The organism is Streptomyces sp. NPDC001443, from assembly GCF_053597355.1.
Genome location: NZ_JBSFIA010000010.1, coordinates 1 through 57,671 on the forward strand (window position 1 = coordinate 1; position 57,671 = coordinate 57,671).

A 57,671-nucleotide genomic window follows, 5' to 3' on the forward strand; every position below is an offset into this window, starting at 1 on the left:
ATGATGGCCGACGCCCGCGGCCGGCTGAAGACCATGGCGACCACCGACGAGGACGCCGCCTTCGCCGAGCTGCTCCAGGTGCAGAGCGGCCGGGGCCCTGCATGGACTGCTACCGGACCGGCGTGCCGGTGAGCGTGCCCGGCATCGCGGCCGAGTCCGCACGCCGGCCCGGACTGGTCACCGCCATGACCGGCGCGGGATACGACTCGCTCCAGGCGGTTTTGGTACGACTGCACGAGCGCTCCCTGGGCGGCCTCACCCTGCTCCGCCGGAGCGCGGGCGACCTGGCGGCGGACGACGTCCACCTCGCCCAGTCCCTCGCCGACTCCGCGGCCCTCGGCCTGATGCACTGGTCGATGGAACCGGCCCGGGCCGACGACGTCATCACCCGCGTGCAGAGCGTCATCGCCGCCAAGGCCACCCTGGAGATCGCCAAAGGCATGATCGCGCAGTACGCGGGCACCACCGTCCGCGAGGCCGCCCGGCTCCTCGACGGCTACGTGCGCGAACGGCACCTCCGCCTCACCGAGACCGCCTACGCACTGGTCGCCCGCGCCATGGAACCCGCCGCCGTCGTCGACGCGCAACCACGTATCTGAGCCCGGATCCGGCGGCCGGCGCCCGGGTGCTGCTCCGGGCCGTCCGGGCCTCACCGCGGCGCCGGGATCCGGGGGCCGGGGCGAACGCCGTACCGGCGGGCGCACGGGATCCGCGACGGTCGGCGAATTCCGTGAGCGGCGGAACAACACGGTCCGGGCGTGGCATGCTCGGGGACGTGGAGAGCGACTTCGCGGCTGCCGACGACGGTGCGACTCCCGACCTGCTGCCGCTGGCGAAGACCGTGGCCAGGCTCCGTGCCGAGATCGCGGATCTGGAGGACCTGGTCTCGATGACGGCGGTCGTCGAACGCGCCAAGGGCATCGTCATGCAACAGGCGCACCTGACGGCGGACGCGGCCTACGAACTGTTGCTCGCCAGAGCCGGACACCGCCGTCGCACCCTCGTGGAGGAGTGCTGGATCATCCTGGGACAGAGCAGCCGGGACTTCGCCGCCGAGCCGCGCCGGGATGACCGTGCCGGTGGCGACGCGGCCCGGGCGGCGGACGTCTCCCCGTTCGGTGCGGAGCAGTACCTGACCACTGCACAGGGCGGATCGGACCGGCCCACGTTCCTGGCCGACCTGGCCGAGAGCCTGACCGGTGCCCGCACACCCCACGAGGTGGCCGGACTGCTGTGGACGTCGCTGCACGCCTCCGAGAGCGTCGACGCCGTCATGATCTACGTCCGGTCGAGCGCCGGGAACCTGGAGCTGACCGGGCACGCGGGCATCGGCGACGCCCTGGCCGAGCAGTGGGGCAGCATCCCGCCCCTGCCGGGTGTGGCCCCGGTGGACGCCGTCGCCGAAGGCACGCCCCTGTGGCTGGAGGAGCCCGAGCAGGACGCGGTCCGCTACCGGCTCATCGAGGATCCGTCCCGGCGGTGGCCCTCCCGTGCGTGGATCCCGCTGCCCGGTGAACAGCCGACGACGACCGTCGTCGGCCTCTTCCGCGGGCTCACCACCCCGTTCGACACCGCGACACGGTCCCGGCTCCTCAAGGCCGTACGGCTGTGCGCCGCAGCCCTGGACGGCGGATCCCACCGGGACCGGCCGGACCCGGACCGGGGGAGCGCAACCACCGTCCAGCGGGTCTTCGACATCCTGCCGGGGCCCGCGGTGCTGCTCCGGCCCGTGCACACGGAGACGGGGGCGGTGGAGGACTACCGGATCGAGGCGGCGGCACCGGAGTCCGTGGACATCGCCGGACGCCGCGGCAGGGAACTGGTCGGGCACAGCATCCTGGAGATGTATCCCACGGTGGCGGGCACCGCGCTGTGGGACGGATACCTCGCCGCCCTCACCACCGGCACGGTCTACGAGAGCGGACCCTTCGACTACGAGGAGGTGGCCTCCGGGGTACCGCGCCGTTCCACCTATTCGGTACGGGCGTCCCGGCTCGGCAGTCGGCTGGCCGTGTCCTGGATCCGCCACGACAGCAGCCTGGAGGAGACCCGCCGCCTGGCCGATCTGCAACGGCTGGGCAACCTCGGCTGGGTGAAGTGGGACCTGACCACGAACACCGTCGTCTGGTCGGAGCAGGTCTACATCATCTTCGGCCGCGATCCCGACCTGGGCCCCATGACCCTGGAGGAACTCCCCGAGCGCGTCGTGCCGGGCGACGTGCCGAGTCTGGGCACCGCGGTCCGGCGGCTGCTCGAGGGGGGAGCCGCCATCGACCTGCCGTGCCGGATCACCGGCGCGCACGGCGTACGGCACATACGGATCGTCGCGGAGACCCGGACCGACGCCGACGGGGTCCCCGTCGAGGTGCACGGCTTCGTCCAGGACCTCACCGCGCTGCGTGACGCCGAGAACGCGCTGGTCAAGAGCGAACGCGCGCTGCTGGTACAGCGCGGTGTGCTCCAGGCCGAGCGGGTACTGGCCACCCGTCTCAGGGAGGCCCTGCTGCCGATCCCCGAACAGCGGATGGAACTGGCGGGACTGCGCGTCCATGTCTCCTACGTCCCCGCCGACACGGGCGTGAACGTCGGCGGCGACTGGTACAGCGCCCTCGAACTCGCCGACGGGGGCGCCCTGTTCGTCGTCGGTGACGTCGCCGGTCACGGACTCGCCGCGGTCGGCGCGATGGCCCAGCTCAGGTTCACCGGCAAGGGCATGGCCATCACGGGATCGGCCCTGCCGGAGGTCCTCAAGCGTCTCAACACGCTGCTGCTGCGCACCGCGGAGGGCTCGTACGCGACGACCGCCACGATGGTCATCGCCCGCTACCACCCCCAGCGGCACCGCCTGACCTGGGCGAGTGCCGGACACCCGCCGCCGCTGCTGATCCGCGGCGGCGAAGCCGTCTTCCTCCCCCAGCCGGTGGGGCTGCTGCTCGGCGCCGCCCGCGACTTCCACTACCACCAGGCCGACCTCGACCTGCTGCCCGGTGACCGTCTGCTGTTCTACACGGACGGCCTGGTGGAGGATCGGGGCGAGGACATCGACAAGGGCATGGAACGGCTCGCCGAGACCGCCCTCGGCCTGCTGCGGGCCGACCCCGGCGCACCGCTCGCGGCCGCCCTGGCCGGGCTGCGGCCGCATCACCGCGACGACATCTGCGTCCTCGACATCCACGTACCGCACACGACCGGGTGAGCGCCGCGTCCGGCGGGCGGGCGACCCGGCCGCACGGCTGCCGGTGCGGGCCCGGCACGACTCAATAGCCGCCCAGCAGCGTCCGTACCCTGCGCAGGGTCTCGGGACCGGCGGAGCTGTGCCGGCGGGAGGCGTCGGCGGGGCGACGGCCCCACAGCAGCAGCACTCGTACGGCGGCGTCGCTCTCGCCGGGAGCCGCATGAAGCGGACCCCCACGGGTACTCGAGGGCGCTGTACGGGGACGGCGGCCGGCCCCGGAGTCCCGTCGGCCCGGCGGCAGCCGATCACGGCGGGTGACAGGGCGATGACCACCAAGAACGACCGGAAGTCCGGCGGACGGGCCCCGCGTACCACCGACGAGGCGGTGGTACGCGCACTGCTCGACCGCCAGGAGCGGACCTACGCGGAGCAGGCGGGCATCCGGCTGCGCAACACACCGGCCCCCCTCTATCAGACCCTGGTGCTGGCGACGCTCCTCAGCGCCCCCATCCGGGCCGGCACCGCCGTCGCCGCCGCCCGAGCGCTGTTCGACGCGCGGCTGCGTACGCCGAGGGCGATGCTGGAGGCCACGTGGCAGGACCGCGTGGACGCGCTCGGCCGGGGAGGCTACCGCCGCTACGACGAGCGCACCGCCACCATGCTCGGCAACGGTGCCGCGCTGGTGCTCGACCGCTGGCACGGTGACCTGCGCCGGCTGCGCGAGGAACCCGATCCGAAGCAGGCCCTGCTCGACCTGCCCGGGATCGGGCCCGCCGGTGCCGACATCTTCCTGCGCGACGTACAGGGGGTGTGGCCGGAGTTCGCCCCGTACATCGACCGCAAGGCCCTGGACGGGGCCCGGCGGCTCGGACTGCCGGCCTCGCCCGGGAAACTCGGCGGCCTCGCCCCCGACCGCGACCTCACCCGGCTGGCCGACGGCCTGGTCCACGCGGCGCTCGACGAGCCGCTGGCCGGCGAGGTGCTCGCCGCGGCCACGGCGGCCCGGCGGTCCGCGTGAGCCGCGAACGGTCGAGAGCGGCGGGCGAGTTCACGGCCACGGGGCGACGCGCCCGGCGTCGTCGCGGCGAACCGGCGACCGTCCTCTGCCGGGCTCTCGTCCCCATACTGCGATAAACTGTGACAAGTGTTCCATCAGCCGGGAATCCACTCCAACACCCCCCGGGGACCGCTGACTTCCCGCGTGTCCGCTGCCCCGTAGGTCGGTTCTCATGGACCTCAACACCATCACCGAAGTAGTCCGCCGACCGTCCGAGCGGCCGGGCGCGGACTGGCACGAGGGCGACGCCTGGCTCGCAGGCGGGACGTGGCTCTACTCCGTGGAGCAACCGGACCTGCGACGGCTGATCGACCTGACGGCGCTGGGCTGGGAGCCCCTCGTCCCGACGGACCGGGGCCTGGAGATCGGCGCCACCTGCACCGTTCGCGACCTGTACGCCTTCCCGTGGCCGGTGCGCTGGACCGCCGGAGTCCTCTTCCGCAGGAGCTGTGAGGCGTTCCTGTCCTCGTTCAAGGTCTGGAACGCGGCGACCGTCGGCGGCAACATCTGCATGTCCCTGCCCGCGGGCCCGATGATCACGCTGACGGTCGCGCTGGAGGCGCGGTACGAACTGTGGGCGGCCGACGGCTCCGTGCGCTTCGTCGACGCCCTCGACTTCGTCACGGGCGACCACCGCAACATCCTCGCGCCCGGGGAGATCCTGCGGCGCGTCACCGTACCGGACTACGCGCTGCGCGGACGCGTCGCGCACCGCCGCTTCACGCTGACCCGGCTCGGTCGCTCGACCGTGTTCCTCGTCGGCACCCGACGGCCGGGCGGGAGCGATCTGTTGCTCACCATCACCGCGGGTACGACGCGACCGGTCCGCATCGCCTTCGACTCCCCGCCCGACGCCCGGACCCTGCGGCAGAGCATCGACGCCGTGCCGGCCGACGTCTGGTTCGACGACCCCAACGGAACCCCCGACCACCGCCGGCATCTGACACGGTACTTCGCCGAGGAGATCCGCCGCGAACTCACGGCCGGTGACCTGGCATGAACTACCTCGTGAACGGCAGGGAATTCGACCGGGAGCCGGCTCCCGGCCAGTGTCTGCGCACCTTCCTGCGCGAACTGGGCCACTTCGGCGTCAAGAAGGGGTGCGACGCGGGGGATTGCGGTGCCTGCACGGTGTGGCTGGACGGCACTCCGGTGCACAGCTGCATCACCCCCGCGTTCCGCGCGGACGGACGCGCGGTGACCACGATCGAGGGCCTCGGACGGCCCGGAGCCCCGCACCCCATGCAGCGCCAGTTCGAGAACGCCCCGGGATTCCAGTGCGGTTTCTGCACCGCGGGAATGATCATGACCTCGGCGACCTTCACCGAGGAACAGAAGGCCGACCTGCCGAGGGCGTTGAAGGGCAACCTCTGCCGCTGCACCGGCTACCGGGCGATCGAGGACGCCGTGAAGGGCGTCGGCGCCGTGGAGACGGCGGCACCCGGCAAGGCCGTCGGCACGAGCGTCGGCGCGCCCGCGGGACACGACGTGGTGACCGGCCATGCCGAGTTCACCATGGACACCCGCATCGACGGCCTGCTGCACCTGAAGGTGCTGCACTCGCCCCACGCGCACGCCCGGATCCGCTCCGTCGACAAGCGCGCCGCCCTCGCGGTGCCCGGCGTGCACCGGGTCTACACCTGGCAGGACGTACCCCGCAGACGCTTCACCACGGCGATCCACACCGACCACCTGGTCGACCCGGACGACACCTACGTCCTCGACGACACGGTCCGCTTCGTCGGCCAGCGCGTCGCCGCGGTCCTGGCCGACACGGTCGGGGCGGCCGAGGAGGGCTGCCGGCGTCTCGACGTCGCGTACGAGGTGCTGCCCGCGGTCTTCGACCCGGAGGCGGCGATGGCCGACGGCGCACCCCAACTGCACGGCTCCCACGACCCGTTCGTCCGCGACCCCGTCCACAACATCCTGGTCGAGCTCCACTCGCACATCGGCGACGTCGACGCCGGGTTCGCCGCGGCCGACGTGATCCACGAAGGCGCCTACTTCTCACCGCGCGTGCAGCACGCGCATCTGGAGACCCACGGGTCGATCGCCTGGATGGAGGACGGCCGGCTGAACGTCCGCACCAGTTCGCAGTCACCATCGATCGCGAAGGTCAAACTGGAGTACCTGTTCGCGCTGCGTCCGGACCAGGTACGGGTGTTCTGCAAGCGCGTCGGCGGCGGATTCGGCGGCAAGCAGGAGGTGATCACGGAGGACCTGGTCGCGCTCGCCGCCCTGGACACCGGACGGCCCGCCTGCCTGGAGCTCACCCGCGAGGAGGAGTTCACCACCGCCTCACCGCGGCATCCCATGACCCTGACGGTCAAACTCGGCGCGAAGTCCGACGGAACGCTCACCGCCTTCCAGGTCCGCAACGTCTCCAACACCGGCGCCTACGGCAACCACGGCGGCGAGACGCTGTACGCGGGCGGTGCCGCGGTCATGATCTACCGCTGCCCCAACAAGAAGTACGACGCCTACTCCGTCTACACCAACACCGTGCCGAGCGGGGCCCTGCGCGGTTACGGGATGACGCAGCCGGCCTTCGCCGTGGAGTCGGCGATGGACGAACTGGCCCGAGCCCTGCACATGGACCCGCTCGAACTGCGGCGGCGCAACATCGTGCGGCCCGGCGACTCCCTGATCGCCCTGCACGACGGCCCCGACGACGTGACCTTCACCGAGGACGGACTTGCCAGGTGCATCGACCTGGTGGGCGACGCCCTGGCCCGCACGGCCGACCGGCCGCCCTCCGGCCCCGACTGGCTCGTCGGCACGGGCGTGGCGAGTTCCCTGCACGAGACCGCGCCCCCGACCGACCACCTCTCCGAGGCCTGGGTCACGCTCGGCGACGATCTGATCTACGAACTCGCCGTCGGGACCGTCGAGTTCGGGGAGGGCACCTCCACGGCCCACGTCCAGATCGCGGCCAACCAGCTGGGCACGACACCGTCCCGGATCCGGCTGGTGCAGTCCGACACCGACCGTACGGGATTCGACACCGGTGCCTTCGCGAGCGCCGGCCTCTTCGTGGCGGGCAACGCGGTCCTGCGGGCGGCGAACGCCGTGCGCGACCGCATCCTGGAGTTCGCCGCGGCCCGCACGGGCGTCCATGTCGTGCTGTGCTCGATGGACGACGACGGTGTCACCTGCGGGGACCGGCGGGTGTCGCTGGCCGAACTCGTCGCGCTGGCCCGCGGGCGCGGCATCCGCTTCCGGGCCGCGCGCAAGGCGTACGGCTCGCCCCGGAGCGTCACCTCCAACACGCACGGGTTCCGGGTCGCCGTGCACCGCGTGACGGGCGAGATCCGGATCCTGCACAGCGTGCAGGCGGCCGACGCCGGGGTGATCATCAACCCGGCACAGGTACGCGGCCAGATCGAGGGCGGTGTCGCCCAGGGCATCGGCTTCGCCCTGACCGAGAACCATTACGTCGACGGCAACGGCGTCATGGTCAACCCGAACCTGCGCAACTACCGCATCCCCACCTACGCCGACATCCCCCGTACCGAGGTCCTCCTGGTGGGCTCGGCGGACTCGGTGGGGCCCATGCGGGCGAAGGGCATGGCCGAGTGCTGCATCAACCCGGTCGCCCCCGCCCTCGCCAACGCGCTGCACGACGCCACCGGCGTCCGCTTCCGCGCGCTGCCGCTGACCCCGGAACGCATCTACGGCCGGCTCCCCGCGGAACAGTCGGTGCCGGCGGGCTGAGCCACCATGGACTCCGAGAAGAACGTGGCCGCCGCGGCCACGGCGATCATCGGACAGAAGGTCCTGCCCGGGATGGACGGGCCGTTCCGGGCGTGGCAGGAGGACCTCAACGCGGCGGCCGCCTACTACCCCGGCTTCCTCGGCGCCGAGATCTCCGCGCCGACACCGCTGCAACCCGACTGGGTCGTGGTGTACCGCTTCGACTCGGTGGCGCATCTCCAGGCGTGGATCAACAGCGGGACCAGACAGACGTATCTCGACGCCGGTGCCGAGTACTTCGACGGCCCGGCCACCCAACAGGTGGTCAGCAGCGGCTCCCAGTCACTGGATCCGCTGGTCACCGTGGTGGTCACCCATCGCGTCCCGCCGAACCAGATCGACAGCTTCCTCGACTGGCAGCGCCGCATGGTCGAGGAGGAGAGCGGGTTCGACGGATTCCGCGGGACCGAGCTGTTCCGCCCCATCGAGGGACTCCAGGAGGAATGGACCACGCTGTACCGCTACGACAACGCCGAGCACCTCGACGCCTGGCTGACCTCGCCCCAGCGACAACGGATCCTGGCCGAGGGGGAGAAGTTCAGCGACTACAAGCTGCACACGATCGACAACTCCTTCGGCAGCTGGTTCGCCTTCGAGGGCAACGGCAAGGAGGCACCACCGCCCCCCTCCGAGACCAGGACCTCCCTCGCCGTCTGGGTAGGCCTGTACCCGACCGTGGTCCTTCTCTCCCTGGCCCTGTCCCCGGCACACCTGCCCCTCTGGATCAACCTCCTCATAGGCAACCTCCTCTCGAGCTTCATCATGAGCTTCCTGACCATGCCCTACTACGTGAACCCGCTCCTCGGCCGCTGGCTGCGCCCACCCCCGACCGAACCACCGAGGAGAACCAACCTCCGGGGCCTGTGCACGGTCGCCGTGGTGATGGCCGTCTGGGCGCTGGTCTTCTACCTGGTCACGGTTCGGTGGTGGACGCTGCCGTGACTTCACCGCCTCGCCCGTCGTGAGTTGTCGGGCGATGCGGTCGGGTTCACCGGTGGCCGACCGTTCGGCGGCCCGTCGTAGCCGCCAGGTACCCTCGACCCCATAGTCGACGCGGCCCGACGGGCTTCCGCTCCGCCCCGGTGGAGTCTCGAAGGACATGCCCCCACCCGCACGAGTCACTTCGTGCTGCCCTGGGGAATCCTTGCTGTTCCGTGCGTCCGCGAGAACCGTCGCCGCCATGGCGCTCGACCGTTCGCTGTACCTGCACCTCACCGACCAGTTCGTCCACATGCACGGCTACCGGCCCGGCCCCTCGGAAGCGCTCTCGTGGGAGCGCAGCCTTCCCGTCCTGGCCGCCGCGCTGAACGACGCGGGTCTGGGCGATGTGGAGGTCATGCTGGAGTACGCGCTCCCGTTGAACAGCAAGCGCGCCGACGCCGTCCTCGCCGGCGTGCACCCGGCCACGGGAGAACCGTCGTACGTCGTGGTGGAGCTGAAGCAGTGGAGCGAGGCACTGCCGCACGAGGACGACCCCACGCTGTGCCACGTGGACCCCTACGCCCACCCGGTCCTCAACCCCATCGAACAGGTCCGCCGCTACTGCGACTACCTGATCGACTTCAACGGGGCGCTGGCCGAGCACGGACACCGGGTCGACGGAGTGGCCTTCCTGCACAACGCCACGGAGTTCGGCGTGTCCGGCCTGCGGGAGATCGAGGGTGCCGGTCATGGACTGCTCTTCACCGGCCAGCGCCGTGGAGCCTTCCTGGATCATCTCCGTTCGAGGCTGAGTGACAGGCACCCCGGAGCTTCGGCGGCGGATGAACTCCTCGCGGGTGCCACGGTGCCGTCGAAGCAGTTGATGTCCGTGGCGGCGGACGAGGTGCGGGAGCGGCAGCAGTTCGTTCTCCTCGACGAGCAGCAGGTCGCGTACCGCATGGTGCTCAACGCGGTGGAGAAGGCGAAACACGCCGACCGCAAGGAGATCGTCATCGTCACCGGCGGTCCCGGCACCGGCAAGAGCGTGATTGCTCTCCAACTGCTCGGTGAGCTGTACCGACGTGGGATCACGGCGCTGCACGCCACGGGCTCGCAGTCGTTCACCACGACGATGAGGAAGGTCGCGGGATTCCGCAAGCGGGAGGTCCAGGAGCTGTTCAAGTACTTCAACAGCTTCATGACCGTCGAGAAGAACAGCCTGCAAGCCCTGATCTGCGACGAGGCCCACCGCATCCGGGAGACCTCGGCGAACCGCTACACCCGTGCCGAACACCGAACGGGCAGAGCCCAGATCGACGAGCTCATCGATGTCGCCCACGTCCCTGTCTTCTTCCTCGACGAGCACCAGGTCGTGCGCCCGGGAGAGATGGGCACCGTGGCCGACATCAAGGCGGCAGCCGCGAAACGGGACATCCCGTGCCACGTCGTTCCGTTGGACAGCCAGTTCCGCTGCGGCGGCAGCGACGCCTACCTGCGCTGGGTCGTCCGGCTCCTCGGCCTGGAGCCCGGCGGACCGGTCGTCTGGGAACCTGACGACCGCATGCAATTGCTGGTCGCCGACAGTCCTCAGGAGATGGAAGAGCTCCTCGAGCAGCGTCGTACCCGGGGTTTCGGCGCCCGCATGTCCGCCGGCTACTGCTGGCGCTGGTCCCGGGAACCCAAGCCCGGTGATCCGCTCCCGCCTGACGTCGTCATCGGTGACTGGATCCGCCCCTGGAACCTGCGCGGCGAACGTTCGGTGTCCGGCGCGCCCCCGGCCGCGCTGTGGGCCACCGACCCGGCCGGCTTCGGCCAGGTCGGCTGTGTCTACACCGCGCAGGGCTTCGAGTACGACTGGTCGGGCGTCATCATCGGCCCGGACCTGGTGTGGCGCGGCGGCCGTTGGATCACGGACCGAACGGCGTCCAAGGACCCGGTGTTCAAGAAAGCCACCCCGGACGCCGACGTGGACCGCCTGATCCGCAACACCTACAAGGTGCTGCTGACCCGGGGCATGGTCGGCACGATCGTGTACTCGACCGATGCAGAGACCCGGGAGAAGCTCCGGGAACTGGTGTCCGGCAGACCGGAGCCACGGCCTGCCACGACCGAGGAGCCCCTTCTGCCGCGATGAGCGCGTGATATCCGGCCATGATGGCCGTGCTTCCAGCCGACGGACGTGTCGCATGTGCCGGAAGGGGCGGTCGCTTCCTTAGGATCCAAGGCGTCATTGCGGCCCGACGGGCTTCCCCACGTGGACATGCCCCCATCCGCACGAGTCACTCGTGCCCTGGGGGATCCACCTAGTGCCCATGCTCCTGCTGAAACTGGCAGCGCGGGATCTGCTGAACCTGAACTCGAGGCGCCGTATGGTGCCCCATCTCGCCGCCCGATGGAAGCACTTCCTCAGCACCGACGCTTCGTTGACCGAACGCTCCGCCTGGGCGGAGAGCCTGGTACACCTTGCCGAGGATCTGGTCGCCGCCGACCGCGGGAACGTCGAGATGGTCGTCGAGTGCGCGGCCACGCTCGACGAGACCGACCGTGCCGGGGACCCGCGGCTCATCGACGTCGTCCTCGTGGGCCATCATCCCGAGCAGAACGGGTTGTCCGTCCAACTCGTCGAGCTGAAGCGGTGGTCGACGGTGACCAGGGTGGAGCGAGCCACCGCGGAGCTGGTGCATGTCCCCGGCATGGGGGAGAAGAAGCATCCCGCGCTGCAACTGCGCGAATACTACGAGGCGTTCACGAGCGACAGAGGGCCGCTGCACGGCCTGGACTTCGAGTGCGGCGGCTTCGCCTACCTGCACAATGCCACCGACGCCTCAGTGCTCCCGCTGATCGGCGTGGATGCGCCGACCGGTTCCTACGCCCGCGTCTACACGAACGACCGTCGTGCACAACTGCTGTCGGACCTGCGGAGCGCCTTTGCTGCCGACGGTGCCGACTCGGCGGCCGAGATCCTGTTACGGAGCATGGGCCTGCGCAACACTCCGCTGCTCGACGCCATGATCCGCTCCAGCGGCGAGGACACGGTCTTCACCCTGCGCGGCCGTCAGAAGAAGGTCGCGGACCAGATCCTCGACACGGCCTCCAAGGTGCTTCCCGACCCACAGCAGCCCGCGCTCCTCCCCGACGAGCGGCGGGTGGTGTTCCTCGTCACGGGAGGTGCCGGCACGGGCAAGAGCGCCATCGGCCTCCAGCTCAAGGCCGAACTGGAGGCGGAGGGCCGCACGGTCAAGTACGCGAGCGGCAGCAGGGCCTTCAACGGAGCTCTGCAGGAACACGTCGGTTTCGGCGACCGGGAGTTCAAGGAGTCGTTCACCTACTTCAGCAACTTCGTCACCCCGCCCGACCCGCCTTTGGACGTGCTGATCTGCGACGAGGCCCACCGTCTGCGTGACCGCTCCACCAACCGCTTCTGGAAGCCCGAGAACTGGGGCACCAAGCCTCAGGTGGACGAACTCCTCGACGCCTCCCGGTTGACGGTGTTCTTCCTCGACGAGGGGCAGTCCGTGCGCCCGCAGGAGGTCGGCACCGTTGCTCTCGTGGAGGACGCGGCACGGCGCTACGACGCACACCTGGCCCGTTACCGTCTGCGGGAACAGTTCCGGTGCGGCGGCAGCGACGCCTACATCCGCTGGGTGCGTGGAGTGCTGGGAGTGTCCGACGCGGAGCCGGAGCCGTGGACCCCGGACGGACTGATGCACGTCGAGGTCGTGGACCGCCCGGAGGAACTCGAGCGGATCATCCGTTCCGAGGCCGGGGCGGGAGCATCCGCGCGTATGGTCGCCGGATACTGCTGGCCCTGGACGAAGCCCATGGGCAAGGAGAAGCGACTTGAGCCCGACGTCCGGATCGGTGACTGGTGCCGGCCGTGGAACGCGGATAGCGACTCCTTCTGCGAGAACAAGACCGTCCCGCCTTCCAAGATCTGGTCCGTGCACGAGAACGGCCTCGGCCAGATCGGCTGTGTGTACACCGCGCAGGGGCTGGAGTGGGACTGGTGCGGCGTGATCATGGGCGAGGACATGGTGCGCCGGGGCGATCGTTGGGTGTTCCGCCGGGGCAAGGACCGGGCGGACAAGGAAGCGGGCGTCAAACGGGTCGCCGTTCCCGGATCGTTCGATCCCAAGGTGAAGCCGAAGAGCGTGGACGACGACGAGTTCGCCCGACTCGTCCGGCATGCCTACCACGTGCTGATGACCCGAGCGAGCCGGGCGACCGTGCTCTACTCCACGGATGAGGAGACCCGGAACTACCTGAAGGAGCTCGTCGGCGACGTCGAGATACATGGTCTGCGACCCACATGGGAGAACCTGCCGGAGCAGGCACGGCAGCCGCATCTGCCCCGTCCCCTCCGAGGGCGCCGCCGCAGGAAGCGTCAGAAGAAGGACACCCCGCCCGGAGAGCTGCGTATCTTCTGAAACGGTGGACCGGTAGGTGGAGTGGCGGGCTCCCGGGCCCGCCACCTGCCGGTCAGAAGACCAGGCGCGCTACCACGGTAAGGGCCGTCACCAGCAGATTGGTGATGACTCCCACCGTGACGTCGACCAGAATCTGACGAATCCGGTCACGACGTGCAAGCTTGTACTCAACGGGGTTCATCGGTTTCCACTCCTGAGCGTGAGCTGGGAATGGCAGGGATCGCCCTACCGGGCATCCGCAGTCACACCGCGTGTTGCACGCGGTGGAGACCACTCGTCGCTCATCGCCGAGGACCGGCACCTGGAACACCGCCGACGTACCCTCCGGGAAGGTGCGCAGCGGGTGACCACGTTAGTGCACGCGCCAGTTGACGCGGATCGATTTCGGACGCGGCTTGTGCCTCCGTCCGGACGTCGGACGTGATGGCGCCGTACCGGACGGCGTCGATCGCGATGACACCGACTGGGCGGAGTTTGCGCGTCAAGGGTCTGACCACGGGGAACGGTCGCCCTTTGCGAGACACGAGAAGCGGGGAACAGGCATGCGGGAAGGCTGGCGGGTCACGCTCACCGAGGCCTCGCCGTCGCTACCGTTGCTGCCCGCCTGGCCGATTTCGACAGCGCTCGCGCGGTCTTGTCGGAGCCTGTGGGTCTTGTCGGCTGAAGCTGTTCCGGCTGAGGCTTGACCGTGGGGTGCGGGTGATCTCGTCGCGGTCATGGCCCCCGGTACCCGCCACGAGCCGGCCGTCGGCGCCGGCCCGCCAGGGCGTGCCCCTGTGCCTCCCCGGGCGGTTCAGCGGCTGTCCGGGCCGACGCGGACGAGGCCCGGGCCGGCGTCGACGAAGGAGTCACCGACCGGCACGTCGTGACCTGCGTCGCAGCGGAGCACCGCGTGCACCTCGGCGCCGCAGTTCTCGTGGCGTACGACCACGGGAGGCCCTTGTTCGTCCGCGGCCCAGGCGTCGCCCCACTGGCGCAGCGCCACGATGACGGCGCGGAAGTCCCGGCCCTTCTCGGTCAGTTGATAGGCGTACCGGGTCCGCTGGCCGGGCTCCTGGTACGGGACGCGCTCCAGGAGGCCGGCGGCGGTCAGCTCCTTCAGGCGCGTCGCGGCGGCGGGTTCGCCGATGCCCACGCGCTTGGCGAAGTCGTCGAACCGGCGCGTGCCGAAGAACGCCTCGCGCATGATCAGCAGCGATGTCCTGTTGCCGACGATCTCCAGGGTCCTGGCGATGGAGCAGTTGTCCATGGACCAGGCGTCCCGTTCCTCCAGCAGGTCCTTCATCTCTCCGCCCTCCGCCTGACTTGCCTCATCTGAAGTCAGCCTATACCGTCGAAGCTGACTTCTTGATTCGTAAGTCAGCCTGGATGAGCGCATCCCACAGGAGGAATGATGGACATCAGCACCGCAACCGTCCTGGTCACCGGGGCCAACCGCGGACTCGGCCGAGCACTGGCCCAGGAATTTCTCGCGCGTGGCGCCACGGTGTACGCGGGGGCCCGTCGGCCGGACCTGATCGATCTGCCCGGCGTGAAGGCGGTACGCCTCGACATCACCGACCCCGCGTCCGTCGCCGCGGCCGTCGAGGAGGCCGGTGACATCACGGTGCTCGTCAACAACGCGGGCAGTTCCACGGGCGCGGATCTGCTCACCGGCAGCTGGGACGCCGTCCGCCTGGAGATGGAGACCCACTACCTGGGCACCCTCGGCGTGATCCGGGCCTTCACCCCCGTGATCGAGTCCCGGGGCGGAGGCGCCGTTCTCAACGTCCTGTCCGCGCTGTCGTGGATCAGTTTTCCGGCAGTCGGCGCCTACGCCGCCGCCAAGTCCGCGGAGTGGAGCCTGACCAACGCGGTGCGCCAGCAGCTCGCGCCCCGTGGCATCAGCGTCTCCGGACTCCACGTCGGCTACATGGACACCGACATGGCCCGCCATGTCGACGGACCCAAGACCGACCCGGCGGACGTCGCCCGCGCGGCCGTCGACGGCATCGCCTCCGGGGCTGCCGAGATCGTCGTCGACGACAGCAGCCGCCAGGTACAGGCAGGCCTCTCCGGTGGCGTCGCCGCCCTGTACCCGCAGTTCGGCTGAGACGAGGACACCGTGACCACCACTCCTGTCCCCGCCCCGGGCCGGCTCGGGCCGGCCGGCCCGGGAACCGGTGTCCGGCCCGCCCCGGACCGGTCCTCCCGGCCCGCCGCCGCCGTCACGCTCGTCGCGATGTGCCTGGGCGCCATGACGACCTTTCTGCTGATCACCGCTTCGGTCTCGGCGCTGTCGGCCATCCAGGACGACCTGCACGTCTCGCCGACCGGCCTGGTCTGGATCCCCTCCGCGTACACCCTGCTCGTGGCCAGCCTGGTGCTGTCCGCGGGCACCATCGGCAACCTCTACGGCCGCAAGCGCGCCTTCGTCACCGGCGCCGCGGTCCTGATCATCGGTTCGCTCGTCGTCTACACGGCGGACTCGGTGGGAGGCGTCATCGCCGGCCAGCTCGTCTCCGGCCTCGGCGGCGCCCTCGTCCTGCCCAACAGTCTGGCCATCCTGGGGGCCGCCTTCCCCGACCCCCACCGGCGCACCGAGGCCATCACCGTCTGGGTGGCCTCGTCCGGCATCGGGCTCGCCGTCGGCCCGCTGATCGCGGGAACCCTGCTGGACCACTTCCACTGGAACACGGTCTTCCTGTCGACCGCCGTCCTCGCCGTGGTCACCATGGCCGCCGCCGTCCTCGTCGCGGAATCACGTGGCCCCAGGGGCAAGCTCGACGTCCCAGGACAGGTCCTGGCCGTCCTGGGCGTCGCCGCCCTCGTCTACGCCCTCATCGAAGGCGGACACGACGGCTACACCAGCCCCCGCATCCTCACCGCCTGGGTCGTCGCGGCCGCGGCCCTGACCGGGTTCGTCCTCGTCGAACGTGCCGCACGCACCCCCATGCTGGACATCACCCTGTTCCGGTCGACGTCCTTCAGCGCGGTCATGTTCGTCGCGGCCGTCTCCCTGTTCGGCTTCACCGGACTGGCCATCCTGTCGGTGCTCTTCTACGAGCGCGTCCAGCACCTGTCCGCGCTGGACGTGGGATGGCGGCTGCTGCCCTTCTTCGGCAGCTACGTCATCGTCAGCTACGCGACCGGACGCGTCATCCGCCGCACCGGCTTCAAGCTCCCGCTGACCCTCGGCTTCCTCGTCGGAGCCGCCGCCACGGCCGGACTCACCACGCTGGATCCGGCCACCCCCTACGCCCGGGTGTGGTGGCTGTTCGCGCTCTTCGGAGCCGCGAGCGGGATGGTCGCCGCGCCGAGCACCGCCGCCGCCCTGGTCAGCGTCTCCCACGAACGCGCCGGCATGGCTTCCGGAGCCGTGAACGCCTTCCGGCAGATCGGATCCGTCACCGGCACCTCCCTCCTCGGCGCACTTCTCGCCGGCCGGCTCCAGTCCCGGCTGCCGAGCAGGCTCGACGCGCACCACGTCCCCCGCGCGGCCTGGCCCGCCGTCGAGCACGCCGTCTCCACCGGCGGCAGCGGCCACCGAGCGGCCCCGCCGAGCGTGACCGCCGCGGTCGGCGACGCCTTCACCTCCGGAGTCCACGTCGGCATGACCGTCATCGCCGCCGTATTCCTGTGCGCGGCCCTCGCCTCGGCCCTGCTGATACACAACCGACCGCACCACACCACCGCCACGGTGTGAGTCCGGAGACACCCGGCGACTCTCCAGCTCCACGTCAGCGACACCGCGACGGGCCTGGCGCGACCCGCACAGCCCTTCGGGGGGCAGTGGTGCGTATTGGTGTCCTCTGCCGGTGGCGCTCCTGGACTCGGTGGCCGCGTTCGTCGGGAGCTTCGGGATCGCAAGGTCTCCCGTGTGGGCGGCTGTGCGTGGCGTCAGCGTGTGAACTTCTCGATGGCCGCCGGGGTGACGGGGGTGAAGAAGTTGACGAGGTTGCCGTCGGGGTCGCGGAACAGCAGCGACCGGTTGCCCCAGGGCATCGTGGTGGGCTCGGTGACGAAGTCGGTGACGAAGCCGGTCAGGTTCCGGTGAACGTGGTCCACGTCGTCGACCAGGAACTCGGTGATCACGCTGTGGTTGTCTGCCGGGCGGGCAGAGCCCGGGGCGAACAGCGGGACGGTGCGGGTGCCGGCGATCGCGAGGGTGGCGCCCGCGGTCTTGAGTTCGGCGAAGTCTTCGGTGGCCCACGTCGCCCGCGCTCCTGTGGCTCGCTCGTAGAACTCGACGAGGCGTGCCACGTCGCTGGTGATGATGCGGATCGAGACGAAGTCCATGGGAATCTCCTTGGCCGTGCTGAAGGTGTGCATGTCGCAGGCTAGGAGAAATAGTGGACAGAATCGGTCCTGTATTCGCGTTAGGCTGCGGACATGTCCCGACCCACCGGCCGCGTGCTGACACTTCTGGAGCTGCTGCAGTCGGGCGGCACCCGGACTGTGGCCGAGCTCGCCGACCGTCTCGGCGTCGAGGGGCGCACCGTGCGGCGGTATGTGGACCAGCTGATCGACCTGGATGTGCCCGTGGAGTCGGTGCGCGGCCGCTACGGCGGGTACCGGCTGGCCCCCGGGTACCGCTTGCCCCCGCTCATGCTCAGCGACGACGAGGCGCTGGCCGTACTGCTCGGCCTGGTCGCCGGCCGCCGGGCAGGGCTGACGACGACGCAGCGCACGGCGAGCGAGACGGCATCGGCGAAGATCCGACGGGTACTGCCCAAGCACCTCGCCCGTCGGCTCGAGACGCTTCTGGAGGCTCTCGCCTTCACGGATCAGCCCGGCGAGTTCGACACCCCGGACGCCGGGGTCCTGCTCACCATCGCCGATGCGGTGCGCCACCGCCGACCGGTCTCGATCCGCTACACCGACCGCGACGGACGGCGCAGCGAACGCACGCTGCACGCGTACGGGATCGTCGCCCACGGGGGCCGGTGGTACGTCACGGGCAAGCACGCCCAGATCGGCGAGGACCGAACCTTCCGGCTCGATCGCATCGCGGACGCGCGGACCCTGCCCGGCTCGTTCGAAGCACCCGTGGGTCCCGGTCCGGCACAGCGCGTGTTGTCGGCGTTCGCCACGGCCGAGTACCGGCACGAGGTGACCTTGCGGATCCACGGGACGGTCGAGCAGATCCGCGCCCGCCTTCCCGCCGGCGTCGCGAGCCTGGAGGAGCACACGCCCGTGGCAGGCCAGGACCGGGCGACCGAGCGCTGGCTGCGCGTCGAGCTGCGGGCGGAGCGGCTCGACTGGCTGCCTCCGGTACTCGCCTCACTCGACCGGCCGTTCGTCATCGAGCGTCCCGATGAATTGCGTGAACTGGTCACCGCGTTCGCCGATCGCCTCACTTCCTACGCCCGCCATGCCTGACCGCGAGGAACCAATGTCACGAGATGGCACATCCAGCAGGTTCTTCGTCTCCTGGTGGTGCAGCGGTTGCACCTGAGCCGCAGCGGAGCCGTTCGGACGCCGCGGAGGCGGAAGCAGGAGCGGCAGCGAGGAGCACGGCGGCCACGGGCACTAGGCCTTGCTCCACCCGGTCGTGCCGGAGTACGAGTCCAGCAGGTCCACCACGAAGACCAGGGTCGAGCCCGGCGGGATCAACGGCGAGGGCGACTGATTGCCGTATCCGAGACGCGGAGGAACGATGATCTCGCGCCGACCGCCGACCTTCATCCCCCTCACCCCCCGGTCCCAGCCCTTGATGACCTTGCCGCCGCCCAAGGCGAACTTGAACGGCTGGCCCCGGTCCCAGGAGGCGTCGAACTCCTTCCCGGACTCGAAAGTCACCCCGACGTAGTGGACCCTGACCACCATGCCCGGCTTGACCTCGGCCCCGTCACCGACGACCAGGTCCCGGATGGTCAGCTCGGCAGGAGCGTCACCCTCCGGAACGTCTACCTCGGGCTTCGTCAGTTCACTCATCGCAGCCTTGTCACTTTCTGTCGGAGGCCGTCGGAGGCCGTCGGACCAGCCGGGCGCATGGGCACTCCATGCGGCAGACGGCCACGCTATCGAGAGAGCCGGTCCGCGCCTCCTCTTCTCGATCGTGGCCCTTGCTCACCACGGCGACAGCAAGTGAGTCCACCCCTTCGGGCCCAAGGCGTGTCGATGTACAGTGTGGGCCGCCCTTGACCTGCAAAAGCAGGCAGGGAGCAGACAATTCGGGAGTTTCTCCGTGCTTCGTACCATGTTCAAGTCCAAGATCCACCGTGCCACCGTCACCCAGGCCGACCTGCACTACGTGGGATCCGTGACCATCGATGCCGATCTTCTGGACGCGGCCGATCTGCTGCCCGGTGAGCTGGTCCACATCGTCGACATCACCAACGGCGCCCGCCTGGAGACGTACGTCATCGAGGGGGAGCGCGGGTCCGGGGTGATCGGGATCAACGGGGCCGCGGCCCATCTGGTGCACCCCGGCGACCTGGTGATCCTCATCAGTTACGCTCAGGTCACCGACGCCGAGGCCCGTGCCCTGCGCCCGCGGGTCGTGCACGTGGACGCCGAGAACCGGATCGTGGCGCTGGGCGCCGACCCGTCGCAGCCGGTGCCGGGTTCGGACCAGGAGCGCAGCCCGCAGGCGGTCGGTGCCTGACCGCGGGAACGCCGGAGAATCCGACCGTACTTCGAGCCGTACTTCGAGGGGGAATCCATGAGTGACATCGAGATCCGTGACGACCGGACGGCCGGGCGCCTGGAGGCGCTGGCCGCCGACGGCGAAGTGGCCGGCCGCATCGAGTACTTCGTGCTGGAGGCCCCCGCGCGGGCCCTGGTGCCCGTGCACACGATCGTCGAACCGGCCCACGAGGGCAAGGGCGTCGCGGGCTCGCTGGCGCGCGAGCTGTACGTCATCGCCGCCCGCGAGGGCGTCCCGGTGGCCCCGCTGTGCCCGTACGTCGTCAAGTGGGCCGAACGCCACCCCGAGGAGGCCCCGGCGGCCGACCCGGCGCTGCTGCGCGCGGCGAAGGACTGGCTGATCGCGCACCCCGGAAGGTTCTGAACCGCCCGTGCTCGCGCTCCTGCACACCTCGCCCGTCCACGTCCCGGTCTTCGACGCCCTGCGCGACGAGACCCGTCCGGGCCTGGAACTACGGCACTTCGTCGACGAGGGACTGCTGGAGCGGGCCCGCGCCATGGGCCCGGACGACGTGGCGGCGGACGTACGCGCCGCCGTCGACCGTGCCGTGGCCGGTGGCGCGCGGGCGGTGCTGTGCACCTGCTCGACCATCGGCGCCGTCGCGGAGGCGTACGGCGCCGAGGCCGGCGTCCCGGTCCTGCGCGTCGACCGTCCGATGGCGGCGGCCGCGGTGGCGGCCGGGTCGCGGGTCGTCGTCCTCGCGGCCCTGGAGAGCACCCTCGGCCCGACGGCGGCCCTGATCGAGGAGGAGGCCCGCGGCGCCGCCCGGCCCGTCACGGTCCGCACCGTGCTGGTCGACGGCGCCTGGGCGTGCTTCGAGGCGGGCGACGGCGAGGGGTACGTACGGCTGGTCGCGAAGGCGGCCGACGCCGTCACCGACGCCGACGCGATCGTCCTGGCCCAGGCCTCCATGGCCCCGGCCCGGGAGCTCGCCACCACCTCGGTGCCGGTGCTCGCCAGCCCGCGGCCGGGCCTGGCGGCCGGCGCCGAGGCCGCGCGGGGCGGGTGACCTCGGCGGGTGACCGCGGCCTCGGGTGAGTGGCGGCGCGGGCACCGGGTACGCGGGGAGTGGTCCAGAGCCGAGGTCCACCGACTCGCCGGAGGACGCCATGCAGCAGCCAGCACCGCACCCCGATCCGGTCCCGCCCGCGCCGACGCCGGGTCCGGACCCGCAGCGTCCGGATCCGTCCCCGGAGCCCGGCCCCGGGCCGGAGCCGCCGTTCCCGGACCCCGCGCAGCCGCCCGAGCCGTTCCCTGACCCCCTGCGGCCTCCGTCCCCGGTCCCCGCTCCGCCCCCGGCCCCGACCCCGCCCGGGCCACCGGACCCCGAGCCGGCGCCGGGCCCGCCGGAACCCTCGCCCTCCCCGATCCCCCCGGGTCCCGAGCCGGTGCCGAACCCCGAACCGGGCCCCCCGCTCACTTGACGGACATCCAGAGGCGCCCGGAGACGTCCATCCCTGCCCGATGCCGGGCAGGATCATGGCTTTCGGGTGGCCGGAAGCCCTAGGGTCGTCGCGTGATCGACTTCTCCGCCCTCTGGGGCTTCGCCGTGATCGTCGGCCTGCTCACCCTCACGCCGGGCCTGGACACCGCGCTCGTGCTGCGGACCGCCGCGCTGGGTCACCGGCGCCGCGCCTGGGGCGTGGTCCTCGGCATCCAGTGCGGGACCATGGCCTGGGGGATCCTCACCTCGCTGGGCGTCACCGCCCTGCTGACCGCCTCCGAGCTCGCCTACGCGATCGTCCGCTGGGCGGGCGCCGCCTACCTCGTCTGGATGGGCGGACGCATGGTCTGGGCCACCCGGCGCAGCGCGGGTGATCCGGCAGGGGAGCCGGCCGGAGAGCCGCAGGAGGCCGACGGCGCCCCGGACACGCTGACCGGCGGCTGGCGGCAGGGCGCGCTGACGAACCTGCTCAATCCCAAGGTCGGCGCGTTCTACGTGGCCGTGCTCCCGCAGTTCGTCCCGGCGGGCAGTTCGCATCTCGCGATGGGCGTCCTGCTCGCCGGAACCCATGTCCTGCTGGGCGCGCTCTGGTCGGCCGTCCTCGTCGGCTGTGCCCACCTGCTGCGCGACCGGCTGCGCCGCCACTCCACCCGGCGCCTGCTCGACCGGGTGACCGGCACGGTCGTCGGCGCGTTCGGCATCCGGCTCGCATTCGGCGACTGAGCGAGCCGGCGCACGCGTGCCGTCGCCGCCGCACACCGGCGCCGGACACGCCGACGGCGGGCGACCGGTGTGGTCGCCCGCCGTGGTCGTCGCCCGCCCGTCCGGCGGGCAGCGGTCGTACGGTCCGCCGTTACGTGGTCACGCCTCGACCTCGGACCGGTCGCCGCCCCACAGCGTGTGGAACGAGCCCTCCCGGTCCACCCGCCGGTAGGTGTGAGCGCCGAAGAAGTCGCGCTGCCCCTGCGTGAGCGCGGCCGGCAGCCGCTCGGCGCGCAGGCCGTCGTAGTAGGCGAGCGCGGCGGCGAAACCGGGGGTCGCCACGCCCTGGCGGGTGGCAGCGATCAGCACCTCGCGCCAGTCGTCCTGTGCGGCGGCGATCTCCTGCGCGAACGTCTCGTCGGACAGCAGGCTCGGCAGGTCGGGGCGGGCGTCGTAGGCGGCCCGGATGCGGTCCAGGAAGGCCGCGCGGATGATGCAGCCGCCGCGCCACAGGGCGGAGACCGCGCCGAGGTCGACGTTCCAGTCGTACTCGTCGCTGCCCGCGGTGATCTCGTGGAATCCCTGGGTGTACGACACGATCTTCGAGGCGTACAGCGCCTGCTCGACCCGGTCGGCGAACGCGGCCGCCTCCGCCTCGCTCAGCGGCGACGGCTTCGGGCCGGCCAGGCCGCGCGAGGCCTCCCGCAGCGCCGCGTGCCCGGAGAGCGAGCGGGCGAAGACCGCTTCCGCGATGCCGGACACCGGGACGCCGAGGTCGAGGGCGATCTGGACCGTCCAGCGGCCGGTGCCCTTCTGCTCGGCCTGGTCCACCACGACGTCGACGAACGGCTTGCCGGTCGCCTCGTCCACATGCGACAGCACCTCGGCGGTGATCTCGATCAGGTACGAGTCGAGCCGGCCGGTGTTCCAGGTGCGGAAGATCTCCGCGATCTGCGTGGGGGAGTACCCGGCCACGTCCCGCAGGAGCTGGTAAGCCTCGCCGATGAGCTGCATGTCGGCGTACTCGATGCCGTTGTGCACCATCTTCACGAAGTGGCCGGCGCCGTCCGGGCCGATGTGCGAGACGCAGGGCGAGCCGTCCTTCGCCTTCGCCGAGATCTTCTCCAGCATCGGGCCCAGCGAGTCGTACGACTCCTTCGGGCCGCCGGGCATGATGCTCGGGCCGAGCAGCGCGCCCTCCTCGCCGCCCGAGACGCCCATGCCGACGAAGTGGATGCCCTGTTCGCGCAGGGCGCGCTCACGGCGCCGGGTGTCCGCGAAGTGCGCGTTGCCGCCGTCGATGATCATGTCGCCGGGCTCGAGGAGCGGGGCGAACTCCTCGATCACCGCGTCCGTCGGCTCACCGGCCTTCACCATGATGACCAGCCGACGCGGCCGCTCCAGCGCCGCCACGAAGTCCTTCGCGGTCTCGGCCGCGACGAACTCACCCTCGTGCCCGAACTCCTCGACCAGGGCGTGCGTGCGCGCCGAGGTCCGGTTGTGGACCGCGACCGCGTACCCGTTGCGCGCGAAGTTGCGGGCGAGGTTGCGGCCCATGACCGCGAGACCCGTGACGCCGATCTGGGCTGTAGTGCTCATACGGTTGGCTCCTAAGCATCCTGATATCGGTCGTGCCGGTCGTGTCCGTCAGTATTGCCGCTGTTGCGCTCAGTATCGCCGCATCGACCATCCTGACGTTACGGTTCGCCGACCGCACGTCCGGGCTGTTCCATGTCGCGTACGCAGATACGCGCCGGAGCCCCCTCCTGCCTCAGCCGTTCGGGAAGTCGGTCGGATTCCTCGCCACTTGTGCGCCAGGGCGGCTGATTGCCGTCTTGTCATGGCCTGTTCGGGGCGCTTACTTTTGCCCCTCCTGACGCGCGTCGAGGGGGCTCTCCATGGCCGTACGCGGCCGGCACCGCCGGTACCAGCCGAACAGGATCAACCGCGCCTCGCTCACGGTCACGGCGGGCGGCGCCGGCATCGCGATCCCGCTCATCGGCGCGGGCAGCGCCCAGGCCGCCGACGTGGACACCTGGAGCAAGGTCGCGGCCTGCGAGTCCAGCGGCAACTGGGGCATCAACACCGGCAACGGCTACTACGGCGGGCTCCAGTTCACCCGGTCCACCTGGGAGGCGTACGGCGGTACGGCGTACGCGCGACGAGCCGATCTGGCCACCCGGGACCAGCAGATCGCGGTCGCGGAGCGGGTGCTGAAGGGGCAGGGCCCCGGCGCCTGGCCGGTGTGCTCCGTCCGGGCGGGGCTGGCCCGGGGCGGGGACACGCCCGACATCCACCCGGCCGGCACCACCTCCGGCAGGACCGCGGCACGCTCCGCGCAGGACGCCAAGAACTCCGCGGGGTCCGCGTCGGCCGCCGCCCGGGACTCCGCGCACACCGCCGCGCGTACCTCCGCACCGGATGTGCAGCCGCAGACCACGCCCCAGTCACGGGCCGGTACGGCCGAGATGTACACGGTGGTGCGCGGGGACACGCTCTCCGGGATCGCCGAGGAACAGCAGGTGAGGGGCGGCTGGCAGCGGCTGTACAGCGCCAACCGCGCCACCGTCGGCGCGGACCCCGACCTGATCCTGCCGGGCCAGCGGCTGAGCCTGCGCGCCGCCGCCGACGCCAAGTCCAGGGCCAAGCCCGGAACCAAGGCCGTCGGCAAGCCGGCCGCCCCGGCGCACACCCCCGCGCGCAAGGCCCCGCACAAGTCCACGTCCCACGCCGGCAAGGCGACCACGTCCGGTGCCCACGACCTCGTCGCCCCGGTCCACGCGGCGCTGGGCACGGCGTACCACGCGGAGGGCTCGCACTGGTCGAAGGGCTACCACACCGGTGTGGACTTCCCCGTGCCCACAGGTACGGCCGTCAAGGCGGTCGCGCCGGGGCGGGTGGTCGACGCCGGGTGGGGCGGATCCTTCGGCTATCAGGTGGTGATCCGCCACGCCGACGGCCGCTACACCCAGTACGCGCACCTGTCGGCGATCTCCGTGAAGGCCGGGCAGTCGGTGGGCGGCGGCCAGCGCATCGGACGGTCGGGCGCCACGGGGAACACCACGGGCCCGCATCTGCACTTCGAGGTGCGGACGGGGCCCGGGTTCGGTACGGACGTCGACCCGCTGGCGTACCTGCGGGCCGGTGGCGTCAGGATCTGACGGCGGAGACGGCGTCGTCCGACGGTGGCGTCAGGATCTGACACGGGTGTGATGCCGTTCCACCACCGGCATCACCACGAACGGGCCGCCGTAGAAGGAGCTGTAGTAGCGCGGCTCGTCGTCGTTCGGATCCCTGCTGCTCGTGTCCCGGGCCGGGGCCGGATCCGCGGCGAGGTCCGCGGTGAGGGCCTGGGCCTGGGCCAGGTCCGGGACACCGTTCGGTGCGCCGACCGGCTCGTCCCGGGGCGGGACGAGACCGGGCGTCGGGGAGAGCACCGGAGCGGCTTCCTCCGGCACGGAGGCGAAGGCAGGTCCGGGCGCTGTCTGCCCGGCGACCGTCCGCCCGGGGACCGCTTGTCCGGGGACCGCCTGTCCGGGGATCGGGAGTCGCGAGGTCTCGCGGAGTTCCGCCGGTACTGGTGTCTGCGGCATCTCCGGCGTCTCCGTCGCCTCCGGCGAGTGCGCGAGGCGCTCGGTGGTCAGCAGGATCAGGCCACCCGCCGCCACCACGGCGCAGCTCAGCGCGAGCACGGTGCCGGTGGTGCCATGGCGGAAGGTTTCGCCGAACATCGTGATGCCCACCGCGGCCGCGACCACCGGGTTGACGACCGTCAGCGTCGCCAGCGGGGCCGCGAGGCCCGCGCCCCGGTAGGAGGCCTGCGACAGCATCATGCCGGCCGTCGCCAGGACCGCGATGACGGCCAGCGACGGCAGGTCGTCCGTCACCACGCCCCCCGACCAGTCGACCGCCACCGTCTTGGTGAACACCGAGGACATGCCGAACGCGATGCCGGACGCGGTGGCGAGCAGCACGCTGCGTACCGCCGGGTGTCGGTGCGCCGCCCGCGCGGCCGTCATCAGTGCCACCACCGCGCCGCCGGTGGCCACGGCGGCGCCGATCCGCTGGGCCGTGCCGAGCGACTGCGCGTCGGCTGCGCCGACCAGCGCGAGCAGGCCGGCCAGTCCCACCGTCGCCATGATCGCGCCGCGCCAGGCCGTGGCGCCGGCCCGGCGGCCGACGAACAGGGCCGCCATCGGCAGCGCGAACACGATCGTCAGCGCGCCCAGCGGCTGGACCAGGCTCAGCGGACCGCAGGCGAGCGCCACCACGTGCAGGACGCCGCCGAGGCCGTTCAGCGCCACGGCCGCCCACCAGCTCGCCCGGCGCAGCGGCGCGAACTTTTCGTCGGGGGAGGAGACCGCGACCTGCTCCTGCACGATCGCACCGCCCGCGTACGCCACCGCGGAGACCAGCGACAGCAGCACGGACAACGCGAGGGCACTCATGAGGGGCTCCTCTGCGTGAGGCGGGCGCGCGGGGCGCGGCGCGGCGAACGGTCGGCCTTCATGACCAACACCCTGCCCGGTCGATCCCTTCCCGTCGTCGTCCCTGAGCAGGCAATGGGTCCTACTGCCGATGGAGTACGGAAGGAGGACGCTCCTCCCCAGGGTGGGTGACACGGAGGGGAACCGGCTGATCACGGCTCCTACCGGACTTGGTACTACTGCTGGTCGTGGACCACGACCCAGATCTCGACCCCGGCCTCGACGCGCTCCGCCCGCTCGGCGGCTTCTTCGTCCTGCGCACCCTCCCGTCACCGTCCGGAACGCCAACCGGAACGCCCGCCGGGCCGCCGCCCGCGCTGCGCGAGCTCTACGACAGCCCGGCCGGCCCGGCACCGGACGGGCACGGCGACCCGCTGGCCCTCCGGGTCCGGAAGGTCACCCGGAGTCTGCGGACCGCCGAGGCGCGCGTCGGGGCCTCCGTGGCGCACCAGGCGCTCGCGGCCCGGCTGTGGTCGGCCGCGCTCGGGTGCGCCGCGCTGTACGGGCGGATCCCCGACCTCGACCCGCGCCTGCTGCGCTGGGACGCCGACGCCGGGGCCCCCGACGACCTGTGGCTGTCCGAGGTACGCCCGCTGCCGGCGGACCCCGCGACCGTCGCCGACGCCGTGCTCGAGGGCCACCTCCGGCCGCTGACGGCGCTCGTGCGCACCCGCTACCGGGTCGCCGAGGGCCTGCTGTGGGGCAACGCCGGATCCGCGCTCGCCGGGGCGGCCCGGGAGCTGGACCGCTGGGCGCGGGTGAACGCGCGTACGGACGTCGCGGCCGGCGCCCGCTCCCTGGTCGCCGCACTCCTGCGCCACCCCCTCCTCACGGGTACCGGCACCCTCACCGGCACCGCGTTCCGGCGCCGCAGCTGCTGCCTGTACTACCGCGTGCCGGGCGGGGGCGTCTGTGGCGACTGCTGCTTCGCGCGGCCACCGCGGTCTTCCGCGCGGGACACATCTGGGTGACCATGAGAGGGAACCAGCCACCGAGACAGGGGGATCCGGGTGCGAGTGGGACTGCTGACCCGGGAGTATCCCCCGGACGTGTACGGCGGCGCGGGCGTCCATGTCGAGTTCCTGGCCAGGGAGTTGCGCCCCCTCGTGGACCTCGACGTCCACTGCTGGGGCGAGGGCCGCACGGACGGCGTCACCCGGCACCGCTCCTGGTCCGCGCTCGACGGCGCCAACGACGCCCTGCGCACCTTCTCCACCGACCTGTCGATCGCCGCGGCCGTCGAGGGGCGCGAACTCGTCCACTCGCACACCTGGTACGCCAATCTCGCCGGCCACTTCGCCAAGCTGCTGTACGGCGTCCCGCACGTGCTGACGGCCCACTCGCTGGAGCCGCTGCGCCCCTGGAAGGCCGAACAGCTCGGCGGCGGCTACGAGTTGTCGAGCTGGGCCGAGCGCACCGCCGTGGAGGGGGCCGACGCGGTGATCGCGGTGTCCGGCGCCATGCGCGAGGACGTCCTCGCCTGCTACCCGGCGCTGGACCCGAAGCGCGTGCACGTGGTGCACAACGGCATCGACACCGCCCTCTACCGGCCCGATCACGGAACCGACGCGCTGGTCCGTGCCGGGATCGACCCGAGCCGTCCGTACGTGCTGTTCGTCGGCCGGATCACCCGTCAGAAGGGCGTGCCCCATCTGCTGCGCGCCGTACGGGACATCGACCCGGCGGCGCAGGTGGTGCTGTGCGCGGGCGCGCCCGACACCCCGGAGATCGACCGGGAGTTCCGCGACCTCTTCGAGGAGCTGAGCCGGGCCCGCGACGGCGTGCACTGGATCCCGCGGATGCTGCCGCGTCCCGAGGTGATCCAACTCCTCACGCAGGCCGCCGTGTTCGTCTGCCCCTCGGTGTACGAGCCGCTCGGCATCGTCAACTTGGAGGCGATGGCCTGCGGTACGCCGGTGGTGGCCTCGCGGGTCGGCGGCATCCCGGAGGTGGTGGCGGACGGGACGACGGGCGTACTCGTGCCCGTGGACCCCGCCGACGAGGTCTTCGAGGCGGGCCTGGCGCGGGCGCTGGACTCCGTCCTCGGCGACCCGGCGACGGCCCGCCGGATGGGCGAGGCGGGACGGGAGCGCGCGGTGGGCGAGTTCGGCTGGGACGCGGTGGCCCGGCGCACGGTCCGGCTGTACGAGGAGATCCTCAAGGAGGCCTGAGCGCACCGCACCGTCGGAGAACCACGCGTCGGACCGCGTCGGACCCCGCCCCTCTCCGCGCTCTGTCGGGCCCCACCGACGGCGCAAGGGCGGACCGATGCGGACATCCCCGGACAGGATTGGCGCGAGCGTCGCGGGGCAGATCTGTGTCAACCAGGGTGAGGGGAGCGGCCATGCGTCGTGGAGGACCTTCGGTGCTCGGGATCGTGCTGGCGGGCGGTGAGGGCAAGCGCCTGATGCCGCTGACCGCGGACCGGGCGAAACCCGCGGTCACCTTCGGCGGCACCTACCGCCTCGTCGACTTCGTCCTGTCCAACCTGGTCAACGCCGACATCCTGCGCATCTGCGTCCTGACGCAGTACAAGTCGCACTCGCTGGACCGGCACATCACCACGACCTGGCGGATGTCCAGCCTGCTGGGCAACTACGTCACGCCCGTCCCGGCGCAGCAGCGGCTCGGCCCGCGCTGGTACCTGGGCAGCGCCGACGCGATCCTCCAGTCGCTGAACCTGGTCTACGACGAACAGCCGGAGTACGTCGCGGTGTTCGGCGCCGACCACGTCTACCGCATGGATCCGCGGCAGATGCTCGCCCAGCACATCGACAGCGGGGCCGGGGTGACGGTGGCGGGCATCCGGGTACCGCGCGCGGAGTCCGCGGCGTTCGGCGTGATCACCCCGGGCTCGGACGGCCAGAGCGTCCAGCGCTTCCTGGAGAAGCCCGCCGACCCGCCGGGCCTGCCCGACGACCCGGAGTCCGTGTTCGCCTCGATGGGCAACTACCTCTTCACCACCAAGACGCTGATCGAGGCGCTCCAGCGGGACGCCGAGGACGAGAGCTCGCTGCACGACATGGGCGGCTCGATCCTGCCCCAGCTCACCAGCCGGGGCGAGGCGCAGCTGTACGACTTCAGCGCCAACCACGTGCCCGGCGAGACCAGGAGCGACCAGGGCTACTGGCGGGACGTCGGCACCCTCGACGCCTACTACGACGCCCACATGGACCTGATCGCCGAGCGCCCGGCGTTCAACCTCTACAACCGGAGCTGGCCGATCTACACTCACTCCAACCAGTTGTCCCCGGCCCGTTTCAACGCCGGGGGCATCGCGGGCGAGTCGATCATCAGCGCCGGCTGTCTGATCCGTGGTCAGGTGACGCGGTCCGTGCTGTCGCCGGGCGTGGTGGTCGACCCGGGGGCGGTCGTCCAGGGGTCGATCCTGCACGACAACGTCCACGTCGGCCGGGGCGCGGTGGTGCGCGGGGCCGTCCTGGACAAGAACGTCGAGGTCCCGCCGGGCGCGACGATCGGCGTGAACCCGGAGCGGGACGCGGAGCTGTACACGGTCTCGAAGAACGGGGTGATCGCGCTGGGCAAGGGGCAGCAGGTTCCTTAGGGCCTGCCCCGCCCACGCGCACGCTCCGCCCCGCTCCGCTCCGCCCCGCTCCAAAAAATCAAACACGGTGTCGATCGCCGGAGTGCGGCCCGTTCGCGCCGCCTCCGGCGACACCCCGGAACGCCTGTGACCAGCGGGGTTGATGGGGCGCCGTGACCGGGACTTAATCCGCTGTTTACTGAGCGTAGCCTGATCACGCTTGACCGTAATCGCCCATGGCGCTTGACTGCTTGCTCAACCATCCCCTTGTCGACGCGAGGCAAGCCATTGACTTCCGACCTGCTCGCCCCTCTCGACCTGGCGTTCTGGAACATCGAGTCCGCCGAGCATCCGATGCACCTCGGCGCGCTCGGCGTCTTCTCGGCCCGCTCGCCCACCGCGGGCGCGCACGCGGCCGATCTGCTCGCCGCCCGCGCGGCCGCCGTACCGGGGCTGCGGATGCGGATCCGGGACGTGTGGCAGCCGCTCGACCTGCGCCTGCCGCTGGCCTTCGGCGGTGCGGCCCGGGAGGCCGACCCGGAGTTCGATCCCCTCCACCATGTCCTGCTGCACGCCCCGACGCCCGACTTCCACGCGGAGGCGGGCCGGCTGATGGAGCGTCCGCTGGAGCGCGGCCGTCCGCCCTGGGAGGCGCATGTGCTGCCGGGCGCGGACGGCGACCGCTTCGCCGTGCTCTTCAAGTTCCACCACGCCCTCGCCGACGGTCTGCGCGCGCTGACCCTCGCCGCCGCCGTGCTGGACCCCCTCGACCTGCCCGCGCCCCGGCCGCGCCCGGCGCAGCCGCCCGCGCGCGGCCTGCTGCCCGACGTGCGCAGGCTGCCGGGGCTGCTGCGCGGCGCGCTGTCCGACGCGGGCCGGGCCCTGGACATCGGCGCCTCCGTGGCCGTGTCCACCCTCGGCGGGCGAACCGTTCCGGCGCTGACCGCCGAACCCACCGGCACCCGGCGCATCGCCGGAGTGGTGATCGACCTCGACGACGTGCACCGGGTGCGCAAGACGGTGGGCGGCACCGTCAACGACGTACTGATCGCGGTCGTCGCCGGGGCGCTGCGCCGCTGGCTCGACGAACGCGGCGACGGCAGCGCCGGTGTCGCGCCCCGCGCGCTCATCCCCGTCTCGCGGCGCCGCCCGCGTACCGCGCAGCCGCAGGGCAACCGGCTCTCGGGCTACTTGATACGGCTTCCCGTCGACGATCCGGACCCGCTCGGCCGGCTCGGCGCTGTCCGCGCCCAGATGGACCGCAACAAGGACGCGGGCCCGCACCGCGGCGCGGGCGCGGTCGCCCTGCTCGCCGACCACGTGCCCGCGCTCGGCCACCGGCTCGGCGGGCCGCTGGTGAGCCAGGCGGCCCGGCTCTGGTTCGACATCCTGGTCACCAGCGTGCCGCTGCCCAGCCTCGGCCTGAAGCTCGGCGGCAATCCGGTCACCGAGGTCTACCCGCTGGCCCCGCTCGCCCGCGGCCAGTCCCTGGCGGTCGCCGTCTCGACCTACCGCGGCCGGATCCACTACGGGCTCGTCGCCGACGCCAAGGCCGTACCGGACCTGGACCGCTTCGCCCGCGCCCTGGCGGAGGAGGTGGAGACGCTCATCACGGCCTGCGGCCCTTGACCGCTGGGCGGTTTTGTCCCGGGGTCGGGCGCTCCGTAGAATTCCCCGTTCGAAAGCGAGCGCGGTCGGAGCGCCGCGACGGGACCCCAGGGAACGGCAGCGCGATGACGGTGACAGAGCACGGCACGACGACCACGGACGACGTGGTGTACGGGCCCGGTATCGACCCGGAGCGACTGGCCGTCTGCCTCGGCGTGCTCGAGGAGCTCGACGAACTGGACGTCGACCACCCCGACGCGATCACCGTGCGCCGGGCCACCGCGGCCATCTACCGCACGGTCAAGCAGCGCCGCCGTCAGGAGCGCCGGGCCGCCAAGACCGCGCACGACCGGGCGGTCACCGAGGCCACCGCGACCGGCTCCGCCCAGCGCATCGACGACGAGACCGAGGGCATCCTGCCGTCGTCGGTGACCGAGGAGGGGCAGATCGCGGGGATACTCCAGCGACCGCGCTCCTGCTACACCTGCAAGTCCCGCTACGTCGAGGTCGACTACTTCTACCACCAGCTCTGCCCGGCGTGCGCCGCCGAGAACCGCGCCCGCCGCGACGCCCGCACCGACCTCACCGGCAAGCGCGCGCTGCTCACCGGCGGCCGCGCCAAGATCGGCATGTACATCGCGCTGCGGCTGCTGCGTGACGGTGCCCACACCACCATCACCACGCGCTTCCCGAACGACGCCGTCCGCCGGTTCAAGGCCATGGACGACTCGGCGGACTGGATCCACCGTCTGGAGGTCGTCGGCATCGACCTGCGCGACCCGGCCCAGGCCGTGGAGCTCGCCGACCGGATCGCCGCGCAGGGCCCGCTCGACATCCTGATCAACAACGCCACCCAGACCGTACGGCGGCTGCCGTCCGCGTACGCCGCGCTCGTCGAGGGCGAGAGCGCCCCGCTGCCGGCCGGTGAGCTGCCCGCCCGCCAGATCATCGGCGCCTTCAACTCCGGCGCGGTCGACGGACTGACCGCGCTGCCGGTCGGGGTCAGCGGCCTGGACGCGCAGAAGGTGGCCGACCTCGCCCTGGTCGCGGGCAACGCCAGCGTGGTCCGCCACCGCGAGGGCACGGCCATCGACGCCGGCGGTCTGGTCCCCGACGTGGTCGACACCAACACCTGGGTGCAGACCATCGAGCAGATCTCGCCCGTGGAGCTGCTGGAGACCCAGCTCTGCAACTACACGGCGCCGTTCATCCTGATCAGCAAGTTGCGGCCGCAGATGGCCGAGGCCGCGCGCAGGGCGTCCGCGAAGCGCGCGTACGTGGTCAACGTCTCCGCGATGGAAGGGGTGTTCGGCCGTGGCTACAAGGGCGCGGGCCACCCGAACACCAACGCCGCCAAGGCCGCCATGAACATGGTGACGCGGACCAGCGCGCAGGAGATGTTCGACACCGACGGCATCCTGATGACCTCGGTCGACACCGGCTGGATCACCGACGAGCGCCCGCACTACGACAAGCTGCGGCTGGCCGACGAGGGCTTCCACGCCCCCCTCGACCTGGTCGACGGCGCGGCCCGCGTCTACGACCCGATCGTGCGCGGCGAGGCGGGCGAGGACCTGTACGGCGTCTTCATGAAGGACTACGCGCCGGGCAAGTGGTGAGCCCCGCGCAGCCGGTCGTGGACCGCGTACCCCGCTGAGGAGTACGCGGCCCGCACCCGGGTGCCGCCGTCCACCAGCAGGTCGGCACCGGTGATCCAGGCCGCCGCGTCGGACACCAGCCAGGCCACCGCCCGCGCGACGTCCTCCGGCTCCCCGATCCGGCCCGCAGGCAGCCCCGCGGCCACCTCCGCCTCGCCCGGCTCCCACACGAACCGCGCCAGGTCGGTGCGGACGAGGCCGGGGGAGACGGAGTTGACCCGTACCCTGGGCGCCAGCTCGCCCGCGAGCTGGCGGGTGAGGTGCAGCAGGGCCGCCTTGCTGGTCCCGTAGGCGCCGACGTTCGGGCCGACGTGCTCGGCGCCCTCGGTGCAGATGTTGACCACCGCGCCCCCGTGCTCGCGCAGCCACGCGTGCCAGGCGCACTGCACCAGCCTGAGCGGCGCCTCGACGTTCACGGCGAACGCCGCGCGCCAGGCCTCCGGGTCGACGCCCATCAGCGGCCCGTACGGCTGGTTCGTCGCCGCGTTGTTGACCACGACGTCGATCCGCCCGTACGCGCGCAGCACCAGCTCGGTCAGCTCACGCGGATGCCCGGGGTCGGCCACGCTGCCCGCGAGCCCGATGCCGTCCAGCTCCGCGGCGGTCCGCCGCACCGCGTCGGCGTCCCGCCCGGTGACGCACAGCCGCGCCCCGGCGGCGGCGAGCTCCCGGGCGACCGCGCGCCCGATCCCTCGGGTGGCACCGGTGACGACGGCGGCGCGGCCCGCCAGTCCGGAGGACGACGTCATCCGCGTACCGTCTCATGACGACTCGTCAGTTGCCAGTGCGGAGAACGGAGTCGGCCCCGGCCGGTCGGCCCTCAGTCCACCGCCCGCAGGGTCGAGTGCCGCTCGGCCACCAGCTCCAGCACGGTCCGCCAGTCCTCCAGGACCCCGGCGTCGAACCCGGCGCCGCGGCCCTCCTCGGCCGCCTGGCGCAGGCTCGCCAGATCGTCGTCGGCGGAGCCGCCGAGCCAGGGGTGCCGGCGTATCAGTCGGGACACCCGCAGGCCCAGCAGCAGTCGCACGGCGTCGGCGGCGTGCGCGGCCTGCCCGGCCGGGTCGCCGGGCCGCAGCAGTTGGCCGATGGGGTGCACCAGACCGGTCACCTGGAGTTCCTTGTCGGCGGGGCGACTTCGGCGCAGCAGGGCCGCCGTGCGCAGCGCGTGCTCGTGCAGATCGACCGGGGTCCGGGCGGGCCCCCGGGCGTCGTGGACGCCCCGGCAGGCGTACAGCAGGTCCATCAGCTCCTCGACGCTGTGCAGCTCCATGCGTCGGTCCTCCCGCGAGACAGCCGTTGCGGTACATCAGCAGATCATGGCCTGCTTGCCACTGGGCCAACGGCACTTGAACTGCCTGGCCCCTCGACGTCACTTTCCCCGCAGTAGGCCGAACGGGTGATAGCTGAAAGGCGCGGAAGCCGACAAATAGGTTTAAATCAAGGGGTGGTGCGCGAGGGTGACTTGCCAGAGTTACCCCAAGTTTTAACCACCCACTGAGCACTGCCCCGCTCATTTGGTTAATCTGTAGCCGACGGACAGCAGTAAGGGGTCCCACCCGCACCCGAAGTCCGTCATGGGACAAGCCGGTCCACAGCGGCCTGCTCTCACTGCGAGTCAGCCGGCGCCACCGCGTCCGAACCGCTTCCGGCAATGACCCGAGCGGGCGTCGACAAAAGGCCGGAGAACCGGTCGGTACGTCCCGAGGGTGACCGACACATAAGGAGTGCGCGGTGACACCAGAGAAGACGAATCGCGAGGAGCGCCCCAAGGAACGCACGGAGCGCAGGGGCCGCCGGCCGGGGGAGATCGGCAGCCTCGACGTGTGGGCCCGGTCCGCCCCGATCCGCCTGGCGGGCTACGAGGACGATCTCGCCGAGCCCCACATCCTGCCCAGCGTGGACTGACCACTCCCGGGGCAGGACCGTCGCGATCGCCGTACGCATGGGCGTGTGAATCGCACGCCCATGCGGATCAGCGAACCGGGGGAGACTCCTTACCGGTCCAGCGGCGCCGTCCGCCGCCAGGGACGCAGCTCCTCCAACTGCTCCGCCAGACGCAGCAGTCGTCCCTCCGACCCGGGTGGCCCCACCAGTTGTACGGCGGTGGGGGCGCCCGAGGGCAGCGTGCCGAGCGGCACCGCCATCGCCGGCCAGCCGGTCAGGTTCCACGGCGGGGTCAGCGGCGAGTAGTTCGTGTTCACGAGCACATTGCGCAGCCAGCCGCGCTCGTGCCAGGGCGCCGACCTCGGCGAGCGCCGGGCGAGCGCCGGGGTCAGCAGTATGTCGTGCTCGGCGAAGAACGGCTCGAGCCGCCGCCGCAGCCGCTCGCGGCCCTCACCGGTGCGCACCCCGTCCAGGAACCGCTGCCCGACCGTGGCGTGCACCCGGGTGCGCCGGGCCAGCAGCCGCCGGTCCAGCCCCCGGGCGTCGACCGCCGAGCCCGCCGTCCAGTGCGCGAGCGAGGTGACACCGAGCGAGAGCGGGTACGGCGGCTCGGCCCGGCGTATCTCGTGACCCGCGCCGGCCAGCAGCCGGGCGGCCTCCCGCACCGCGGTCGCGTACGGCGCGCTGATCGTGACCCCGGCCAGCGGGCTGCGCATCGACAGGGCGATCCGAAGCCGGCCCGGCTCCTCCTCGCGCGTGATCTCCGTGTCCGCCAGCACCGAGAACATCAGCCGGGCGTCCTCGACCGTGGTGGCCAGCGGACCGTTCTCGGACATGCCGAACCAGTCGCCGTCACCGATCCCCGCGGGCACCACCCCGTGGCCCGGCTTGATGGTGACCAGGCCGCAGTTGGCCGCCGGGATCCGCAACGAGCCCATGCCGTCGTTGCCGAGGGCGATCGGCACCATCCCGGCGGCGACCGCGGCCGCGCTGCCGCCCGACGAACCGCCGGCCGTGCGCGAGGGGTCCCACGGATTGCGGGCCGTGCCGTGGACGCCCTCCGTGGTGCCGAAGATGCACAGTTCCGGCACGTTCGTCAGGCCCACGACCACCGCGCCCGCCGCCCGCAGCCGGGCCACGGTGACATGGTCCTCGGCGGCGGGCGTGTCCGGGGTGGCGGCCGAGCCGATCCGGGTGGACTCGCCGCGCACCGCGAGGTTGTCCTTGACGGCCACCGGCACGCCCGCGAGGGGCAGCTCGGCCAGATCGGCCCGGCCGGCCACCTCGTCGGCCTCGGCCAGCGCCGCCTCGGTCCGTACGGTGCGGAAGGCGCCGACGCCGGTGTCGAGGCGCTCGATCCGGGCGAGATGCTCGGCCACCACCTCGCGGGGCACGGCCCGCTTCTCGCGTACGGCGGCGGCGATCTCTGTGGCGGTCCGGCCGACCCAGCTGGTCACGGGCGCTCCTTGGTGCGGAGTGGTGCTACTTGCGAGTACTGGAGGTGCTGAGCGGGAGTTCCGAGGGCGAACTTCGAGTGCCGAGGGAGAACTCTGGGAGAACAATGCACCTGCGTGGGCCCCGCGTCGAGAGGTGGTGATCGAGTTCCCGTCCGGGGCTCAGCTCCCGACCTGTCCGCGCAGCCACTCCTCGACCTCACCCACGTGCGCGGCCGCCGCCGCGCGGGCCGCGTCGGGGTCCCGGGCGGCCAGCGCGCGGTGGATCGCCGCGTGTTCGCGACGGGTGCGCGCGAAGGCTCCCTCCTCCTGGCAGCCGCGCCGGACCCGGGCCCGAAACGTGCGCGAGGACAGGCCCTCCAGGATCGCGGCCATGGTGTCGTTGCCCGCGGCCGCCGCGATCTCGCGGTGGAAGGCCAGGTCGTGGGCGAGGATCTCCTCCGGGTCGTCCGTGGCGTTCATGGCGGTCAGATGCCGCTCGACCTCGGCGAGCCGGTCCGGGGTGATCCGCGCGGCGGCCAGCGCGGCCGCGGTGGACTCCAGCACCCGGCGCACCTCCAACAGCTCCAGCAGCCGCGGACCGCGGGACAGACCGGCGACGACACCGAAGGTCTCCAGCAGGTCGCCGGCCTCCAGCCGGGTGACGTAGATGCCGGAGCCGTGCCGGGCCTCCAGCACGCCCATGACCGTGAGCGCGCGGATCGCCTCCCGCATCGAGCTGCGCGAGATGCCCAGTTCGGCGGCGAGGTCGCGTTCCGTCGGCAGCCGCTGGCCCGGCTCCAGCAGACCCTGGACGATCATCGCCTTGATCCGCTCGATGGCGCGCTGGGTCACCGTGCCCCGGGACCGGCCGGCCCCGGCCCCCGCCTCCTGCGCGCCGGCCCGCTCCCCGGTCCCCTCCCCGGACTCGTCCACGTCGCTCCTCCTGCCGTACGCGCCGCGCTCCGACCACGGAGGTGGTCCGACCACTGTGGCTCGAAATCGGGGACATCCGCCACCGAAGGGGGTCGTTTTCCCGAAGTGGTCCGATAATTATGCGGGCAGCCGCTCGACCGCACACCACGAGGAGCCGAACCGCGTCCCTCGCGTTCCCCGTCCCGCAGCCGACCGAAAGGCCCGCCGTGCCCCCTGCGTCGTCCCCGGTGCCCCCGCAGTCGTCGTCGTCCCCGGCGTCGCCCCCCGCGTCCCCGTCCCGCGCCCGCGTCGTCGCGGTCGACACCTACGACATCCGCTTCCCCACCTCGCGCGAGCTCGACGGTTCCGACGCGATGAACCCGGACCCCGACTACTCGGCGGCGTACGTCGTCCTGCGCACCGACGCGGCCGACGGGGACGAGGGCCACGGCTTCACCTTCACCATCGGGCGGGGCAACGAGGTGCAGGTCGCCGCGATCGAGGCGCTGCGCGCCCATGTGGTCGGACGGGACGTGGCCGACCTGTGCGCCGACCCCGGCACGCTCGGCCGCGACCTGACCGGCGACAGCCAACTGCGCTGGCTCGGGCCCGAGAAGGGCGTGATGCACATGGCGATCGGGGCCGTCGTCAACGCCGCCTGGGACCTCGCCGCCAAACGCGCGGGCAAGCCGCTGTGGCGGCTCCTCGCCGACGCGGACCCGGCCTGGCTCGTGGACCAGGTCGACTTCCGCTACCTCTCGGACGCGCTGACCCCCGCGGAGGCCCTGGACCTGCTGCGCCGGGGCAGGCGGGGCGCGGACGAGCGCCGCTCCCGCCTGCTGGAGCGTGGCTTCCCCGCCTACACCACCTCCCCGGGCTGGCTCGACTACGACGACGACAAGCTCGCCCGGCTCGCCGCGCGGGCCGTCGCCGACGGGTTCCGGCAGATCAAGCTGAAGGTCGGCGCGGACCTGGCGGACGACGTACGCCGCTGCCGGGTCGCCCGCCGGGCGGTGGGCCCCGGCATCAGGATGGCGATCGACGCCAACCAGCGCTGGGACGTCGGCGAGGCGATCGTCTGGACGAAGGCGCTGGCCGAGTTCGACCCCTACTGGATCGAGGAGCCCACCAGCCCCGACGACGTCCTCGGCCACGCGGCGATCCGCCGGGCCGTCGCCCCGGTGAAGGTGGCCACCGGCGAGCACGTCCAGAACAGGATCGTCTTCAAGCAGCTCCTCCAGGCCGGCGCCGTCGACATCGTGCAGCTCGACGCGGCCCGGGTCGGCGGGGTCAACGAGAACCTCGCCGTGCTGCTGCTCGCGGCCAAGTTCGGCGTACCGGTGTGCCCGCACGCCGGCGGGGTCGGGCTGTGCGAACTCGTCCAGCACCTGTCGATGTTCGACTTCGTCGCGCTCTCCGGCACCACCGACGACCGGGTCATCGAGTACGTCGACCACCTGCACGAGCACTTCGTCGACCCGGTGGTCGTCCGCGAGGGCCACTACACGGCACCCACCGCGCCGGGGTTCTCGGCCGCCCTGCGGCCCGACTCGATCGAGCGGTACACCTACCCCGGCGGCACCTTCTGGGCCGCCGACCTCGCATCGCGCGAAGGACAGGCCGCATGAACGACTTCGACGGCCTCAAGGCGCTGGTGACCGGCGGCGCCTCCGGCATCGGCCGGGCCACCGCGGAACTGCTCGCCGCCCGGGGCGCCCGGGTCGCCGTCCTCGACCTGGACCCCTCGGCCGTGACCGAGCCGCTGCTCGCCCACCGCGCCGACGTCGGCGACGACGCCTCCGTACGGCAGGCGGTGGCCGCCGCCGTCGCCGGCCTCGGCGGGCTCGACGTCCTGGTGAACAACGCGGGCATCGGCGCCCAGGGCACCGTCGAGGACAACGACGACGCCGAGTGGCACCGGGTGCTGGACGTCAACGTCCTCGGGATGGTCCGCACCGCCCGCGCCGCGCTGCCGTACCTGCGGGACTCGGCCCACGCGGCCGTCGTCCAGACCTGCTCGATCGCCGCCACCGCCGGTCTGCCGCGGCGGGCGCTGTACAGCGCGACCAAGGGCGCCGTGCTCGCCCTCACCCTCGCCATGGCCGCCGACCACCTCCACGAGGGCATCCGCGTCAACTGCGTCAACCCCGGTACGGCCGACACCCCTTGGATCGGGCGGCTGCTGGACGCCGCCGACGACCCGGCCGCCGAACGGGCCGCGCTGGAGGCCCGCCAGCCCAGCGGCCGACTGGTCACCGCGGCCGAGGTCGCGGGCGCCATCGCCTACCTGGCGAGCCCGCTGTCCGGCGCGACCACCGGCACCGCGCTCGCGGTCGACGGCGGGATGCAGGGCCTGCGCCCGCGCCCCGCGGCCGGGCGATGAGCACGCCCCGCGCCGCGGCGGTGCGCACCCTCGGCCGCAGCGGCGTCGAGGTCACCGCGCTGGCCTTCGGCGGCGCAGGGATCGGCAACCTGTTCACCGAGGTCGGCGAGGAACAGGCGCGCGCGGCCGTCACCGCCGCCTGGCGGCACGGCATCCGCTCCTTCGACACCGCACCGCACTACGGCCTCGGGCTGTCCGAGCGCCGGCTCGGCGCCGCCCTGCGCGGCCGTCCGCGGTCGGCGTACACCGTCTCCACCAAGGCGGGCCGCCGCCTGGAGCCGTCGGACGGCACGGGCGACGACCTCGCGGCCGGGTTCGCCGTGCCCGCGACCCACCGGCGCGTGTGGGACTTCAGCGCGGACGGCGTACGGCGCGCCCTGGACGCCAGCCTGGCCCGGCTCGGTCTCGACCGGGTGGACGTCGTCTACCTCCACGACCCCGACGACCACGCCGAACAGGCCTTCCGCGAGGGCTACCCGGCGCTGGCGGAGCTGCGCGCGCAGGGCGTGGTCGGCGCGATCGGCGCGGGCATGAACCAGGCCGAGATGCTCACCCGCTTCGTCCGGGAGACCGACGTCGACGTGGTGCTGTGCGCGGGCCGCTACACCCTGCTCGACCAGAGCGCGCTCACCGGCCTGCTGCCCGCCGCACTCGCCCGCGGCACCTCGGTCGTCGTCGGCGGCGCCTTCAACTCCGGCCTGCTGGCCGACCCGGGACCGGGCGCGACCTACGACTACACCGTGGCATCGCCCGAGTTGCTGGCCCGGGCCCGTCGGCTGAGGTCCGTCGCGGACCGGCACGGAACCACCCTGCGGGCCGCCGCGCTCGCCTTCTGCGCGGCGCACCCGGCCGTCGCGAGCGTCCTCGTCGGCGCCCGCTCGGCGGCCGAAGTCGACGACTGCGCCACCCAGTTCGCGACCCCGGTACCCGCGTCCTTCTGGCGGGAACTGCGGCACACCGGCCTGCTGCCCGCCGAGGCGCCCGTCCCGGGGGAGGAGCCGGCATGAAGCGCGCCCCGCGCACCCGCGTCCGGGAGTCGTCGTGACCGTCGACGCCCACCACCACGTCTGGGACCTGTCCGTCCGGGACCAGGACTGGCTGGACGCCCCCGGACTCGGGCCGCTGCGCCGGGACTTCACGGTCGGCGACCTCGAACCCGAGGCCCGCGCGGCCGGGGTCGACCGCACGGTCCTCGTCCAGACGGTCACCGTGGCCGAGGAGACCCCGGAACTGCTGGCCCTGGCCGCCGGGCACGAGCTGATCGCCGGGGTGGTCGGCTGGACCGACCTGACCCGCCCGGACGTCGCCGACGAACTCGCCCGGCTGCGCGAACTCCCGGGCGGCGACCGCCTCAAGGGCATCCGCCACCAGGTCCAGGGGGAGCCGGACCCACGGTGGCTGCTGCGTGCGGACGTGAGCCGGGGCCTGGCCGCCGTGGCGGCGGCGGGCCTGGTCTACGACCTCGTGGTGCTGCCGCACCAACTCCCCGTCTGCGCGGCGGCCGCCGCCGACCACGAGGGGCTCACCTTCGTCCTCGACCATCTGGGCAAACCGCCCGTCGCCTCGGGCGGACGGGAGCCGTGGGCGAGCGCCGTGCGCGCCCTCGCCGCCCGCCCCAACACGGTCTGCAAGCTGTCGGGCCTGGTCACCGAGGCCGACCGGGAGACCTGGCGGACGACCGATCTGCGCCCCTGGGCGGACACCGTGCTGGACGCCTTCGGGCCGCACCGGCTGATGTACGGCTCGGACTGGCCGGTGTGCACGCTCGCCGCGAGCTACGCCGAGGTGCACGCGAGCGCGCGACGGCTGACCGCGGGGCTCGGCCCGGCCGAGCGCGCGCTGCTCTTCGCGGGCACCGCCACGGCGGTCTACGGTCTCGGACCGGCGCCCGCAGCGGGGACGCCGGCAGCAGGAACGCCCGCGGCCGGGACGCCCGCGGCCGGGACGCCCGCGGCCGGGACGCCCGCAGCGGGGACGCCGGCAGCCGGGACGCCGGCAGCCGGGACGCCCGTGGCCGGGACGCCCGTGGCCGGGACGCCCGCAGCGGGGACGCCGGCAGCCGGGACGCCCGCAGCGGGGACGCCGGCAGCAGGGACGCCCGCGGCCGGGACGCCCGTGGCCGGGACGCCCGCAGCGGGGACGCCGGCAGCCGGGACGCCGGCAGCCGGGACGCCCGTGGCCGGGACGCCCGTGGCCGGGACGCCCGCTTCCGGAAGCCGCTAAGCACCCTGCCGACGGTTCCGGCCGGTGGTGCTCAGGACGACCGCTGGGCCGCTCCCGCGAGCCGGGTCGGTGGCAGGTACTCCCGTACGTACACCCGCTCCCAGCACGCCCCGGTCTCCCGCAGTTCGCGCCAGGTGGTGTAGCGGTAGCGGAAGAGGCGGGCGCGGACGAAGTGCGGCGGCTCGTCCGCCGGGAACGGGGAGCGCCTGAGCAGCTTCAGCGTGTCGCGGTCGTTCTCCAGCAGCCGCTCCACCAGCGCGCCGAACCATGCCCCGGCGTAGCCGGGCGACAGCGCGGCGAACCACATCAGCCAGTCCAGCCGCAGGTGGTACGGCGCGAACTGGCGCGGCCAGTGCCGTGGGTCGCCAGGCTTGCCCCGGAACTCGTACTCCCGCCAGTCCGCGTCCTCGTGCGGCGCGGCGTCGCGCGTGCCCTCGACCACCACCTCGTAGCGGACCCGGCTGACGCTGCCGAACGCGCCGTAGGTGTTCACCAGGTGCAGCGGGTCGAAGGACCGGTTCATGACCTGCCGGTGGGAGATCATGTTCACCACCGGGTGGTGGCTGAGGAACAGCAGCAGCGCGGCGACGGCGAGGACCACCACCTCGTACCAGAGGGGCGCGGCGGACGGCGACGGCGGGGCGCCGGGCAGCCGCAGCGCGGGCACGGCCAGCACGATGGTGATCCAGTTCAGCCAGGCGAAGTTGCCCGACAGCACCAGCCACAGCTGGGTGACGATCATCAGGGCCGCGGCGGCTCCGGCGACGGGCTGCGGGGTGAACAGCAGGAAGGGGACGATCAGCTGGGTGACGTGGTTGGCCGCCACCTCCGCCCGGTGCAGCGGCTTGGGCAGATGGTGGAAGAACCAGCTCAGCGGTCCCGGCATGGGCTGGGTCTCGTGGTGGTGGTAGAGACAGGTCAGCTTCCGCCAGCACGCGTCGCCGCGCATCTTGATCAGACCCGCCCCGAACTCCACCCGGAACAGGATCCAGCGCAGCAGGAACAGCACCACCACCGGCGGGGCCACCTTGTCGTTGCCCAGGAAGACGGCGAGGAAGCCGACCTCCAGCAGCAGGGACTCCCAGCCGAACGAGTACCAGGTCTGGCCGACGTTGACGATCGACAGGTACAGCGCCCACGGCACCAGCCACAGCAGCATCCCTCCCCACAGGGGCAGCAGCGAGTCCGCGCCCGCGAGCAGGGCCGCCGAGACCGCGCAGCCCGTCCAGGCCCAGCCCGCGAAGAAGCGGTCGGAGTAGTGCAGATGGAACACGCTGGGGGCCAGCCGGAACGGCATCCGGGCGACGAAGTGCGGCACCGGCAGCATCCCGCGTTCGCCCAGCAGCGGCCGGAACTGGCGGGCCGCCGCCAGGAACGCCACGAGGTACACGGCGGCCAGTCCCCGCTGGAAGACCAGCCGGGTCAGCCCGTACTCGGATGCGGTGAACCAGTTCACGGCCGCTCCCTCTCCTCCATTCTGCCGCCTTCACGCTCCGTGTCCGATGCCTCCAGTTGCGTGACCCGAGTGAATGACGCAAACAATAGTCCTGAATCACCCGAAATGATGTGAATCATTAAAAATGATCCAGGAGTGCGCGGTGCGGACAATCATCAAAGCCTTCGTCCTGGTCTGCGCGCTCTCGGCGGCGCTCCTGATGGCCGGTTGCGGCAAGGGGGCGCCCGAGCGGCCGGGGCGGACCACGGGGTCGCCCCGGCCGCGCACCGACGCGGACCCGCGCCACGCCGCCCTGCCCGGCGAGTCCGGCATCGCCGCCGCGACGGGCGCCCCCGAGTCGCTCTCCGACGAGGTGGGCCCCGCGCGCGTGCCGGAGATACCGGACCTGCCCGACGGCGGCGGGCTCATCCCCGACGACCCGGACGCCGGTGGCGTCTCCGGCGCCCCGGTCGGTACGGACGGTGCCGATGGCGCGGACGGCGTGGTCGACACGGACGGCCTGACCGGCACGGCCGGCGCGGACGACTCCGGCCTCGTGGGCGGTGTGACGGGCGACCTCGCGGACGGCGCCGCCGGAAGCATCTTCGACAGCCCGACCGATCTCTTCGGCCGCTGATCCGGTCAAGAGTCGCGCGCCTCGGAGGCGACGGACCGTACGTACCGGTCGAATAATCGGGCAAATGCTGGCAAAGTGGGCCCATGGCTGATCGGGGAGCGAGCGCCGTGTCACTCCCGGACGACTGGCCCGCCCACCCGGATCCCATTCTGGCGCTCAACCGCATGGGCAGCTTCGACTGGGACCTGGACACGGGCCTGCTCCACATGGACGCCCTCGCCCACGACATCTTCGACGTGCGCCCCGACGAATACGACGGACACCCGGAGACCCTTTCCGTGCGGGTCCCCCAGACCGAGGGCCTGCGACTGGACACCCTGGTCACCCAGGCGATCAAGGACGGCAGCGAGAACTACGGCGCCTACTTCCGGCTCCGCTGCCGCGACGGCACCCTGCGCTGGACCCACACCCAGGGCTACATCAGACGCGACGGGACGGGCCGCCCGCGCCGGATCGTGGGCATCGTCCGCGACGCCACCCAGGAACTCGGCGACCTCGCCGAACGCCAGGAGGCGGCCGACCTGGACAGCGCCCGCCGGGAGCAGACCAACGTCGTCCAGCTCACCACCGCCGCCCTCGCCCACGCCCGTACCGTCCGCGACGTCATCGACGTGCTCAAGGACACCCACGGCCTCACCCACCTCGGGGCGACCAGCCTGGTCATGGGTCTCGTCGAGGCGGGCCGCATCCGGCTGGTCGCCGAGGGGCCCGAGGGCAGCTTCGTGCCCGGCACCCTGGTCACCCGCATCGACGACCCGTACCCGATGAGCGAGGTCGTACGCACCCTCAGCCCCCGGTTCATCGAGTCGCCGGAGGAGTTCGCCGCCGGGTACCCCGTCCTGTGGCCCGGCCTCGCCGATCTGGACATCACCTCGGCCGCGTATCTGCCGCTCATCGTGCAGGCCCGCCCGATCGGTGCCATGGGCCTGCTCTACGGCGACCGCCGCGGCTTCACCCCCGAGGAACGCAACATCCTCGTCGCCCTCGGCAGCAGCATCGCCCAGAGCCTGCAACGGGCCATGTTCTACGAGCAGGAGAAGGACATCGCCCAGGGCCTGCAACGGGCCATGCTGCCGCGCACCATCCCCAGCGTGCCCGGCGCCGACGTGGCGGTCCGCTACCGGGCGGCCAGCGTCGGCGGCGCCCACGGCCGGGACATCGGCGGCGACTGGTACGACCTGATCCCGCTGCCCGGCGGCCGGGTCGGCGCCGTCATCGGCGACGTCCAGGGCCACGACACGCACGCCGCCGCGGTGATGGGCCAGCTGCGCATCGTGCTGCGCGCCTACGCGGCCGAGGGGCACCCCCCGGCCACCGTGATGGCCCGCGCCTCCGTCTTCCTGCGCGACCTGGACACCGAGCGCTTCGCCACCTGCCTGTACGCGGAGGCCGACCTGTCCACCGGGGTGGTCCAGGTGGTCCGGGCCGGCCACCTCGACCCGCTGCTGCGGGCGCCCGACGGGACCTGCCGCCGGGTCGCCGTCCCGGGCGGACTGCCGCTCGGCCTGTCCGCGGAGTTCGGCAGCCTCGCCTACCCGGTCGGCACCATCGAGCTCGATCCCGGCCACACCCTGCTGCTGTGCACCGACGGCCTGGTCGAACAGCCCGGCGCCGACCTCGACGACGGGATGAAGACGCTCACCGCGCTCGTCACCGAAGGCCCCGAAGGTGTCCGGGAACTGGCCGGCCGGCTGATCGAGGTGGCCGACGAACGCGGCGGCGACGACGACGTGGCGCTGCTCCTGCTGCACCGCCGCCGCCCGGACAGCCGGCAGTCCGGCGGCCGCATCCGCCGGCACGTGGCCCCCGGCGATCCGCAGGCGCTCACCCACGCCCGCCATATGCTCCGGACCGCGGTCCGCTCCTGGGGCGCGCGCGACCGTACCGACGAGGTCGAACTGGTGGCCGATGAACTGATCACCAACGCGCTCATGCACACCGAGGGCGCCGCGATCCTCACCCTGCGGGTCCTCGTCGGCGCCGGCCGCCGGCTGCGCGTCGAGGTCGAGGACTCCTCCAGCGCCCTGCCGCGCCGCCGCGAGGTCGGGGAGGCAGGGATGGCCGGCCGGGGCCTGCTGCTGGTGGACCGGCTCACCGACATGTGGGGCGTGGAGGCGCGGGGCGGCGGAAAGTGCGTGTGGTGCGAGTTCGTGGTCCCGGAACGGCCCTGACCACGTCGGCCGGCGCCGGCCCCGCTCCGGCCGGTGTCCGTCGGCGTCCGGCCGGTGAACGCCCCCTGACGGCACTCTGGACGTATGCCGGAACTCCCCGAGGCGGCGGCTCCGCGAAGCGTCCCCTTCCGGGCCGGGTCTCAGTGCGGTGCGGGCAGGGTCACCAGGTGCTCGCCGTCGGCCGTGCGGACCTCGTACCGGGTGATCTGGTCGGAGTGGAGGGTCGAGCCGCCGTGCATGGTGAGGGGGCGGGCGTCGTGGGTCGGGACCATCCAGCTCGCCAGGGTCTGCTCCGAGCCGTCGTCGGAGACCGCGACCAGGCGGCAGGAGCGCGGGCCCGCCCCGTCCTTGACCTGGAGTTCGACCTCGCTGCCGTACGCCTCGTCCTGGGTCGTGAGCTGGGCCCAGACGCCCGACCGCTCGTCGGTCGCCGTGACCCGCGCCGTCCCGTCGCCGCCGCCCAGCGTGGTCGAGAGCACGCCTCCCGCCAGCGCGACCACCACGGAGGCGGCCAGGGCGAACAGCAGCCGGCGGCGCTGGGCCCGGTGCCGGGTGGCGACCTCGCCGAGGAGCCTGTCGAGCAGTTGGGGGCCGGGACCTGCCATCGGGTGCACGGAGCGCGGCGTCGCCTTCCGGTACAGCAGCAACTGCCGTGCCGTGGGGCCGAATTCGGTGACCTGCGCGGCGCACTGCGGGCACTCCATGAGGTGGTCCTCGAAGCGGAAGGCCTCCGCCTCGTCCAGGAGGCCGAGCGCGTACGCGCCGACGTCTCGATGCCTTTCCAGGGACCTCATGCGGAATCCTTGTGCCTTTGGGTGTCGGTGGGGTTACTGCTTGCTCCCACCGGTACGCACCAGGCTGCCGAATCACTCAAGGCCCGCACCGAATCGTAACCAACGAGTTCGTAGCCGTCGGCTCCACGGATTGGTCGGATTCTAGAAAAGATGGATCGCGAGGTGTCCGAGGGGCAGTCCGAGCTGCCACGCGGGCGTCCACACCTTCGGTCCGTCGTCCTCGCCGACCTGCGAACCTCCGCCCGGTACGGCGTTCAGATCGGGTGCGAGCAACTCCGTCTCCCGGAGCCAGCGCCAGGCCGTCGCCGCCAGCTCCAGGTCCGCCGCCGGTCCCGCCGACTCGGCCGCCTCGGCGGTGAGTTGGGCCATCCGCTCGCGCACCCACTCCTGCCACGGCTGGTCGTACGCCGTCAGCGAGAGCCAGGTCTCCAGTTGGGTGATGACCCGGATGCCGGAGAGTTCGCCGTCCGTGTCGGACAGGAAGATCGTGAGGGCCAGGGCGTCCCGCCCGGCGCGGAACTCGAAGGACGTCGGCGGCATCAGATCGCCGGTCCGCAGCAGTTCGTCGGCGATGTACTCGGCGTACAACCAGGCCATGGGAACGGTCAGTTCACCGCCGTCGGTACCGTCCGTCTCCTGCTCACCTCTGTGCAGCATCCCTTCCTGCCTTCCTCCGTTGCGTGCGCGTTGCCCGAACCCGAGCCCCCGGTCCGGAACACGGATGAGGACAGCGGATTACTCAACCGGGTCCCGCAGCAAGGCGCTTTACGGAGGTTTGACTTTCCCACTGGTTTCAGCGCAGGTCGGCGGCGTATCCCGGAAGAACCCGGCGCAGGGCGCGCAGCGCGTAGTATGCCCGGGACTTCACCGTACCCGGCGGGATGCCGAGGGCCTGTGCGGCCTCCGCCACGCTGGCCCCGAGGAAGTACACCAGCACCAGGACCTCGCGGTGCTCCGGAGTGAGAGTCTTCACAGCCTCGCGCACGTCGAGCATGGCGGCGGACCGATCGGCGTGGTCGGCGCACACCGGCGCGTGTTCCAGCACGGCGTCCCCGACCTCCGCCGGACGGGCCTGCCGGGCCCGTCGCGCGTCGATCGCCAGGCGCCGCCCCACGGTCAGCAGCCACGGCCGTACGGAGGTGAAGTCGTCGGCGCGCAGCGCCTCGGGATGCTGCCAGGCGCGTACCAGCGTCTCCTGGACGAGGTCCTCGGCGCGCTGCCGGTCGCCGTCGCAGAGCCTCAGCAGCAGGGCGAAGAGCGGCCGTCCGTGCTCGCGCTGGAGCGCGGCGAGCTCGTGTTCGGCGGTCGTCGACTTCATGAGGATGGTTCCGGCCGTCATGGCCGTATGGGAGCGCAGGGCGCGGCGTGGGGACAGGGCGCGCGCACGGATCTGCGGCGGACGGTCGATCGCGTCGGCGAACGGTTCGACGAACGGTCCGTCTGCCCCAGTCGTGCGCATCCAATGGGTTAATGGGGGTGCCGGGGCCGTTTGCGACGACTGCCAATCCCGTACCTATTTATGGGTAAATACGATCGCGATGGGGTGAGTGATGATCGCACGCAGACGGCAGGTGGCCCTGGTCCTGACGGCCGTTCTCACCGCGGCCGCGGCCTGCCAGGCCCACCGGCAGGAGGCCGCACAGCCCGCCCGGTTCGGCCGGCCCGCCCTGCCGGGCCCGTCCGCGGCCGCCGTCCGCGGCTTCACCCTGGTCGCCTCCGGTGACCTGATCCCGAACGGCTCGGTCATCGAGCGGGCCCGTTACGACGCGGGCGGCACCGGCTACGACTTCCGGCCGATGCTCGCCGGTGCCGAATCCGCCGTCTCCCGGGCCGATCTGGCGCTGTGTCACCTGGGGACCGTGTACGGCGCCGCCGACGAACCGGGCGCCCCCGGCGCCCTCGTGTCCCCGTCGGAGCTCTCCCTCGCCCTCGCCGCCGCCGGCTACGACGGCTGCGCCACCGCGTCCGACCACAGCCTCGACGACGGCGCGCCCGGGATCCAGCGCACCCTCGGCGCGCTCGACACGGTGGGCCTGGCCCACGCCGGGACGGCCCGCTCCGAGGCCGAGGCGCGCACCACCACGATGCTGCGCGCGGGACCCGCGGCGGTCGCCCTCCTCGCCTACACGTCGGACACCGACGGCCACCCGCTGCCCGACGGGCAGCCGTGGGCCGTCGGCCCGGTCGACGAGGACCGCATCCTCGCCGACGCCAGGACCGCCCGGAAGGCGGGCGCCGACGTGGTCGTCGTCTCCCTGAACTGGGGCACCGAGTGGCAGGAGGCGCCGGACGGCCGGCAGCAGAGCCTCGCGCGGCGGCTCACCGCCGCGCGCACCGACGGGCGCCCCGACATCGACCTGATCATCGGCACCCACACCCATGTCCCGCAGGCGTACGAGAAGGTCAACGGCACCTGGGTGGTGTACGGGACCGGCGACCAGGTCGCCGGTGAGGCGCTGGACCGCCGGGGCGTCCGGGACCCGCGCGGCAACCAGTCCACGATCGGCCGCTTCACCTTCAGCCCGCCGTCCCGGCCCGGTGGGCGCTGGGAGGTGAGCAGGGCCGAGTTCGTCCCGCAGATGTTCGACGTCGACGCCGGGCGCGTGGTGGACCTCAACCAGGCGCTCGCCCAGGGGGCCGACGTCGAAGGCGTGCGCGACCGCATCCGGGAGGTGGTCCTCAGCCGGGGCGCGGCGAAGGACGGCCTGACGATGGGGGAGTGAGCCCGCGCCGGGTTCGGCCCGCGCCGAGTCCTCATCGGTCCGGCTACGGGACGACCGTCGTCGGTCCGGCTGGGGCACGACTGTCATCGGTCCGGCTACGGGACGACCGTCGCCGGTCCGGCTGGGGCACGACTGTCATCGGTCCGGCTACGGGATGATCGTCGTCGGTCCGGCTGGGGCACGACTGTCATCGGTCCGGCTACGGGATGATCGTCGTCGGTCCGGCTGGGGCACGACTGTCATCGGTCCGGCTACGGGACGACCGTCGTCGGTCCGGCTGGGGCACGACTGTCATCGGTCCGGCTACGGGACGACCGTCACCGGCCAGCGCCCCGCCTTCACCAGCCGTACCGCCACGGAGCCGACGATCCGGTGGCCGGCCTGCTCCGAGGCGCCCACCACCACCGCGTCCGCCTTGAGCTCGTCGGCCGCCTTGACCAGGCCGCCGTAGGGATCGCCGCGGAACGTGTGGAACTCCCAGCGCACGTCGAATATCCCCTTGACCCGCTCGGCGGCCTCCCGGATCTGGCCGACCAGGTCCTCGGCGATCTCGTCGGTCGTCTCCGCCACCGGCACTCCCAGGGCGGCGCCCGCCGCCATCACCGGCTGCACGTAGACCACCGCGAGCAGTGCGTGCTGGCGCCTGGCCAGCCCGCCCGCGTAGGCCGCGGCGCGGAGCGAGGAGTCGGAGCCGTCCACCCCGACGACGATGACCTTGGGCCCGTCGGTGCCCCGCTCGAACCGGGAAGAGTGCTGTTCCATCACGCCTCGAGGCTATCGGAGGCACCCGGTCCGGTCCCCGACCGGTCCGAGGCCGCTCCGAGGCCGGTCCGGCGACCGGATCCGCCACCCCCCGAGGGGCCGTCCGCAGGCCCTCCCGGCAGGCGGGCCGGGACCTCTCGGCGGGCCCACGGGGGTGGGGGACCGGGCTCTCGACGGGCGGAGCGGGCGGGCTGTTCCTACAGTCGGTACATGAGTGCCCCCGTGGAGGCCGCCCCGGCCGAGGACGCCCCAGGCCCGATACGGCCGCCCGGCGGCGGCTTCCTCGGCAGGGTGCCCGAGGCCTTCGCGACCTTCTTCGGCGCCCTGGGCCTGTTCTGCGCCCTGCTCGACCTGATCCCGCCGCTGCGCGTGCTGCTGAACCCGGTCGAGGAGTTCCTCGACCTGCTGACCGTCCCCGTCAGCGCCAACCTCGCCTACGCCGTCTTCCTGTTCCTGCTGGCCGCCGCCACCGGCGCCCGCAAACGGATCGCCTGGTGGCTGGTCGTGGTCTATCTGGGCCTGCTGGTCCTGACCGACGCCCTGGGCGTGGCCGTCGGCCTCTACGCCGCGTCCCTGCCGTCCCTCGTCGTGTGCGGCCTGGCGCTGATCCTCCTGGTCCTCGCGCGCGGGGAGTTCTACGCCGCCTCCCGCCGCGGCGCCGTACGCCGCGCGCTCGCCGTGCTGGTCGCCGGGCTCGCCGTGGCGATCCTGGCCGGCTGGGGCCTGGTGTCCCTCTTCCCCGGCACCCTGCCCGAGAGCCAGCACCTGGCCTGGTCGGCCACCCGCGTCCTCGGCGGTCTGGTCCCGGCCCGCTCCTTCGCCGGCCGGCCGCCCCACGTCGTGTCCTTCCTGCTCGGCCTGTTCGGCGCCCTCGCCCTGCTGAACGCCGCCGCGACCCTGTTCCGCTCCCAGCGCCTGGAAGCCGCCCTGCACGACGACGAGGAGCCGCGCATCCGCGCCCTGCTGCGCCGCTACGGCGCCGACGACTCGCTCGGCTACTTCGCCACCCGCCGCGACAAGGCCGTCGTCTTCTCGCCCAGCGGCAAGGCCGCGGTCACCTACCGCGTCGAGGCCGGTGTCTGCCTGGCCAGCGGCGACCCCGTGGGCGACCGTGAGGCCTGGCCGCACGCCATCGCCGTCTGGCTCGACGTCGCCCGCCGCCACGGCTGGGCGCCCGCCGTGATGGGCGCCTCCGAGGACGGCGCCAGGGCGTACGCCCGCGCCGGTCTGGGCGCCCTGCAACTGGGCGACGAGGCGATCGTGCACCCCGCCTCCTTCGACCTCGACGGCCGCGAGATGCGGGTCACCCGGCAGGCCGCCCACCGGGTGCGGCGCACCGGCGCCACCTGCCGGGTCCGCCGTCACGCCGGCCTCGGCGAGACGGAGATGGAGGAGGTCGTCGACAAGGCCGACACCTGGCGCGACACCGAGACCGAACGCGGCTTCTCGATGGCCCTGGACCGCCTCGGCGACCCCGCCGACGGCGACTGCCTCCTGGTGGAGGCGATCGGCGAGGACGGGCGGCTGCTCGCCCTGCTGTCCTTCGTGCCCTGGGGCGACGACGGCATCTCCCTGGACCTGATGCGCCGTGACCGCACCGCCCCCAACGGCGTGATGGAGTTCATGGTCGCCGAACTGTGCGCCGCCGCCCCCAAAATGGGCGTACGCCGGATCTCCCTCAACTTCGCGGTGTTCCGCTCCGCCTTCGAGGAGGGCGCCCGCATCGGCGCCGGACCGGTGCTGCGCGCGTGGCGCGGGCTGCTGCTGTTCTTCTCCCGCTGGTGGCAGTTGGAGGCCCTCTACCGCTCCAACGCCAAGTACCGCCCCGAGTGGTACCCGCGCTTCCTCTGCTACGGGGACGCCGCCTCCCTGGCCCGGATCGGCCTCGCCTCCGGCATCGCCGAGGGCTTCGTCTCCGTACCCTCGCTGCGCAAACTCTGGGGAAAGGGGCACCCGAAAGGCGCGCGGCGGCCCGCCACCACGTACGGGCTGCCGTCGCTGTCGGCGCTCGGTCTCGACGGAGGGGACGAGGCCGGGCCGGCCGGCCCGGACGCGGGCCTGCCCGAGCAGGTTCGCGTCCGGCACCAGAAGCTGGACCGGCTGCGCGCCGTCGGCACCGACCCCTACCCGGTCGGTGTCCCGCCGCGCACCCACACCCTCGCCGCCGTGCCCCCGGACGGGCCGGTCACCGTGGCGGGCCGGGTCATGCTGGTGCGGGACTTCGGCGGCATCGTCTTCGCCGTGCTGCGCGACTGGTCGGCGGACCACCAGGTGGCGTTCACCCGCGCGGAGTCCGGTCCCGCCCTCGACCGGTTCACCGCCGACACCGACATCGGGGACCACATCACCGTCACCGGCCGCGCGGGCCGCAGCGACAGCGGCGAGCCGACCGTCTTCGTCACCTCCTGGCAGCTCACCGGAAAGTGCCTGCGCCCGCTGCCCGACAAGCGCCGCGGTCTCGCCGACCCCGAGGCCAGGGTCCGGATGCGCTACCTCGACCTCGTGACCAGCCCCGCCGCCCGGGACGTCGTGCGGGTCCGCTCCACCGCCGTGCAGGCGCTGCGCCAGGGCCTGCTGGACCGCGGCTACCTGGAGGTCGAGACCCCGATGCTCCAGCAGATCCACGGCGGCGCCAACGCCCGCCCGTTCACCACCCACATCAACGCCTACGACCTCGATCTGTATCTGCGCATCGCCCCCGAGCTGTATCTGAAGCGGCTGTGCGTCGGCGGCCTGGAGAGGGTCTTCGAGCTGGGCCGCACCTTCCGCAACGAGGGCGTCTCCCACAAGCACAACCCCGAGTTCACCATGCTGGAGGCCTACCAGGCCTTCGCCGACTACGACGTGATGCTCGACCTCGCCCGCGAACTGATCCAGGGCGCAGCCGTCGCCGCCTTCGGCCGGCCCGTCGCCCACCAGGACGGCACGGAGTACGACATCTCCGGGCCGTGGCCGGTCAGGACCGTGCACGCCGCGATCTCCGAGGCGCTGGGCGAGGAGATCGACGCCGGCACGGAACCGCCCCGGCTGCGCCGGCTGTGCGACCGGGCCGGGGTCCCGTACACCGCCGACGACGGCCCGGGCGACATCGTCCTGGAGATGTACGAACGGCTGGTCGAGGAGAAGACCCGGCTGCCCACCTTCTACAAGGACTTCCCGACCGACGTCTCCCCGCTGACCCGGCAGCACCGCATCGACCCGCGCCTCGCCGAACGCTGGGACCTCGTCGCCTTCGGCACCGAACTCGGCACCGCCTACTCCGAACTGACCGACCCCGTGGAGCAGCGCCGCCGGCTCGCCGAGCAGTCGCTGCGCGCCGCCGGGGGAGACCCGGAGGCGATGGAACTGGACGAGGACTTCCTCGACGCCCTGGAGTACGCGATGCCGCCGACCGGCGGGCTCGGCATCGGCGTCGACCGGGTGGTCATGTTCCTCACCGGCCTGACCATCCGGGAGACACTGCCGTTCCCCCTGGTACGCCACCGCTGAACCCGGCCCGCTCGACCGTACGGGTGCATTCCTGCCGCCGCTGAAGTGTCCTCGTGCTGCACCGGGTGATACCCGTGCGACTGATAAATCATGAAAGAGGATCAGATCATTACGCGGCGCCGTGCGTTGCTCGCCGGTGCCGTCGCCCTGGGCGCGGCCGGAGTGGCCGGAGCGGCCGGTGTGCTCATGCCGGACACGGTCGAGGAGCCGGCCGGACCCGTGGCCGGAGCCGCGGGCGCCCCGGCCCGCCGGCTGGCGTCGAAGCCCTCCGCCTACCGCCTCGAACCCCTGACCGGCTACGGCGTCCCGCGCGCGGCGCCCCGCCGGACCCTGGTGCGTCACGAGCCCCTGCTGAGTGTGTCCGGACGCGGCCGCACCATGGTGCTGACCTTCGACGACGGACCCGACCCCCGCTACACGCCCGGCGTCCTGGACACCCTGCGCCGGTACGACGTACGTGCCATGTTCTTCGTCTGCGGGGAGATGGCCGTCGCCAACAAGGGCCTCCTGGCGCGGATGGCCGACGAGGGGCACATCGTCGGCAACCACACCTGGACCCACCCCCTGCTGACCCGGCTCGGCCGCTCCCGGATCCGCTCCGAGATGGAGCGCACCTGCGATGTCATCGAGGACGCCTACGGCGAGCGCCCCCTGTGGTTCCGCGCCCCCTACGGCGCCTGGAACAGGGCCGCCTTCCAGCTCGGCGCCGAACTCGGCATGGACCCGCTGGCCTGGACGGTCGACTCCCGCGACTGGACCGAACCCGTCCCCGGCGCCCGCACCATCGTCGACCGGGTGGAGAGCGGTGCCGCGCCCGGCGTGGTGGTCCTCTCGCACGACGCCGGGGGAGACCGCTCGCACACCGTCCAGGCGCTGCGCGACTACCTGCCGCGACTGCTGGACTCGGGCTACCACATCACGGTCCCGCGCCGGCAGTACGCGTGAGCGACGATCGCCCGCCCGGCCGGGGAGCGCTCAGCGGACCTCGGCCAGGCGGGCGAAGACGACGACGTTCCCGTCGTAGCCGTTCTGCTGGGTGAAGCCGCCGCCGCAGGTGATGACCCGCAGCTCGGGGGTGCCCTTGGAGCCGTAGACGCGATCGCTGGGGAAGTTGCTCTTCTCGAAGACCTCGATGCCGTAGATCTCGAAGACCGCGGTCTTCCCGTCCCGGCGCCCCACCTCGACGCGGTTGCCCTTCTTCAGCGCCCCGAGCCCGTAGAACACGGCGGGACCCTGCTGGTTGTCGACATGGCCGACGATCACCGCGGTCCCCTTCTCGCCGGGCGAGACGGCGCCGGTGAACCAGCCGGCCAGATTCGGGTCGTCCGGCGTCGGCGCGTCGATCCAGCCGTCCGTGTCCAGGCCCACCGGGGTGACGGGAGCGTTCACCTGGATCGCGGGGATCCTGACCCGGTCGGGCACCGCGTAGGGCAGGGGGTCCGGGGCCAGGCCGAGCGCGCCCCGGGCGGCGCCGCTGCTGTTGGTGCCCGCGGCCGCGGCGGGCTGCGGAGGTCCGACGTCGAACTCGCCCGACCCGTTGCGGATCAGCGCGAGCCCGGTCAGCAGCACCAGCGCCATCACACCCCACGGCGCACGCTTCCTGGGCCGCTCCTCCTCTTCCGCCACCTCGGACAGCCCGTACGCGGACATTCGCCATCCCCTCTCGACCCGGCCGTCGCCGTGTCGTTCGCGCCTGCGTAAACGCTAAGTCCCGTACGCGGAAGCGGCGACGAGTCACGCGCGAACGGGTGGTGCCGGGTCCGGGGTGCGCCATCCGGGTCGGCGGCGTACAGGAAATTTCCGACAGTCAATGACCTGCGGCGACATCGGATCGCGAGGTTTTCCGTCGGCGTGTCGTCTCACCAGGACGGACCATTCCCGAAATGCGGCGGCGTGCGGCGCGTCCGAGGGTCGTACCGGGAGACGCTTTCTCGCCGATCGACCGGGCACGGGTCCCGGGGCGCCTTCCGCGGAGGAACTCATGCGAAACTCACGTGCCCTGGCGACGGCGGCCGTTGTGGTCGCCGTCCTCGGGTTCGCGGTCCCCGCGGCCTTCGCGGACGGGATGGGCAACGGGGGCGGCGGCATCCCTCCGAACGGCGTGGGTGGGGTCAGCGGCATCGGGCCGGGCAACAACTGGGGCGGCGGGTTCCCCAACAACAGTGGTATCGGGCCGGGGAGGGACAACGGGCGGGGCAATGTCTTCGGCCCCAACAATGTCTTCGGTCCCAACAACGTCTTCGGGAACAACAACGGCTTCGGGAACAACAACGGTTTCGGCCGGAACAACGTCTTCGGGCCCAACAACGTCTTCGGTCCGAACAACGTATTCGGCCCGAACAACGCCTTCGGCCCCAACAACGGTTTCGGGAACAACAACAACTTCGGCCCGGGGCGCAACGACTTCGGCCGGGGTCGCAACGACTTCGGCCCGGGTCGCAACGACGGTGTTCTCGGCAACAACGGCCGGGGCCCCGACGGCGCCTTCGGTCCGGACAACGGCCTCGGGAACAACGGAGGCCTCGACAACCGGGGCCCCGACGGCGTCGGCAACAACATCGGTTTCAACAACAACAACGGCTTCGGGCCGCGGAACATCATCGCCCAGCCCGGCGTGGTCCCCGCCGGCGGCCGGCTCACCGTCACCGTGGACGGCTGCCGCAACGGCGGCGTCATGGCCTCGCGCGCCTTCCGCAACAGCCCGCTGCGACCGCTCAACGGCACCAACGACACCGCCAGGGGCGTCGCGGTCATCTACAACAACGTCCGGCCCGGCCGGTACGACATCACGGTCGACTGCAACGGCCGGACCCTGACCCGCCCGGCGGCCTTCACCGTGATCGGCGGTGTCCGCGGCGGGATCGGCGGCGGTATCTCGATCGGCGCGACCCCGACCGACATGGCCGTCGGCGGCGGGCTCGTGGGCGCGGCCGGCCTCGGCGGAGTGGTGTGCTGGATGCGGCGCCGCGCCGAGAAGCGCTTCTGACCGTCACGCCGGAAGCGCGTCTGACCGTCACGCCGGAAGCGCGTCTGACCGTCACGCCGGAAGCGCGTCCGACCGTCACGCCGGGAAGCGCGTCCGACCGCCGCGCCGGGAAGCGCTTCCGACCGTCAGTCGCCGTCCTCGCTCTCGCGGCGGCGCCCGAGGTGGTACGCCGTGCCGATGGAGCCCGCGATGAGCGCGGCGCCCAGGGCGATCTCCTTCAGGTCGAAGCCGGCGACGCTGCCGCCCTCGCCCGCCTGGACGGCCCGCGGGACCTGCTGCACCGGTACGGGCGTGAGGCCGGTGTCGTCGGGCCCGCCCTCGGCGATGGTCAGGTCCGTGGACCCGCTCACCCCGTCGCAGGTGAACGTCACCCGGTGCACGGCCCCGGCCCGCGCGGCCCGGTCGACCGTGGTCACGGCCGACGGACGC

At 72.4% G+C, this 57,671-nt stretch carries 48 protein-coding genes and 1 pseudogene (1 of these 49 running past the window's edge); 32 read left to right on the forward strand and 17 right to left on the reverse strand.

What is annotated here, in order from left to right:
• Window positions 1–101: 101 nt before the first annotated feature.
• The 8 genes from ACWC24_RS13455 to ACWC24_RS13490 all read left to right on the forward strand — a co-directional run bounded on the left by ACWC24_RS13455 (window position 102) and on the right by ACWC24_RS13490 (window position 13,333).
• Window positions 102–599, forward strand: coding sequence for a hypothetical protein (locus ACWC24_RS13455; RefSeq protein WP_450662950.1), 498 nt, complete (start codon window positions 102–104; stop codon window positions 597–599).
• A gap of 176 nt (window positions 600–775) precedes the next feature.
• A complete protein-coding gene (locus ACWC24_RS13460) occupies window positions 776–3,196 on the forward strand; it encodes a SpoIIE family protein phosphatase (RefSeq protein ID WP_450662951.1) in 2,421 nt (806 codons plus the stop codon).
• A 304-nt stretch (window positions 3,197–3,500) separates the two neighbouring features.
• On the forward strand, window positions 3,501–4,193 hold the full coding sequence (locus tag ACWC24_RS13465; protein WP_450662952.1) for an endonuclease: 693 nt from the start codon (window positions 3,501–3,503) through the stop codon (window positions 4,191–4,193).
• 211 nt (window positions 4,194–4,404) lie between these two features.
• Complete coding sequence (locus ACWC24_RS13470) at window positions 4,405–5,232, forward strand: FAD binding domain-containing protein (RefSeq protein WP_450662953.1); 828 nt, start codon at window positions 4,405–4,407, stop codon at window positions 5,230–5,232.
• Window positions 5,229–7,946 carry a molybdopterin-dependent oxidoreductase gene (locus ACWC24_RS13475; RefSeq protein WP_450662954.1) on the forward strand — a complete coding sequence of 906 codons (2,718 nt, stop codon included), beginning with the start codon at window positions 5,229–5,231 and terminating at the stop codon, window positions 7,944–7,946. Before ACWC24_RS13470 ends, ACWC24_RS13475 begins: the two co-directional genes overlap by 4 nt.
• 6 nt (window positions 7,947–7,952) lie before the next feature.
• Window positions 7,953–8,927, forward strand: a complete 975-nt coding sequence (locus ACWC24_RS13480; protein WP_450662955.1) for an antibiotic biosynthesis monooxygenase — start codon at window positions 7,953–7,955, stop codon at window positions 8,925–8,927.
• A 202-nt stretch (window positions 8,928–9,129) separates the two neighbouring features.
• The gene (locus tag ACWC24_RS13485; RefSeq protein ID WP_450662956.1) at window positions 9,130–11,040 is read left to right on the forward strand and encodes a DNA/RNA helicase domain-containing protein; all 1,911 of its coding nucleotides are present in this window, start codon (window positions 9,130–9,132) and stop codon (window positions 11,038–11,040) included.
• A 178-nt stretch (window positions 11,041–11,218) separates the two neighbouring features.
• Complete coding sequence (locus tag ACWC24_RS13490) at window positions 11,219–13,333, forward strand: DUF2075 domain-containing protein (protein WP_450662957.1); 2,115 nt, start codon at window positions 11,219–11,221, stop codon at window positions 13,331–13,333.
• A 52-nt stretch (window positions 13,334–13,385) separates the two neighbouring features.
• On the opposite strand, the gene ACWC24_RS13495 is transcribed toward ACWC24_RS13490, so the two are convergent.
• Window positions 13,386–13,514 carry a DUF6408 family protein gene (locus ACWC24_RS13495; protein ID WP_220141422.1) on the reverse strand — a complete coding sequence of 43 codons (129 nt, stop codon included), beginning with the start codon at window positions 13,512–13,514 and terminating at the stop codon, window positions 13,386–13,388.
• 612 nt (window positions 13,515–14,126) lie between these two features.
• Complete coding sequence (locus tag ACWC24_RS13500) at window positions 14,127–14,618, reverse strand: winged helix-turn-helix transcriptional regulator (RefSeq protein ID WP_450662958.1); 492 nt, start codon at window positions 14,616–14,618, stop codon at window positions 14,127–14,129.
• 108 nt (window positions 14,619–14,726) lie between these two features.
• Between ACWC24_RS13500 and ACWC24_RS13505 the strand changes: the two genes are divergently transcribed.
• Window positions 14,727–15,425: an SDR family oxidoreductase gene (locus ACWC24_RS13505; protein WP_450662959.1), complete on the forward strand. Its 699-nt coding sequence runs from the start codon at window positions 14,727–14,729 to the stop codon at window positions 15,423–15,425.
• Window positions 15,426–15,437: 12 nt separating this feature from the next.
• Entirely contained in the window at window positions 15,438–17,018 is a 1,581-nt protein-coding gene (locus ACWC24_RS13510; RefSeq protein WP_450662960.1) for an MFS transporter, read from the forward strand.
• A gap of 194 nt (window positions 17,019–17,212) precedes the next feature.
• Here ACWC24_RS13510 and ACWC24_RS13515 read toward each other — a convergent pair whose 3' ends face one another.
• On the reverse strand, window positions 17,213–17,611 hold the full coding sequence (locus tag ACWC24_RS13515) for a VOC family protein (RefSeq protein WP_450663106.1): 399 nt from the start codon (window positions 17,609–17,611) through the stop codon (window positions 17,213–17,215).
• 93 nt (window positions 17,612–17,704) lie between these two features.
• Here ACWC24_RS13515 and ACWC24_RS13520 point away from each other — a divergent pair, with 93 nt between their 5' ends.
• Window positions 17,705–18,694: a helix-turn-helix transcriptional regulator gene (locus tag ACWC24_RS13520; RefSeq protein WP_450662961.1), complete on the forward strand. Its 990-nt coding sequence runs from the start codon at window positions 17,705–17,707 to the stop codon at window positions 18,692–18,694.
• A 150-nt stretch (window positions 18,695–18,844) separates the two neighbouring features.
• On the opposite strand, the gene ACWC24_RS13525 is transcribed toward ACWC24_RS13520, so the two are convergent.
• Window positions 18,845–19,249, reverse strand: a complete 405-nt coding sequence (locus tag ACWC24_RS13525; protein ID WP_450662962.1) for an FKBP-type peptidyl-prolyl cis-trans isomerase — start codon at window positions 19,247–19,249, stop codon at window positions 18,845–18,847.
• 253 nt (window positions 19,250–19,502) lie between these two features.
• Here ACWC24_RS13525 and panD point away from each other — a divergent pair, with 253 nt between their 5' ends.
• The 4 genes from panD to ACWC24_RS13545 all read left to right on the forward strand — a co-directional run bounded on the left by panD (window position 19,503) and on the right by ACWC24_RS13545 (window position 22,131).
• Window positions 19,503–19,922: an aspartate 1-decarboxylase gene (panD, locus tag ACWC24_RS13530; RefSeq protein WP_450662963.1), complete on the forward strand. Its 420-nt coding sequence runs from the start codon at window positions 19,503–19,505 to the stop codon at window positions 19,920–19,922.
• A gap of 57 nt (window positions 19,923–19,979) precedes the next feature.
• The gene (locus ACWC24_RS13535; protein WP_450662964.1) at window positions 19,980–20,327 is read left to right on the forward strand and encodes a GNAT family N-acetyltransferase; all 348 of its coding nucleotides are present in this window, start codon (window positions 19,980–19,982) and stop codon (window positions 20,325–20,327) included.
• Between the two features lie 7 nt (window positions 20,328–20,334).
• A complete protein-coding gene (locus ACWC24_RS13540; RefSeq protein WP_450662965.1) occupies window positions 20,335–20,973 on the forward strand; it encodes an aspartate/glutamate racemase family protein in 639 nt (212 codons plus the stop codon).
• Between the two features lie 507 nt (window positions 20,974–21,480).
• On the forward strand, window positions 21,481–22,131 hold the full coding sequence (locus tag ACWC24_RS13545; RefSeq protein ID WP_450662966.1) for a LysE family translocator: 651 nt from the start codon (window positions 21,481–21,483) through the stop codon (window positions 22,129–22,131).
• A gap of 138 nt (window positions 22,132–22,269) precedes the next feature.
• Here the strand turns inward: ACWC24_RS13545 and gndA are convergent, their stop codons facing one another.
• Complete coding sequence (gene gndA, locus ACWC24_RS13550) at window positions 22,270–23,709, reverse strand: NADP-dependent phosphogluconate dehydrogenase (protein ID WP_450662967.1); 1,440 nt, start codon at window positions 23,707–23,709, stop codon at window positions 22,270–22,272.
• Window positions 23,710–24,008: 299 nt separating this feature from the next.
• Here gndA and ACWC24_RS13555 point away from each other — a divergent pair, with 299 nt between their 5' ends.
• Entirely contained in the window at window positions 24,009–25,271 is a 1,263-nt protein-coding gene (locus ACWC24_RS13555) for a transglycosylase family protein (protein ID WP_450662968.1), read from the forward strand.
• A 30-nt stretch (window positions 25,272–25,301) separates the two neighbouring features.
• Here ACWC24_RS13555 and ACWC24_RS13560 read toward each other — a convergent pair whose 3' ends face one another.
• Window positions 25,302–26,558, reverse strand: coding sequence for a DMT family transporter (locus ACWC24_RS13560; RefSeq protein WP_450662969.1), 1,257 nt, complete (start codon window positions 26,556–26,558; stop codon window positions 25,302–25,304).
• A gap of 221 nt (window positions 26,559–26,779) precedes the next feature.
• Between ACWC24_RS13560 and ACWC24_RS13565 the strand changes: the two genes are divergently transcribed.
• The 5 genes from ACWC24_RS13565 (at window position 26,780) to ACWC24_RS13585 (ending at window position 33,368) form a co-directional block, all read left to right on the forward strand.
• Window positions 26,780–27,568 carry a (2Fe-2S)-binding protein gene (locus tag ACWC24_RS13565; protein ID WP_450663107.1) on the forward strand — a complete coding sequence of 263 codons (789 nt, stop codon included), beginning with the start codon at window positions 26,780–26,782 and terminating at the stop codon, window positions 27,566–27,568.
• Window positions 27,569–27,607: 39 nt separating this feature from the next.
• Window positions 27,608–28,768 carry a glycogen synthase gene (glgA, locus tag ACWC24_RS13570; RefSeq protein WP_450662970.1) on the forward strand — a complete coding sequence of 387 codons (1,161 nt, stop codon included), beginning with the start codon at window positions 27,608–27,610 and terminating at the stop codon, window positions 28,766–28,768.
• A gap of 173 nt (window positions 28,769–28,941) precedes the next feature.
• The gene (glgC, locus tag ACWC24_RS13575; protein WP_450662971.1) at window positions 28,942–30,162 is read left to right on the forward strand and encodes a glucose-1-phosphate adenylyltransferase; all 1,221 of its coding nucleotides are present in this window, start codon (window positions 28,942–28,944) and stop codon (window positions 30,160–30,162) included.
• Between the two features lie 267 nt (window positions 30,163–30,429).
• Entirely contained in the window at window positions 30,430–31,770 is a 1,341-nt protein-coding gene (locus tag ACWC24_RS13580; protein ID WP_450662972.1) for a wax ester/triacylglycerol synthase family O-acyltransferase, read from the forward strand.
• A gap of 104 nt (window positions 31,771–31,874) precedes the next feature.
• Window positions 31,875–33,368, forward strand: coding sequence for an SDR family NAD(P)-dependent oxidoreductase (locus ACWC24_RS13585; RefSeq protein ID WP_450662973.1), 1,494 nt, complete (start codon window positions 31,875–31,877; stop codon window positions 33,366–33,368).
• Here ACWC24_RS13585 and ACWC24_RS13590 read toward each other — a convergent pair.
• Both ACWC24_RS13590 and ACWC24_RS13595 read right to left on the reverse strand, forming a co-directional pair.
• The gene (locus ACWC24_RS13590) at window positions 33,347–34,156 is read right to left on the reverse strand and encodes an SDR family oxidoreductase (RefSeq protein ID WP_450662974.1); all 810 of its coding nucleotides are present in this window, start codon (window positions 34,154–34,156) and stop codon (window positions 33,347–33,349) included. The two genes, ACWC24_RS13585 and ACWC24_RS13590, sit on opposite strands and share 22 nt — an antisense overlap.
• A 71-nt stretch (window positions 34,157–34,227) precedes the next feature.
• Window positions 34,228–34,677 carry a hypothetical protein gene (locus ACWC24_RS13595; RefSeq protein WP_450662975.1) on the reverse strand — a complete coding sequence of 150 codons (450 nt, stop codon included), beginning with the start codon at window positions 34,675–34,677 and terminating at the stop codon, window positions 34,228–34,230.
• 461 nt (window positions 34,678–35,138) lie between these two features.
• On the opposite strand from ACWC24_RS13595, the gene ACWC24_RS13600 reads away from it, so the two are divergent.
• Window positions 35,139–35,312: a hypothetical protein gene (locus ACWC24_RS13600; protein WP_450662976.1), complete on the forward strand. Its 174-nt coding sequence runs from the start codon at window positions 35,139–35,141 to the stop codon at window positions 35,310–35,312.
• Between the two features lie 89 nt (window positions 35,313–35,401).
• Here the strand turns inward: ACWC24_RS13600 and ACWC24_RS13605 are convergent, their stop codons facing one another.
• A complete protein-coding gene (locus tag ACWC24_RS13605; protein WP_450662977.1) occupies window positions 35,402–36,748 on the reverse strand; it encodes an amidase in 1,347 nt (448 codons plus the stop codon).
• Between the two features lie 159 nt (window positions 36,749–36,907).
• On the reverse strand, window positions 36,908–37,579 hold the full coding sequence (locus ACWC24_RS13610) for a FadR/GntR family transcriptional regulator (protein ID WP_450663108.1): 672 nt from the start codon (window positions 37,577–37,579) through the stop codon (window positions 36,908–36,910).
• 287 nt (window positions 37,580–37,866) lie between these two features.
• Between ACWC24_RS13610 and ACWC24_RS13615 the strand changes: the two genes are divergently transcribed.
• From ACWC24_RS13615 to ACWC24_RS13630, 4 genes and pseudogenes are all read left to right on the forward strand, one after another.
• On the forward strand, window positions 37,867–39,267 hold the full coding sequence (locus ACWC24_RS13615) for an enolase C-terminal domain-like protein (protein ID WP_450662978.1): 1,401 nt from the start codon (window positions 37,867–37,869) through the stop codon (window positions 39,265–39,267).
• Window positions 39,264–40,022: an SDR family NAD(P)-dependent oxidoreductase gene (locus ACWC24_RS13620; protein ID WP_450662979.1), complete on the forward strand. Its 759-nt coding sequence runs from the start codon at window positions 39,264–39,266 to the stop codon at window positions 40,020–40,022. Before ACWC24_RS13615 ends, ACWC24_RS13620 begins: the two co-directional genes overlap by 4 nt.
• A 20-nt stretch (window positions 40,023–40,042) precedes the next feature.
• A complete protein-coding gene (locus tag ACWC24_RS13625; protein WP_450663109.1) occupies window positions 40,043–41,029 on the forward strand; it encodes an aldo/keto reductase in 987 nt (328 codons plus the stop codon).
• Between the two features lie 34 nt (window positions 41,030–41,063).
• A pseudogene (locus ACWC24_RS13630) lies at window positions 41,064–41,900 on the forward strand (amidohydrolase family protein); the annotation flags it as partial.
• Between the two features lie 376 nt (window positions 41,901–42,276).
• Here the strand turns inward: ACWC24_RS13630 and ACWC24_RS13635 are convergent.
• The gene (locus ACWC24_RS13635) at window positions 42,277–43,701 is read right to left on the reverse strand and encodes a lipase maturation factor family protein (protein WP_450662980.1); all 1,425 of its coding nucleotides are present in this window, start codon (window positions 43,699–43,701) and stop codon (window positions 42,277–42,279) included.
• 142 nt (window positions 43,702–43,843) lie between these two features.
• Between ACWC24_RS13635 and ACWC24_RS13640 the strand changes: the two genes are divergently transcribed.
• Together ACWC24_RS13640 and ACWC24_RS13645 are read left to right on the forward strand one after the other, a co-directional pair.
• On the forward strand, window positions 43,844–44,317 hold the full coding sequence (locus ACWC24_RS13640; RefSeq protein WP_450662981.1) for a hypothetical protein: 474 nt from the start codon (window positions 43,844–43,846) through the stop codon (window positions 44,315–44,317).
• An 83-nt stretch (window positions 44,318–44,400) separates the two neighbouring features.
• Window positions 44,401–46,488, forward strand: a complete 2,088-nt coding sequence (locus ACWC24_RS13645) for a SpoIIE family protein phosphatase (RefSeq protein ID WP_450662982.1) — start codon at window positions 44,401–44,403, stop codon at window positions 46,486–46,488.
• Between the two features lie 140 nt (window positions 46,489–46,628).
• Here the strand turns inward: ACWC24_RS13645 and ACWC24_RS13650 are convergent, their stop codons facing one another.
• From ACWC24_RS13650 to ACWC24_RS13660, 3 genes are all read right to left on the reverse strand, one after another.
• A complete protein-coding gene (locus ACWC24_RS13650; protein WP_450662983.1) occupies window positions 46,629–47,282 on the reverse strand; it encodes a zf-HC2 domain-containing protein in 654 nt (217 codons plus the stop codon).
• 141 nt (window positions 47,283–47,423) lie between these two features.
• The gene (locus ACWC24_RS13655) at window positions 47,424–47,939 is read right to left on the reverse strand and encodes a hypothetical protein (protein WP_450662984.1); all 516 of its coding nucleotides are present in this window, start codon (window positions 47,937–47,939) and stop codon (window positions 47,424–47,426) included.
• A 136-nt stretch (window positions 47,940–48,075) separates the two neighbouring features.
• Window positions 48,076–48,621, reverse strand: coding sequence for a sigma-70 family RNA polymerase sigma factor (locus ACWC24_RS13660; protein ID WP_450663110.1), 546 nt, complete (start codon window positions 48,619–48,621; stop codon window positions 48,076–48,078).
• Window positions 48,622–48,832: 211 nt separating this feature from the next.
• Between ACWC24_RS13660 and ACWC24_RS13665 the strand changes: the two genes are divergently transcribed.
• Complete coding sequence (locus tag ACWC24_RS13665) at window positions 48,833–50,005, forward strand: CapA family protein (RefSeq protein ID WP_450662985.1); 1,173 nt, start codon at window positions 48,833–48,835, stop codon at window positions 50,003–50,005.
• A gap of 303 nt (window positions 50,006–50,308) precedes the next feature.
• Here ACWC24_RS13665 and ACWC24_RS13670 read toward each other — a convergent pair whose 3' ends face one another.
• Window positions 50,309–50,770: a universal stress protein gene (locus ACWC24_RS13670; RefSeq protein ID WP_162469938.1), complete on the reverse strand. Its 462-nt coding sequence runs from the start codon at window positions 50,768–50,770 to the stop codon at window positions 50,309–50,311.
• Between the two features lie 207 nt (window positions 50,771–50,977).
• On the opposite strand from ACWC24_RS13670, the gene lysX reads away from it, so the two are divergent.
• The gene (gene lysX / locus ACWC24_RS13675) at window positions 50,978–54,256 is read left to right on the forward strand and encodes a bifunctional lysylphosphatidylglycerol synthetase/lysine--tRNA ligase LysX (protein ID WP_450662986.1); all 3,279 of its coding nucleotides are present in this window, start codon (window positions 50,978–50,980) and stop codon (window positions 54,254–54,256) included.
• Window positions 54,257–54,346: 90 nt separating this feature from the next.
• Entirely contained in the window at window positions 54,347–55,201 is an 855-nt protein-coding gene (locus ACWC24_RS13680; RefSeq protein WP_450662987.1) for a polysaccharide deacetylase family protein, read from the forward strand.
• A 30-nt stretch (window positions 55,202–55,231) separates the two neighbouring features.
• Here ACWC24_RS13680 and ACWC24_RS13685 read toward each other — a convergent pair whose 3' ends face one another.
• The gene (locus ACWC24_RS13685) at window positions 55,232–55,906 is read right to left on the reverse strand and encodes a class F sortase (RefSeq protein WP_450662988.1); all 675 of its coding nucleotides are present in this window, start codon (window positions 55,904–55,906) and stop codon (window positions 55,232–55,234) included.
• A gap of 331 nt (window positions 55,907–56,237) precedes the next feature.
• Here ACWC24_RS13685 and ACWC24_RS13690 point away from each other — a divergent pair, with 331 nt between their 5' ends.
• On the forward strand, window positions 56,238–57,242 hold the full coding sequence (locus ACWC24_RS13690) for a hypothetical protein (RefSeq protein ID WP_450662989.1): 1,005 nt from the start codon (window positions 56,238–56,240) through the stop codon (window positions 57,240–57,242).
• Between the two features lie 125 nt (window positions 57,243–57,367).
• Here ACWC24_RS13690 and ACWC24_RS13695 read toward each other — a convergent pair whose 3' ends face one another.
• Window positions 57,368–57,671 carry the 3' portion of a hypothetical protein gene (locus ACWC24_RS13695; RefSeq protein WP_450662990.1) on the reverse strand. It continues 251 nt past the right edge of the window, so only the last 304 of its 555 coding nucleotides appear in the window; its start codon lies off the right edge, out of view; it ends in the stop codon at window positions 57,368–57,370.

Excerpts from the sequence above, each read along its gene's own strand:
- ACWC24_RS13660 (WP_450663110.1), bottom strand. The coding sequence starts at position 48,621 with ATGACGGCCGGAACCATCCTCATGAAGTCGACGACCGCCGAACACGAG.
- ACWC24_RS13520 (WP_450662961.1), top strand. The coding sequence starts at position 17,705 with ATGTCCCGACCCACCGGCCGCGTGCTGACACTTCTGGAGCTGCTGCAG.
- ACWC24_RS13590 (WP_450662974.1), bottom strand. The coding sequence starts at position 34,156 with ATGACGTCGTCCTCCGGACTGGCGGGCCGCGCCGCCGTCGTCACCGGT.
- ACWC24_RS13560 (WP_450662969.1), bottom strand. The coding sequence starts at position 26,558 with ATGAGTGCCCTCGCGTTGTCCGTGCTGCTGTCGCTGGTCTCCGCGGTG.
- ACWC24_RS13475 (WP_450662954.1), top strand. The coding sequence starts at position 5,229 with ATGAACTACCTCGTGAACGGCAGGGAATTCGACCGGGAGCCGGCTCCC.
- ACWC24_RS13585 (WP_450662973.1), top strand. The coding sequence starts at position 31,875 with ATGACGGTGACAGAGCACGGCACGACGACCACGGACGACGTGGTGTAC.
- ACWC24_RS13620 (WP_450662979.1), top strand. The coding sequence starts at position 39,264 with ATGAACGACTTCGACGGCCTCAAGGCGCTGGTGACCGGCGGCGCCTCC.
- ACWC24_RS13555 (WP_450662968.1), top strand. The coding sequence starts at position 24,009 with ATGGCCGTACGCGGCCGGCACCGCCGGTACCAGCCGAACAGGATCAAC.
- ACWC24_RS13465 (WP_450662952.1), top strand. The coding sequence starts at position 3,501 with ATGACCACCAAGAACGACCGGAAGTCCGGCGGACGGGCCCCGCGTACC.
- ACWC24_RS13680 (WP_450662987.1), top strand. The coding sequence starts at position 54,347 with ATGAAAGAGGATCAGATCATTACGCGGCGCCGTGCGTTGCTCGCCGGT.
- ACWC24_RS13650 (WP_450662983.1), bottom strand. The coding sequence starts at position 47,282 with ATGAGGTCCCTGGAAAGGCATCGAGACGTCGGCGCGTACGCGCTCGGC.
- ACWC24_RS13480 (WP_450662955.1), top strand. The coding sequence starts at position 7,953 with ATGGACTCCGAGAAGAACGTGGCCGCCGCGGCCACGGCGATCATCGGA.
- ACWC24_RS13690 (WP_450662989.1), top strand. The coding sequence starts at position 56,238 with ATGCGAAACTCACGTGCCCTGGCGACGGCGGCCGTTGTGGTCGCCGTC.
- ACWC24_RS13505 (WP_450662959.1), top strand. The coding sequence starts at position 14,727 with ATGGACATCAGCACCGCAACCGTCCTGGTCACCGGGGCCAACCGCGGA.
- ACWC24_RS13515 (WP_450663106.1), bottom strand. The coding sequence starts at position 17,611 with ATGGACTTCGTCTCGATCCGCATCATCACCAGCGACGTGGCACGCCTC.
- ACWC24_RS13500 (WP_450662958.1), bottom strand. The coding sequence starts at position 14,618 with ATGAAGGACCTGCTGGAGGAACGGGACGCCTGGTCCATGGACAACTGC.
- ACWC24_RS13470 (WP_450662953.1), top strand. The coding sequence starts at position 4,405 with ATGGACCTCAACACCATCACCGAAGTAGTCCGCCGACCGTCCGAGCGG.
- gndA (WP_450662967.1), bottom strand. The coding sequence starts at position 23,709 with ATGAGCACTACAGCCCAGATCGGCGTCACGGGTCTCGCGGTCATGGGC.
- lysX (WP_450662986.1), top strand. The coding sequence starts at position 50,978 with ATGAGTGCCCCCGTGGAGGCCGCCCCGGCCGAGGACGCCCCAGGCCCG.
- ACWC24_RS13685 (WP_450662988.1), bottom strand. The coding sequence starts at position 55,906 with ATGTCCGCGTACGGGCTGTCCGAGGTGGCGGAAGAGGAGGAGCGGCCC.
- ACWC24_RS13655 (WP_450662984.1), bottom strand. The coding sequence starts at position 47,939 with ATGCTGCACAGAGGTGAGCAGGAGACGGACGGTACCGACGGCGGTGAA.
- ACWC24_RS13495 (WP_220141422.1), bottom strand. The coding sequence starts at position 13,514 with ATGAACCCCGTTGAGTACAAGCTTGCACGTCGTGACCGGATTCGTCAG.
- ACWC24_RS13455 (WP_450662950.1), top strand. The coding sequence starts at position 102 with ATGGACTGCTACCGGACCGGCGTGCCGGTGAGCGTGCCCGGCATCGCG.
- glgC (WP_450662971.1), top strand. The coding sequence starts at position 28,942 with ATGCGTCGTGGAGGACCTTCGGTGCTCGGGATCGTGCTGGCGGGCGGT.
- ACWC24_RS13645 (WP_450662982.1), top strand. The coding sequence starts at position 44,401 with ATGGCTGATCGGGGAGCGAGCGCCGTGTCACTCCCGGACGACTGGCCC.
- ACWC24_RS13490 (WP_450662957.1), top strand. The coding sequence starts at position 11,219 with ATGCTCCTGCTGAAACTGGCAGCGCGGGATCTGCTGAACCTGAACTCG.
- ACWC24_RS13535 (WP_450662964.1), top strand. The coding sequence starts at position 19,980 with ATGAGTGACATCGAGATCCGTGACGACCGGACGGCCGGGCGCCTGGAG.
- ACWC24_RS13525 (WP_450662962.1), bottom strand. The coding sequence starts at position 19,249 with ATGAGTGAACTGACGAAGCCCGAGGTAGACGTTCCGGAGGGTGACGCT.
- ACWC24_RS13595 (WP_450662975.1), bottom strand. The coding sequence starts at position 34,677 with ATGGAGCTGCACAGCGTCGAGGAGCTGATGGACCTGCTGTACGCCTGC.
- ACWC24_RS13665 (WP_450662985.1), top strand. The coding sequence starts at position 48,833 with ATGATCGCACGCAGACGGCAGGTGGCCCTGGTCCTGACGGCCGTTCTC.